Genomic DNA, 40,882 nt, shown 5'->3' on the forward strand with positions numbered 1-40,882 from the left:
ATCAGCGCTTCAAGATCAGCACGGTCGGCGGGGCCAAGGTAAAGGCAGATGTCGGAACGTCGCATCCGCTGATCATGCCACAGCCGGACATCATTGGGAATCCTATGTCAGGTGGGGAACACTAGCGCAGAGATTAGGGCAAATGCGGGAACGCTGCGAAAACGCGTCGCAGGTGCTGTTCCCCATGCCTGAAATCGTGATCTACTGCGCGCCATGAATGCCTCTGGTCCCTTGCCGCGTCCGCTGTTCATCGGGCACGAGATCTACCGCGCCTCGACCTATGGGCGGTGGCATCCGTTGCGGGTGCCGCGCGTGTCGACGGTGATTGACCTGTCGCGCGCGTTGAGCTGGTTGCCACGCGAGGTCTATGTGACCAGTCCGCGCGCCAAGCCCGCCGCGCTGACCGGTTGGCACACGCCCGAATATGTCGCGGCCCTGCTGCGCGCCGAAGCTGAACAGGCCGTTTCCGAAGATGTGCGCGCCCGCCACCATCTCGGCACACCGTCCAATCCGGTCTTTGCCGAGATGTTTCGCCGTCCGGCCACGGCTGCGGGTGGGTCGCTTCTGGCGGGCGAGCTTCTGGCGCGCGGCGGTATCGTGTTTCACCCCGCGGGCGGCACCCATCACGGCATGCCCGACCGCGCCAGCGGCTTTTGCTACCTCAACGATCCGGTTCTGGCGATCCGGTCGCTGCGGGCCAACGGGGCCGCGCGCATCGCCTATATCGACATCGACGCGCATCACGGCGACGGTGTTCAGCGCGGGTTCGAGGATGATCCCGACACGCTGGTGCTGTCGGTGCACGAGGCGGGGTTGTGGCCGCGCACCGGCGCGCTGGATGAGATCGGCGCGGGAAATGTGTTCAACCTGCCGGTGCCAAGACACCTGAACGATGACGAGATGGGGCTGATCCGTGACGACTTGATCCTGCCCGCAATTGCCGCGTTCCGGCCCGATGCAATCGTGCTGCAATGCGGGGCGGATGCGGTGGCCGACGACCCGCAATCGCATCTGTCGCTGTCCAACAACGCCCATTGGCAGATCGTGCAGGGGGTGATGGGCATGGCTCCGCGCCTGCTGGTTCTGGGTGGTGGCGGCTATAATCCGTGGTCGGCGGGGCGGCTCTGGACCGGGGTCTGGGCCACGCTGAACGGCCATCCGGTGCCGCAGGTGCTGCCCGATACCGCCGAGCAAGTGCTGCGCGGGCTGACGTTTCAGGGCAACAAGCGCGGGCGCAATCCGGACCCAGCCTGGTTCACCACGCTGCGCGACGTGCCGCGTGGGGGCCCCATTCGCGAGGCCATCCGCGCCGCTGTCCTGAAACTGGCGGAACGCTTCTGATCAGTCTTGCGGCGCAATCGCATAGTCGGCGTCGCTGACATGCTCAAGCCAGTCGGCGGCGTTGCCATCCAGCGCCTCCTGCATCGCCATGTGCACCATTTCGGTGTCGGGCGCTGCCCCGTGCCAGTGTTCTTCGTGCGGCGGTATCCATACCGTGTCGCCCGCGCGTATCACCCGTGGCGGTTGACCGCGCAGAGCAATCCGCCCTTCACCCGACAAAACATGCAGGGTCTGTCCCAGCGGATGCGTGTGCCAAGCCGTGCGCGCACCGGCGGAAAACGTCACCACCAATGCGCGCAGCCGGGCGGGGTCCGGGGCCGTCACGACCGGATCTTGCCAGACGTCACCGGTGAAATAGTCGGCTGGGGCCTTTGTGCGCGGGCGCGTGCCCGATTTGTAGATGTCCATTGCCCTTGGTCCTTGTTCAAACGCAAAGGGGCGACGTCGCCGCCGCCCCCGCTTGTGATGAAATGACGTTTATTCCGACCAGCTGACGCCGGTCAGATCGGTCGCCTGCGTGGGCGCGTTGGTCCACAATCCTTGCAGTTCGGCCTTGGCGACTGACAGCATGGCAAGCTGGAACAGATAGCCGTTCACATATTCTTCGGCGATCATGCGCTGCGCATCCCCCAGAAGTTCGCCGCGTGTATCGGGGTCTGTGGTGCTGTTCAGCGTCGTCATCAGCGCCTGCAGATCGGTGTTGTCGTACTGGAAATAATAATCGGGGTTCGCATAGATCCCGATATCCATCGGCTCGGTGTGCGAGATGATGGTCAGCCCAAAGTTCTTGCCGTTGAATACCGATTCCAGCCACTGCGCCCATTCGACGTTGATGATCTCGGCCTCGATGCCGACCTCGGCCAACTGGGCCGCGACGATCTCTCCGCCACGACGCGCATAAGACGGAGGCGGCAGGTGCAATGTTGTTTCGAACCCGTCGGGAAAGCCTGCTTCGGCCAGCAGCGCCTTGGACTTTTCAGGGTCATATTCGCTCATCCCGGTCAGATCCACATAGGCCGGGTTGTGCGGCGCAAAATGCGTGCCGATAGGCGTGCCATAGCCGAACATCGCGCCGTCGATGATTGCCTGACGGTCGATGGCATGGGCCAGCGCCTGGCGCACCTTCACGTTGTTGAAGGGCGGCTGCGCATTGTTGGTGGACAGGATCGTCTCGCCCTCGGTGCTGCCGACCAGAACCTGAAAGCGAGGATCAGCCTCGAATTGCGGCAGGTTCTCGGGCGCGGGGAACCCCGCAAATGCGTCCACATCCTCGGCCATCACGGCGGCAAATGCGGCTGTCGGGTCCGAGATGAACTTGAACGTGGCCTTGGCGAGCGATGGCGCTTCACCCCAATAGTCCTCGTTGCGCTCCAGATCTATCCTGTCGCCCTGCACCCAGTTCACGAACTTGAACGCGCCGGTGCCCACGGGTGTCTGCTTGATGTTCTCGATGCTTTCGGGGGCCACGATCACCGCGTCGCCCCATGCCATGTTGAACAGGAAGCTGCCGTTCGGCTCGGCCAGCGTGACCTTGACGGTCGTAGGATCGACGACTTCGACATCGGTGATACCTGCGAACAGCGCCTTTTGCGCGTTCACGCTGTCTTCGGCGCGGGCACGGTCCAGGCTGAATTTCACATCTTCGGCGTCCATCGTGGTGCCGTCGTGGAATGTCACGTCGTCATGCAGGTTGAACGTGTATGTCAGGCCGTCGTCCGAAATCTCCCAGCTTTCGGCCAGGCCGGGCACGATCGACCCGTCGCCCATGAACCGCGTGAGCCCCTCGAACACGTTGGAATAGAGTACCGAATCGATGGCCCCGGCAGCAGCGCTGGTGGGATCGAGGTGCGGTGGTTCCAGCTGTAAGGCGACGGTGATGTCGTCCTTGGCCAAGGCAGATCCGGCGATCAGCGCAGCAGACGCAACCCCCAGCATGAGCGAGCGGATGTGAAACATTTCAAGACTCCCGTGTTGGTTTTTCAAAATGCTAGCCAGTTCCATGCGCTTTGGCCAGCGCCCGTGTTGCACCGGCGGGACCAAGACGGTAAGGCGGCGACTTTCCAACAGTTTCAGGCAGTGACGACATGGCGACCCTCGGGATAGATTTCGGAACATCGAACTCTGCCGCAGGTTATGCGGTGAACGGCCAGCCCCGGCTGGTCGCGCTTGAGCGAGACGAGCAGACGTTGCCCACCGCCGTCTTCTTCGATTTCGAATCGCGCAATACGCTCTATGGGCGTCCCGCCAACGCGGCGCTGATCGCGGGCGAGGAGGGACGCTATATGCGCGCCCTCAAGAGCCTGCTTGGCACCTCGCTGATGCGGGAATCGCGGATGCTGCTGAACGAGCGGCAGGATTTCATCACCATCGTCGCGCGGTTCCTGGCCACGATGAAGGCCCGCGCCGAAGCAGAGAGCGGTCTGACCTTCGACACGGCGCTCTCGGGGCGTCCAGTGCTGTTTCACAGCGCCAATGCAACGCGCAACGCGCAGGCGCTGACCGATCTGACCGAATGCTACCGCGTGGCAGGTTTCGACGCGGTCAAGTTCATGCCCGAACCCGAAGCGGCGGCGCTTGCCAGCCGCGCCGCCTTGCAGCCGGGCGATCTGGGGCTGGTGGTGGATATCGGCGGCGGCACGTCCGACTTTACCGTGTTCCGGCACGGCGCAGATGCGGGCATCGACATTCTGGCCAGCCACGGTGTGCGGCTGGGCGGCACCGATTTCGACCGGCGGCTGTCGTTGGACCATGTCATGCCGCTTTTGGGTCTGGGCAGCGACATCCGCCATGCGTTCGGCGATCAGGTCCATGCGGCCCCTCGTGCGCTGTTTGCGGATCTGGCCACTTGGCAGAAAATTCCGTTTCTTTACGCCCCCGACAGCCGCCGCGCGGCCCAGGATTTGGCGAAACACGCGGTGCAGCCTGAGCTGTTGAACCGTCTGGTGCGCGTGCTGGATGAAGAGTTGGGCCACGATCTGGCCTTCGCGGTCGAGGCGGGCAAGATTGCCGCAAATGACCCCGGCGGCACGGCCCTGCCAGAGATCAAACTGACCTTGTTAGAGAAGGGTCTGACCGTTCCGCTGCCCGCCGCGCTGATGTGGTCGGGGCTGGGTGAAATGGCCGATCAGGTGGGCGATGCCGCGTTGCAGGCCGTGGAGCAGGCGCAAATTGGGCCCGAAGAAATCGACAGGCTGATCTTCGTCGGCGGCTCCAGCCTGATGGTGGTGATCCAGGGCGCGTTGACGCATCGCTTTCCTACGGCTGACGTGCACCGGGGTGCCGCCCTCACCGGCATCGTCGAAGGTCTGGCGCTGGCGTCGGAGACCGCATTCTAGCCCTTCGGCAGCAAAAGGGTCTCTAACGCGGCGCCCATGACCCTGGCGCTGTCGATCATGTCGTCGATGCCGATGTATTCATCCGGCTTGTGCGCCAGTTCTAGCAGACCGGGACCATAGGCGATGCAGTTCTTCAGCTTGCCGATGCGGTCGATGTGCTTTTGATCATAAGACCCCGGCGACGCAACATAGGTCGGCGGCTTGCCCATGACCTCCTCAATCGCCTTCGCAACAGTCTCTACCACCGGTGCGGTCTTGTCCGTCATCGATGGGATCACGCTGTTCAACTCGGTCAGCTCATAGTCGAAATCGGGGCGCGTCTCGCGCAGACCTTCCAGCAGCGCCTTGACCTCATCGCGGACCTGATCCAGCGTTTCCTCGACCAGATAGCGCCGGTCGATCACGATCCGGCAACTGTCGGGCACGCAATGCGCGGGCAGGCCCGTGAAATCGTCGGTCTGCTCCTTCTGCCCGCCATGGATCGAGTTGATGTTCATCGTCGATTGCCGCGCGCCTTCGGGCACAACGGGCATTTCGGTGAACCGCGCGGCCATCGCGGGGTACAGCTTGGCCTCGAACTCGGACAGCACGGCGCCCATGTGGCGGACGGCACAATCGCCAAGGAAGGGCATCGAGCCGTGTGCGATCTCGCCCTTGGTTTCGATCTCGGCCCACCAGCCGCCGCGGTGACCCAGGCAGATCCGGTCTTTTTGCAGCGGCTCGGGAATGATGACGTGTTGCACCTTGTCAGGGTCGAAAAACCCCTTTTCGGCCAGATAGGCAACGCCGCCATAGCCGCCGGATTCTTCGTCGGCAGTGCCTGAAATCTCGATCGCGCCCTGAAAATTCGGGTGCTCTTCGATGAACGCCTCGGCGGCGATGATGGATGCCGCCAGCCCGCCCTTCATGTCGCAGGCGCCGCGTCCGTAGATCTTGCCGTCGGAAATGTCGCCGCCGAAGGGGTCGAATGTCCAGCCATGGCCCACTTCGACCACATCCGTATGGCTGTTGAAGTGCACACACTCCCCCGTCTGCGCCCCGTCACGCCGTGCGACGATGTTCCAGCGGGGGTATTTCTCGCTGTCCCCCGGTGTACCGGTGGCGCGGATCATTTGCGTCTGAAACCCGTGTTTCGTCAGGCGTTTGTCGAGAAAATCGCAGATTTCGCGATAGTTCTCGCCCGGAGGGTTCAGTGTCGGAATGCGGATCAGGTCCTGCGTCAGCTGGATGAGGTCATCGCGTTTGTCGGTGATGCGGTCGGAAAGTGTCATGGCGATACCTTCGAAGTTCGGCGCGGAAATGGCAAGGGACGCAGCATTCAGCCCTCGTCGGCGATTTTCTTCATGGCGGCCAGAAACGCGGTGACTTCGGCCTCGGAGTTGTAGTGGCACATCGACACGCGCACGGCAGCAGGCAGGCCCAGCGGATCAAGCACGTTGCCCGAATAATGGTCGGCCTTGCGCACGTGGGTGCGGATGCCCTGATCGTTCAGGCGGGCGACGATGTCGATGGCGGGCACATTCTCCATCGCAAAGCAAACCAGTCCCTCGCGCGCCGGATTGTCTGCGCCGCCGATGATCTGGACACCGTGCAGTTCGGTCAGGCCGGGCAGGTTGCCGGTGCCGTTCAGCATGGTGTCGGTCAGATGCTTTTCATGGGCGTGGATCGCATGGCCCGCCGCCTCGATGCGCGCGCGGCGGTCGGGTGCGTCAGACACCTGCCCGCCCAGCCAGTCGAAATAGGCCACCACATCGGAAAACGTGGCATAGGCCCCGGTATCGCGCGTGCCCATTTCCCAGTTCTCCGATGGGCCGTTGATCAAGGCTTCTAGCGGCAGCTGGCTCAGCCGCTCCGACGCCCAGGCAACCCCGTAACCATGGCGCGAAAACACCTTGTAGGGACTAACGACATATCCGTCGATGCCTGCCGCTTCGATGTCGATGCCACCGTGGCTGGCGTGCTGGATGCCGTCCACGATGATCAGACAATCGGGGGAAACGGCGCGGATCGCTTGCGAGATGGCCGCGATATCCATGCCCATGCCGGTCACCGGCGAGGTGTGCAGCATCGTGGCCACCCGCACATCCGGTGTCATGGCTTTCGCGTAATCCTCGGCCGTGACCAGCCCGCGCGCGGCGTCATGTGCCACGCTTATGTACTCTACACCGGCGTTTTTGGCCCAGATCTGTGCTGCACTGCGCGAGGCGGGGTGTTCAATGGTCGAGCCGATGACCGTGCCCTTTGCCCCCATCACCGCCGTGCGGATCAACCGGAACAGCAGTTCGGTCCCGCTTTCGCCGACGAAAAACTGGCCCGACGGCGCGTTGAAGAACGTCGCCATGTCGGATTTCGCCGTCTTGATGATCTCGACCAAAGCCTTCGCCGCCGGGTTGTCGCGCCCCTGATTGTCAGGGATCGCCGCGAACTTGGCGGAAGTCTCCACCGCCGATTTCAATGTCAGCGCGCCGCCTGCGTTCTCGAAAAAGACGCGTGGCCCGGAAAAGGGGCATTCATCGACGTGGGCAAAACGGTCGCGGATTTCAGACAGAAGGGGGGCAAGCGGTGACGACATGGGGTTTTCCTTTGGGGTGTTCGGCACATTCGTCTGCCAAAATCGCGCGGGGTGCAACTGCTTGATGGGGCTTGGGTGCGACGCCGCTTCGCGCTAAGGACGCGGGCATGACACAACACACAATCATCCGCCTTGGACATCAGGGCGACGGCATTGCCGAAGGTCCGGTTTTCGCCCCCCGCACGTTGCCTGGCGAAGTGGTCAGCGGCACGCTGAACGACACGCAACTGAGCGACGTGCGCATCGACATGCCATCGGACGACCGCGTGGCCGCGCCCTGCCGACATTACAAGGCGTGCGGCGGTTGCCAGTTGCAGCACGCCAGCGACACGCTGGTCGCCGATTTCAAGGCAACCGTGGTCAAGGCGGCGCTGTCCGCCCACGGGTTGCAAACCACGGTGCGCCCAACGCTGACCTCGCCTGCGCAATCACGCCGACGGGCGACGTTTTCGGTCAAGCGGACCAAGAAGGGCGCGACCGCCGGATTTCATGGGCGCGCATCGGACGTGATCGTCGAAGTGCCGGGTTGCCTGCTGGTCGATCCCGCGCTTTTGCCTGCGCTTGACGTGGCCAAGGCGCTGGCGCTGGTGGGCTCCAGCCGCAAGGCAGAGATGTCGGTAACCGCGACCCTGTCGGGCGAGGGGATGGATATCTCGGTTAAGGGCGGTAAGCCGCTGGACGGCCCGCTGCGGGTGCAACTGGCCCAGGCGACCGAAACGCACGGGCTGTGCCGACTGGCTTGGGACGACGAGGTGATCGCGGCGCGGGGCCAAGCCTGGCAGGCGTTCGGTGCCGCGCGGGTCGTGCCGCCGCCGGGGACGTTCCTGCAGGCGACTGTGCATGGCGAGCAGACCTTGCAATCCCTCGTGATGGAAATTTGCACGGGGGCAAAGGTGGTCGCGGACCTGTTCGCAGGCTGCGGCACATTCAGCTTTCCGCTGCTGGCCCACGCCGAGGTGCACGCGGTCGAGGGTGACGCCGAAATGACCGCAGCGCTGGCCGCAGGCTGGCGTGCCGCGGGCGGATTGCGCCCCCTGACATCCGAGGCGCGCGATCTTTTCCGCCGTCCCTTGCTGCCCGACGAGCTGAAGTGTTTTGACGTCGTGGTGATCGACCCGCCGCGTGCGGGGGCTGCCGCACAGGTGGCGCAGATCATTGAAAGCACGGTGAAAACCGTCGCCTATGTCTCGTGCAATCCGGTGACCTTCGCGCGGGACACGGCGCAACTGGTCGAGGCGGGATATGTTCTGGAATGGGTGCAGCCCGTGGACCAGTTTCGCTGGTCTTCGCATGTGGAACTGGTCGGCAAGTTGACGCGCGCGTGATTGCTGGTCAGGCGATAAAAGCTTGGTGAAATCGCCAATTCGGTGTACGTGTGCTGCGCAGTAAATGGTAGCCTGACAACAGGCACACAAAGGCAGGACAGTTACGATGAAACGCAGGGCATTGATCCTTGGCGGCGTTGCGGCGGCGATTGTGCCCGCTTGTAGCCCAAGTAAATTCAAACGCTACAACGGCCCTGCCGTTACATTCCTGGTCGTAAACAAATCCGACCGCCAGATGTTCCTGCTCCACAAGGATCGCGTGCTGAAGGCCTATGCCATCGACCTGGGCTTTGCGCCCATCGGTCACAAGTTCTTTGAAGGGGACGGGCGCACGCCCGAGGGGCTGTACCTGATCGACCGGCGCAACCCGAACAGCAAGTTTCACCTGTCTATCGGCATATCCTATCCCAACCAGAACGACCGCGCAGCAGCCGAGGCGCTGGGCAAGTCGCCGGGTGGCGATATCTTTATTCATGGCAAGTCGGAAAAGCGCAAAAAGGGCCAGAACGACTGGACCTGGGGCTGCATCGCGGTGACCGACAAGGAAATGGAAGATGTCTATGCGATGGTGGGCGACGGCACACCGATCCAGATCAACGCATAAGGGCAGGCGCGCGCCGGGCCGCTGGCCCGACGCAGGTTCAAACGCTTACTCGGTGGTGTCCACGATTGTGGCCGCGTCTTCCATCGACGCAGTCTGATCATCGACACGCGCAGGCACCCGGCGTGACGCCGTCGGGTTGGCCAGCGGTACAAGGGCTGCGCTGCTGGGGTTGGCCATTACCATCGTCCACCAGATCTTGCCGTTGTTTTCCTGGTGCCATGCAAACCCCATCTGGCTGGCATCACGCGACAGGATCGTGCGGCGCGTATCGGGCTGTTCCATCCATGCGGCCAGCGTTTCCAGCTCTGATTCGTAGGTTTCAGAGATGTTTTCACCGACAAGCCGCCCCGGATAGCCGACGCGCTGCAGCCGGTCGATGGGCGAAGAGCCGTCCGAGCCAAAGTGCCAGGGACGGTTCTGCACGGCCATATCGCGCGAGTGGGTCGCGGCAGCGGCGTTCAGCTGCGGGTCAAGCGCCACCGGCGCCACCCCTTGTGCCTGACGCAGGGCGTTGACCGAATCAAGCATGCGGTATTGCAGTTTCGACGTGTCGCCCGCGCGGATGCGATACAGTTTCGGCGCAGCGCTCCCGTCTGAGGTCAGCGTTGGCTGGGAAGGCGGCACCGCACAGGCGCTGAGCACCAGCAGGCCTGCCAGCAGCAGGGAGAAGATACGGATCATGACAGGCTCCAGTCGTTTGGTTTCAAAGTGAGATACAGCGCCACGCGTGGCAATTCAAACGCACATAGGCGTGAGCTTGCCGGATGACAGTTCTTTGAATTGCGACTGCGACTTTAGCGCCATATATACAAGGGTAAATGACTTATCCGCTGAACAGGAGGACATGAGATGTCCAACAAGCGCTTTGATTTCCAGAACCGTCGTGCATTTCTCGCAGGCTCTGCCGCGATGCTTGCGACGCCCGCCCTTGCACAGGTTCCCGCAGGCCAGGCCGAGCGTGACCCGACTCAATCGGTGCGCCGCAACATTTCCAGCTTTCGCACGCTGGACTGGCAGCCCTATTTCGACAGTCTGAACAACGGGGCCATCCTGGTCGATATCGACAGCCGGGCCGTGCACTACTGGTCCGAGGATCAGTCGATCTACAAATTGTACCCTTCCAGCGTACCGCTTACCGATGACCTGACGCGCCGTGGTCGCACCAGTGTAGTACAGAAGGTGACAGGCCCCAGCTGGCGCCCGACACCCTCCATGCTGGAACGCAACCCGGAGTGGCCCGACTTTATCGGCCCCGGCCCCGATAACCCCTTGGGCACGCACGCTTTGTACCTGAGCTGGACCTATTACCGCATCCACGGAACCCACGACACGCGCAAAATTGGCCGCAAATCGTCCAACGGATGCATCGGTCTTTACAACGAACATATTCAGGAACTGTTCGGCATGGCGGAAGTGGGCACACAAGTGTTGCTTATTTGACGACATCGGATTCAATGGCGGCCTTTGTACGGCAATGCGGGTTTGCAATTCCCCTTATTTGCTGTTTACAACGGGATACGAGGTAAGTCTTGGGTGCGCGTCCGCACAATTGCTGGCGCGCTTTTTCTGGAGGTTAACATGAAAAAACTCGTTCTCGCCGCCGCTCTGACAGCTGCTGCATCTACCGCATTCGCCGGCGCTCCTGCCGATCCGATCATCGAAGCACCCGTCGTCGTCGAAGAAACAACTTCTTCTTCGTCCGGCATCCTGCTGCCCCTGCTGCTTCTGGCACTGGTGGCTGCAGCTGTTGCTGACTAAGCGACGCTTCGCACCAATAAGAAAGGCGGTACTTCGGTACCGCCTTTTTTTATGTCTGCACTCTGGGGTTCTGGCGAAACGCGTCGCCCCTTCCGGGCGCGGCTAGACCAGCCAGCCGCGCAGATTCTCCTCGATCACGTTCGACAACGCCTGAATGTGCGCAGGGTCGTCGTTGAGGCAGGGGATATAGGTAAAGGTCTCGCCGCCCGCGTGCTCAAAGCTTTCGCGGATCTCTTCGTTGATCTCTTCCAGCGTTTCGATGCAATCGGCGGAAAATGCAGGCGCGCAGACCGCGATGCTTTTCTTGCCGGCCTTTGCCTGTCGCGCAACCTCTTCGACCGTGTAGGGCTGCAGCCATTCTTCGGGGCCGAATTTTGACTGGAAGGTCGTCATGATCTCGGTGTCGTCCCAGCCCAGCCGCTCTTTCAGCAGGCGCGTGGTTTTCTGGCATTGGCAGTGATAGGGATCGCCTTGCATCAGATAGCGCTGCGGCACCCCGTGATAGGAACACAGCAAGATATCGGGCCGCTTTTCGGCCTTGGCATATCCGGCCTCAATGGACTGGGCCAGCGCGTCGATATAATCGGCCCGGTCGAAATAGGGGGCGACGGTGCGCGCCACCGGCTGCCAGGTTTCCTTTTGCAGGGCATCAAAAAACGCATCGTTGGCAGTGGCTGACGTGGCCCCGGCATAATGCGGATAAAGCGGGAAAAACAGGATCTTGCGGCAGCCCGCCTCGGTCATCGCGCGGACCTTGGATGCGGTCGACGGATTGCCGTAGCGCATGCAGAAATCCACCATGACCGTATCGCCGAACCGGCTTTGCATCGCTTCGGCAATCTTGGCCGTCTGCGCCTTGGTGATGGTCAGCAGGGGGCTTTCGTTCTCGGCCTCGTTCCAGATGGACTTGTACGCAGCACCCGAACTGAAGGGGCGTTTCGTCAGAATGACGGTCTGCAACAGCGGCTGCCACAGCCACGGCGAATAGTCGATGACGCGGCGGTCCGACAGGAATTCGCTGAGATAACGGCGCATCGACCAATAGTCGTAACCGTCCGGCGTGCCGAGGTTGGCCAGCAGAATCCCGACGCGCTCGCCCGGGATTGCCGGGTGGTCTGGCTTTGCATGGGCAGGGCGCTGGGCGTTGGTCTGTGTATCTGGCATGAGCTTTTCCGCTGTTCGGGTCGATCGAGACATAGAGGAATTTGCCGCAGGTTCAATCTGGCAAGGGCCGTTCTGCGACATTGAGCGCATCTGCAAGCCGCTGTTGTGCCGATCCGGGGCGCAATGCCTTGGGTTGGCTGGGGTCCGGAGCCCAGCCGGCCAGGAACACCAGATCGAATGTTGTACGTATTCGGCCCGTATCTGTACAGAATGCAGATTGATAGCGCGCGACCGCGTCCATCATTACCGATCTGCGCGTCGGCTTGCGCAACCGCCCGGTCAGCGCGTTGGTTTCGCCCATCGCGCGCAACTCGTGCATCAAATGCAGGGGCGATTTGTATTCGACCGTCTGGGTCAGCACATCCGCCACCGGCAGGGCAAAGCCCGCACGTTGCAGCAGCGCACCCAGATCGCGCACCTCGCCCATCGGTGCCACGCGGGGGCTCAGGCCGCCGGTCTGTGCAACTTCGGCCTCGGCGAGGCAGGCGCGCAGCTCGTTCAGGGTCTGGCCGCCAAAGCACACGCCCAGAAACAGCCCGTCGGGTTTCAGGGCACGGTGGCATTGGATCAGCTGGCCCACGGGGTCGTTGGCCCAGTGCAGTCCCATGGCATGCACCACCAGATCGCAAGAGGCAGGTTCCAGCGCCAGTGTTTCCTGATCGGGGATAATTCTGCAGTTTTCGACAAGATTGCCCCAGATCTGCGGGAACCCAGTCACCACGGCGGCCTGCGTAAATGACCTTTTAACCAGTTCCAGCCGATCCTGAAGCTCTTCCCGCGCGGTCTGGTGCAGGAACAGGGCATCAGGCTGCGTGCGCTTGCGGTGTGCGATCAGTGCGGCGGTGTCTGTCAACGGTGCGTTCATGGAGCTTAGATAGAATGGTTGCGACGCGGTTACAAACGGCCCTTTCCCTGATCTATCCCGCACGCTGTCTGGGGTGCGGCACCGTGGTCGACGATGACTTTGGCCTGTGCGGAACATGCTGGCGCGACACGCCCTTTGTCGGGGGGGCCATTTGCGATTCGTGCGGTGGCCCTTTGCCGGGACAAACTGGTGTGGACAAGGCGCATTGCGACAGCTGCCTGCGCGATCCGCCGCCCTGGGATCAGGGGCGCGCGGCGCTGGTGTATCGCGACCGGGCCCGGTCGCTGATCCTGGGGCTGAAACATGCGGACAAACAAGAGGTGGCCGAGCCTGCCTCGGGGTGGATGGCCCGTGCGGTGCGCGATATCGTAACGCCGGGCATGCTGGTTGTTCCTGTACCGCTGCATTGGACGCGGATGCTCAAACGGCGCTATAATCAGTCGGCGCTGCTGGCCCGTGCGATGGCCAACCGGCTGGACCTGCCCAGTTGTCCCGACCTGCTGCTGCGCATTCGCCGCACCCGCAGTCTTGAGGGGATGGACCGCACCCAGCGGCTGACCACGCTGGACGGTGCGCTTGCGATCAATACCAAACGCGCGCATCGGATTGCCGCCGGTCGGTCGGTGCTGCTGGTCGATGATGTGATGACATCCGGTGCGACCCTGGCCGAGGCGACGCGCACGCTGCGTGCGGCGGGCGCAGGTCGGGTTTGCGTGGTGGCACTGGCGCGGGTGACCAAAGAGACCTAGATATTGGGGAAATGACCCCATACCGAGGACACTGACATGAAACCTGTTGCTATCTACACCACGCCGATCTGCGGCTTTTGCCACCGTGCCAAACAGTTGCTGAACCAGAAGGGCGTCGATTTCGAAGAGTTCGACGTGATGGCCAACCCAGACTTGAAGACCGAGATGATCAAGCGCGCCAATGGCAGCCGCACCGTGCCGCAGATCTTTGTCGGCGAAGATCATGTGGGCGGCTGCGACGAGCTTTATGCGCTTGAGCGTCAGGGCAAGCTGGACGAGCTGCTGGCCGCCTGATGAAGGCCGCGCTGCTGCAACTGAACGTCAGCGACGATCCTGTCGCCAATTTGGTCGAAACCACGGCGCTGCTGCGCGCCGCCGTGGCGGAGGGTGCGCAGTTCGTGCTGACACCGGAGGTGACGAACTGCATCTCGACCAGCCGTGACCGCCAGCGCGAGGTGCTGCAGGACGAAGCGTCGGATATCACGCTGGCTGGGCTGCGCGCGGAGGCTGCGGCACAGGGCATCTGGCTGCTGATCGGATCGCTTGCGGTCAAGACCGACGATCCCGACGGACGCTTTGCCAACCGGCAGTTCCTGATCGCACCCGATGGCGGCATTCAGGCGCGATACGACAAGATACATATGTTCGACGTGGAAATCGGGCAGGGCGAAAGCTATCGCGAATCTGCGGGCTACCGGCCAGGTAGACGTGCGGTGGTGGCGGACCTGCCCGCATTCCGGCTGGGCATGGCGACCTGTTACGATATGCGCTTTGGCCATCTGTCGCGGGCGCTGGTGCAGGCGGGTGCGCAGGTGCTGGTATATCCGTCGGCATTCTCGCCCGTCACCGGTGCAGCCCATTGGCACAGCCTGCTGCGGGCGCGCGCGATCGAAAGCGGTGCCTGGGTTCTGGCACCGGCACAGACCGGCACACATGACGCGACGGAGGGGAAGCCGCGCAGCACTTACGGGCATTCTCTTGTGGTGGACCCTTGGGGCGATGTATTAGTGGACGCAGGGACGGAGACCGGATTTTCGGTGTTCGATCTGGATATTGACAGGGTCGCGAACGCCCGGCGCCGTATTCCGGCACTGGAAAACGCCCGCGATTTTGATGGACCGTGAACCTAGAGAGCGCATGACGCAGGACAAGGACGCATTGGCAATCGCGCTGTTCAGCGAGGTTTTGGCCGCTGATCAGACCGTACGCAACCGTCTGGGACGGGTGCTGCCCAAAGGCATGGAAATCTCGCATTTCTCGGTTCTGAACAGTCTGGCCTGGCACCACGGCGAACGCACGCCAGCGCAATTGGCCGAGACGTTCAACGTGACGCGTGGGGCGATGACCAACACGCTGCGGAAGCTGCAATGGCAGGGATATGTTCACATCCGCCCCGATTGGGACGATGCGCGCCGCAAGCTGGTCGCGATAAGTCCCGCAGGCGCGCAGGCGCGCGAGGCTGCTGTTTCCGCGATTGCACCGCTGTTTCGCGACCTGGTCGACAAGGTCGGCGAAGAGCAGGTGCGCGCCGCCATCCCGACGCTGCGCGAGTTGCGCAATCAGTTGACCGACAAGCCTTAAAGCGGCAGGCGCGGTTTGAGGCTGGCGGTGACGTAGTTCACGCTGAGGTCACGGTCCGACAGGCGCCACGACCATGTCAGCGGATTGAACACAAAACCCTGCCGGTCTACGGGGTCGAGCCCCGCGCGGGTCAGCAGATCGAACAACTCGTCCGGCGTGATGAACTTGGACCATTGGTGCGTGCCCTTTGGCAGCCAACGCATGATGTGCTCGGCCCCGATGATGGCCATGGCAAAGGATTTCGGATTTCGGTTAAGCGTCGAGCAGATGTGCAGCCCGCCGGGTTTCAACAGCGCGCGGCAGGCGGTCAAATAGGCCAGCGGGTCGGATACGTGTTCGACCACCTCCATGTTCAGCACCGCGTCGAACTGTTCGCCCGCCGCCGCCATATCCTCGGCGGTGGTGTGGCGATAGTCGATGTCCAGCCCCGATTGCTGCGCGTGAACCTGTGCCACGGGAATGTTACGCGCTGCGGCATCTGCGCCCACCACATCAGCGCCCAGTCGCGCCATAGGCTCGGCCAGCAACCCGCCGCCACAGCCGATGTCGAGGATGCGCAGACCGGCAAAAGCGTCGGGTGCCTTGAGATCGCGGTCAAATTCGGCGGCGATCTGCGTTGTGATATAGTCAAGACGGCAGGGGTTCAGCATGTGAAGCGGTTTGAATTTGCCCGTGGGGTCCCACCATTCTTCGGCCATAGCCTCGAATTTGGCGACCTCTGAGGGATCTACGGTGCCGTGATGCGCTTGCATTCTGCTCTCCATATGCTCAATTGTTCCTTGCACCCTATATAGGACGGTCATGGACAAGTACCCGGATCAAAAGCGCGCAGTTCAGTTTCTTTACCCGCCGGTCGATCCGTTCGATCAGCGGATGATGGATGTGGGCGACGGGCACAAGATCTATGTCGAGCAATGCGGGAACCCCTCTGGGATTCCGGTCGTGGTACTGCATGGTGGCCCCGGTGGCGGGTGCAGCCCCGCGATGCGGCGGTATTTCGACCCGGCGGTGTTTCGCGTGGTGCTGTTCGATCAGCGTGGCTGCGGGCGGTCGCGCCCCTATGCGGTGATCGAGAACAACACGACATGGCACCTGGTGCGCGACATCGAGATGATCCGCGAGGCGCTGGGCATCGACCGCTGGATCGCCTTTGGCGGAAGCTGGGGGGCGACGCTGGCGCTGATCTATGCGCAGACCCACCCCGACCGCGTGCGCGAATTGGTGTTGCGCGGCGTGTTCACCATGACCCAGGCCGAGATCGACTGGTTCTATGCAGGCGGCGCGGGCAAGTTCTGGCCCGAAGTCTGGGCGCGGTTTATCGCTCCCATTCCCGAAGACGAGCGCGGCAATCTGGTGGCGGCCTATCATAGGCGGCTGTTCAGCGGCGACCGGATGGAGGAAACCAAATACGGACGCGCCTGGGCGTCGTGGGAAAATGCGCTGGCGTCGATCCACAGCAATGGTGCGGGCGGCGAGGCTCCGGGTGAATATGCGCGGGCGTTTTCGCGGTTGGAGAATCACTATTTCATCAACGGCGGCTTTCTTGAGTTCGACGGGCAGATATTGGCGCACATGGACCGTCTGGCGGATATCCCCGGCACCATTGTGCAAGGGCGCTATGACATGATCTGCCCGCCCGAAAGCGCCTATGCGATCGTGCAGAAGTGGCCGAGGGGCACGCTTAAGCTGGTGCGCAATGCGGGCCATGCGTTGTCCGAGCCGGGGATCAGTTCGGAGCTGGTGCGCACGATGGACCGCATCGGCCAGACGGAGCAGATCTAATGAAACGGATGGATCGCCGTGCCTTGTTCGCCTCGGGTGCTGCTGCCGCGTTGCTGGCGGCGACGGGTGTGCAGGCGCAGATTGCGCCACGGTCCGGCGGGCGTCTGCGGGCGGCCCTGTCGGGTGCATCGCGAGACGATGGCTGGGATCTTGCGCCAGGAGGCCTGTTCATGATGGCAGCCCAGCACACGGTGTTCGAGGCACTGACCGAAGTGGCTGCTGATGGCAGTCTTCGAGGTGCCTTGTCCACGGCGTGGTCTGGTACGGACGGCGGGCGAACGTGGGCGTTCGATCTGCGCAGTGGCGTGGCGTTTCACGATGGCAGCCCGCTGCGTGCGCAGGATGTCGTGGCAAGCCTGTCCGACGTGATCGACGGCAGCGCGGTGGCCGATGGCCCGTCGCGTGTGGTGGTGCGACTGACCCATGCGCAGGCCGATCTGCCCTATGCCTTGTCCGGTGCGCTGATCCGTCCAGCGGACCCGCAAGCGCGGGCGCAGGGCGTGGGCACCGGATTGTACCGCGTGCAGAAATTCGATGCCGGTCGGCAGTTCATCGGCGCGCGGGTCGCCGATCATTACAAGAGCGACCGCGCGGGATGGTTCGACAGCGTCGAGTTCGTGTCGATCCCCGCGCAAGAGGTCCGCGCCGAGGCTTTGCGCGCTGGTCTTGTTGACGCCGCAGACGTGACCGGTGCCGATGCGCTGACGGGTGACCGCGCGTTCATGTACCTGCCCGACGCCGCGCGCTGTCAGCAGATCGTGCACCGCAACATCGGCGTTCCGGCGGAAATCGGCACACGGCATGCGCTGGACGACCTGCGGATGGCCGAACGCTGGTGGCGGGTGTAGGCCAAGGGGGCTTGCAGTTGCAGGCCGCTCGGCGTATATGGCCTTCAACAGCGGCGCGCTGGGGTCCAAACCCGACGCTCCACCGAGAAAGAGCAACGGGCCGCGCGCCCGTTTTTTTGTGTCTTATTATATCTGCCTGGACCTGACCCGTGACCGTAAACGACCTGATAGCCAAAGCCGCCATCGACCGCCGCATGGCCGAGATCATCACTCCGGTGATCGAGGATCTCGGGTTCGAACTGGTGCGCGTCCGCCTGATGAGCGGCAAGGAATCGATTCTGCAGATCATGGCCGAACGTCCCGAAGGCGGGATCGAGGTGGATGATCTGGCCGAAATCTCGACCGCCGTCAGCGCCACGCTGGACGTCGAAGACCCTATTCTGGACACATATACGCTGGAGGTTTCCAGCCCCGGCATCGACCGTCCGCTGACCCGTCTTAAGGATTTCGCGACCTTCGAAGGCTACGAGGCGAAGCTGGAAACCGACGAGTTGATCGACGGGCGCCGCCGCTTCAAGGGCGAGTTGGCAGGCGTCGAGGACGACGAGGTGCTGATCAACATCGAAGAAGGCACGATCGGTCTGAAATTCGAATGGCTCAGCGACGCCAAATTGGTGCTGACCGACGACCTGATCAAGGAAATGCTGCGCCAACGCAAAAAGGCGGGCGTTCTGAACGAAGACGCATATGACGATATTGAGACCGAAGGGTCCGATGAGGAGAATGACTGATGGCTATTACATCTGCAAACCAGCTTGAGCTGTTGCAAACCGCCGAGGCTGTTGCCCGCGAAAAGATGATCGACCCTGGTCTGGTCATCGAAGCGATGGAAGAGTCGCTCGCCCGTGCCGCCAAGAGCCGTTACGGCGCGGAAATGGACATTCGTGTTTCGATCGACCGCAAGACAGGTCGCGCGACCTTTACCCGCGTGCGCACAGTTGTCGCGGATGAGGATATGGAAAACTATCAGTCCGAGTTCACCGTCGAGCAGGCCAAGCAGTACATGGCCGAGCCCACCATCGGTGACACGCTGGTCGAAGAAGTGCCGCCCGTGGAAATGGGCCGGATCGCCGCGCAGTCGGCCAAGCAGGTGATTCTGCAAAAGGTCCGCGAAGCCGAGCGTGACCGTCAGTACGAAGAATTCAAGGACCGCGCGGGCACGATCATCAACGGTCTGGTCAAGCGCGAGGAATACGGCAACGTCATCGTCGACGTGGGTGCCGGCGAAGCGATCCTGCGCCGCAACGAGAAGATCGGCCGCGAAAGCTATCGCCCGAACGACCGTATCCGCGTCTACATCAAGGACGTGCGCCGCGAACAGCGCGGACCGCAGATCTTCCTGTCGCGCACGGCGCCCGAATTCATGGCCGAGCTGTTCAAGATGGAAGTGCCCGAAATCTATGACGGCATCATCGAGATCAAGGCCGTGGCCCGTGACCCCGGTTCGCGCGCCAAGATCGCGGTGATCAGCTATGACAGTTCGATCGACCCGGTCGGTGCCTGCGTTGGTATGCGCGGCAGCCGGGTTCAGGCCGTCGTGAACGAACTGCAGGGTGAAAAGATCGACATCATCCCGTGGAACGACGATCAGCCGACGTTCCTGGTGAACGCGCTGCAGCCCGCCGAGGTGACCAAGGTGGTTCTGGACGAAGAAGCCGGCAAGATCGAAGTCGTGGTGCCCGAAGAGCAGCTGTCGCTGGCCATTGGCCGTCGCGGTCAGAACGTGCGTCTGGCGTCGCAGCTGACGGGTCTGGACATCGACATCATGACCGAAGCCGAAGAATCGGCGCGTCGTCAGGCCGAGTTCGAGCTGCGCACCAAGCTGTTCATGGACACGCTGGATCTGGACGAGTTCTTTGCCCAGCTTCTGGTGGCCGAAGGGTTCACCAGCCTCGAAGAGGTCGCCTATGTCGAGCAGGATGAACTGCTTGTCATCGACGGGGTCGATTCGGATACTGCGAACGAGCTTCAGGCGCGTGCCCAGGATGTGCTGGCCGAGCAGAACAAGGCGGCGCTGGCCGCGGCCCGCGAGTTGGGTGTCGAGGACAGCCTGGTTGAATTTGAGGGCCTGACACCCCAAATGATCGAGGCACTGGCCAAGGATGACGTAAAGACGCTGGAAGACTTTGCAACCTGCGCTGACTGGGAACTGGCTGGTGGCTGGACCACGGTGAACGGCGAGCGTGTGAAGGACGATGGCGTTCTGGAGCCTTTCGATATCAGCCTGGAAGAAGCGCAGACCATGATCATGACCGCGCGTGTCCTGCTGGGCTGGGTCGATCCCACCGAGCTGGACGCAGGCGAAGAAGATCTGGACGACGAAGACGGCGAAACCGAGGAGGCCGAGGCCTGATCGCGGGCCTCGGGAAGAGCTGATGGGACGCGGTGGCGCCACCAAAGACCGCGAAGACGGTCCTGAACGCAAGTGCATTGCCACGGGCGAGGTCCAGCCGAAATACGGGCTGGTTCGCTTTGTGGTGGGACCGGATGCGCAGATTTTCCCGGATATCGCGGGAAAATTGCCCGGTCGCGGCATTTATGTCGCGGCAGACCGCGAGGCGATTGAGAAGGCCGTGACCAAGAAGCTGTTTTCGCGCGGTGCGAAGATGCAGGTCACGGTGCCCGAGGATCTGGTGGACGAGGTGGAACGCCAGCTTGCGCGCCGTGTCGTCGACCTGATCGCGCTGTCGCGCAAGTCCGGCCGCGCCGTGGCGGGCTATGAAAAGGTCAAGACCTGGCTTCAGACCGAAGAGGCCGAGGTCCTGATCCAGGCTGTGGACGGATCGGCCCGCGGCAAGACGAAATTGAGCACGCCGCACTATGGCAGCTATATTGGCTGGCTCAGCGCGGATGAATTGGGTTTGGCATTCGGACGTCAAACTGTGATACATGGGGCGCTCGCCTCTGGTGGACTCACGCAACGTGTTGTAGAGGAAGCCCGAAGGCTGAAGGGTTTGCGCCCAAATGCATAGATGGCAGGGGCCATCTGGAAGGATAGACGAGCTAGATGAGCGATACAGACGGTAAGAAGACATTGGGACTGCGCGGTGGCGCGCGTCCGGGGAACGTGAAACAGAGTTTCAGCCACGGGCGGACCAAGAACGTCGTCGTCGAAACCAAACGCAAGCGCGTTGTGGTGCCCAAGACAGGTGCGGCCAAAGGCGGCTCCGGCAACCCATCGCTGGGTGATCCGGCCAAACGCCCTGCCGGGATCACCGATGCGGAAATGGAACGTCGCCTGAAGGCCGTTCAGGCTGCACGGTCGCGCGAGGTCGAAGAGGCCGCCGCACGCGAAGCGGAAGAAAAAGCACGCGCCGAAGACCGCGAGCGCCGCCGCGCCGAGCAGGAAGCGAAAGAACAGGAAGAGCGCGACCGCGAGGAAAGCCTCAAGGCGAAGGCCGAAGAGGAAGAACGCAAGAAGCGCGAAGCCGAAGCTGCCGCACAGGCAGCTGCCGCGCCTGCTCCTGCCGCGACGGAACAGCCGCAGCGTGCCGCGCCCTCTTCGCGCCCCGCGGCGCAGGACGCGACAGCCCGCAAGAAAGACCGCGATGCCGATCAGCGTACAACCCGCACCAAGGGTGCAGATGATGGTCGCCGGTCCGGCAAGCTGACGCTGAACCAGGCTCTGTCCGGTGGCGAAGGTGGCCGTCAGCGTTCGATGGCCGCGATGAAGCGCAAGCAAGAGCGCGCGCGTCAAAAAGCGATGGGTGGATCGGTCGAGCGTGAAAAGGTCACGCGCACCGTCAACCTGCCCGAGGCGATTGTCGTGTCCGAGCTGGCCAACCGTATGGCCGAGCGTGTGGGCGATGTCGTCAAATCGCTGATGCAAATGGGCATGATGGTCACGCAGAACCAGACCATCGACGCCGACACTGCCGAGCTGATCATCGAAGAGTTCGGCCACACCGTGAACCGCGTGTCCGACGCAGACGTCGAACAGGTGATCAACGAGGTGCAAGACAAGGCCGAGGATCTGCAACCGCGTCCTCCGGTCATTACGATCATGGGCCACGTCGACCACGGCAAGACGTCTTTGCTGGATGCGATCCGCAACGCCAAGGTCGTCGCGGGCGAAGCCGGTGGCATCACCCAGCACATCGGGGCCTATCAGGTCGTGACCGACACCGGTGCCGTGCTGTCGTTCCTCGACACGCCGGGCCACGCGGCGTTCACGTCGATGCGTTCGCGCGGCGCTCAGGTCACGGATATCGTGGTTCTGGTGGTTGCGGCGGATGACGCCGTGATGCCGCAGACGGTCGAGGCGATCAACCACGCCAAGGCCGCGAAGGTTCCGATGATCGTCGCGATCAACAAGATCGACAAGCCTGGTGCGAACCCCGACAAGGTGCGGACAGATCTGCTGCAGCACGAAGTCATCGTCGAGAAGATGTCGGGCGAAGTGCAGGACGTTGAGGTCTCGGCCATCAACGGCGACGGTCTGGACGATCTGCTGGAGGCCATCGCGCTGCAGTCGGAACTGCTGGAACTGAAAGCCAACCCCAATCGCGCCGCCCAAGGTGCCGTGATCGAGGCGCAGCTGGACGTGGGCCGTGGCCCCGTCGCCACGGTTCTGATCCAGAACGGCACATTGCGTCAGGGCGACATTTTTGTTGTGGGCGAGCAGTACGGCAAGGTCCGTGCGCTGATCAACGACAAGGGCGAGCGGATCAAGGAAGCCGGTCCATCGGTTCCCGTCGAGGTTCTGGGCCTGAACGGCACGCCCGAAGCGGGCGACGTTCTGAACGTGACATCGACCGAAGCGCAGGCGCGTGAAATCGCTGAATACCGCTCGAAGGCAGCCAAAGACAAACGTGCCGCTGCCGGTGCCGCCACGACGCTGGAACAGCTGATGGCGAACGCCAAGGAAAACGAGAACGTCAGCGAACTGCCAATTCTGGTCAAGGCAGACGTTCAGGGTTCGGCAGAGGCAATCGTTCAGGCGATGGAGAAGATCGGCAACGACGAGGTGCGCGTGCGCGTGCTGCACTCGGGTGTCGGTGCCATTACCGAAACCGACGTGGGTCTGGCCGAAGCATCGGGCGCGCCTATCATGGGCTTCAACGTGCGGGCCAACGCGTCTGCACGTAACACCGCCAACCAGAAGGGCGTTGAGATCCGGTATTATTCGGTGATCTACGACCTGGTGGACGACGTGAAGGCAGCCGCATCCGGTCTGCTGAGCAACGAAATCAAGGAAAACTTCATTGGCTACGCCAACATCAAGGAAGTCTTCAAGGTCACGGGCATCGGCAAGGTCGCGGGCTGTCTGGTCACCGAAGGCGTCGCACGCCGCAGCGCCGGTGTGCGTCTGCTGCGCGACAACGTCGTGGTTCACGAGGGCACGCTGAAAACGCTCAAGCGCTTCAAGGATGAAGTCTCCGAAGTGCAGTCCGGGCAAGAGTGCGGCATGGCGTTCGACCACTATGACGACATTCGCGAAGGCGATGTGATCGAGATCTTCGAACGCGAGGAGGTCACGCGTACCCTCGCGTGATCCACCACAACCTATTCGACAGTCAAAAAAAGGGACGGAGCCGCGAGGATCCGTCCCTTTTTATTTTCCGTGAGTTACTTTTCAGGCGGCGGCGTTAACCGGAGCGCCCGAAAAAATTCGACCATCGACATTCACGCTCATGCGGCCATCCGGCAACATGCGCACGAATGTACCCTGAACGAAGACGCAACTGCCCAACAAGATTGTTTTTAGCATATTTCTCTCTCCCCAAATACGCTCGTAGCTTCATAAAGAGGCAAAAAACAAATTATGTCATTAAAAATTTAAAATACATTAACAAAAAGGTGATTATCCCGAAAACCGCGATAACCGCACGAGCTTGTTACAGCCAGTCCCGCAGAATCGGGATCAACGGCACGTCCGCGGCGGGCATGGGATAGGATTTCAGGTCATTCGGCCTGACCCATTTCAGCGCCTGGTTCTCTTTCGACATCGGCGTGCCGCCCCATCTGCGGCAGGCAAAGAGCGGCATCAACAGATGGAAATCGTCATAGCTGTGGCTGGCGAAGGTGAGCGGGGCAAGACAGCTTTGCCAGGTTTCGATCCCGAGTTCTTCATTCAGTTCGCGGATCAGCGCCGCCTCGGGGGTCTCACCGGCTTCGACCTTGCCGCCGGGAAGCTCCCACAGTCCTGCCATCGACTTGCCCTCGGGACGTTGTGCCAGCAGCACACGCCCGTCCACGTCGATCAGCGCGACGGCAGAGACCAGTACGACCTTCATCTTAGGAACGGTAGTCGGCGTTGATGTCGATATAGGCGTGGGTCAGATCGCAGGTCCAGACGGTCGCTACGGCCTCTCCCAGCCCCAGATCGACGGATATGTTGATCTCTTCGCCCTTCATATGCGCGGCTGCATCGGCTTCGGAATAGGACGGGCTGACCCAACCGTTTTCCGCCACGACCACATCGCCAAAGCGGATGCTGAGCAGATCGCGGTCTGCCGGGGCGCCGGATTTGCCGATTGCCATGACGACACGGCCCCAGTTCGGGTCCTGACCTGCAATCGCGGTTTTCACCAACGGAGAGTTTGCAATCGCCATCGCGTGGATCTTGGCGTTCACGGCTGTGTCGGCGCCGCTTACGGTGATCTCGACGAACTTGGTCGCACCTTCGCCGTCGCGCACGACCTGAAACGCCAGATCCTGCATCAGGGTGTGGACGGCGTCTGCAAAGGTCGAATCGCCGGTCACATCCACACCGGAGGCACCCGTTGCAGCCATCAGCAGGCTGTCCGAGGTCGAGGTGTCGCTGTCCACCGTGATGCAGTTGAACGTGTAGTCGGCAGCGCTGGAGACGATGGCCTGCAGGTTGTCCTGCGCGATCTTGGCGTCGGTGAAGATATAGACCAGCATAGTCGCCATGTCGGGCGCGATCATGCCCGACCCCTTGGCGATGCCCGCGATGGTCACGGTCTGCCCGCCGACCTCGACGGTTTGCACCGCGCCCTTGGGGTAGGTGTCCGTGGTCATGATGGCACGGGCCGCGTCGGCGATGCCGCCTGCGTCCTGTGCTGCGTCCAGTTCGGCCAGCTTGGCGATCACGCGGTCATGCGGCAACGGCTCTCCGATAACCCCGGTGGACGAGGTAAAGACACGCTCGGGTGGGACGCCGCAGGTGGTCGCAACAGCCTCGGCGATGGCCGCCACGGATTCGACGCCGTGTTTGCCGGTGAACGCATTGGCATTGCCCGAGTTCACGAGGATCGCGGCACCGCTGTAAGGTTCAAGCCCGACCTTGTTCTGGCAATCCAACACTGGGGCCGACCGCGTGGACGAGCGTGTGAACACACCCGCAATCGCGGTGCCCGGCACCAGTTTGGCCAGCATCAGGTCGGTGCGCCCGGCGTACCTGACGCCGGCCGCAACAGTGGCAAAAGTCACACCGTCTACCACCGGCAGATCGGGAAAGCGTTCAGGCGCCAGCGGGGAAAGTGCGATTTTGCCAGCCATGTTTATTCGCCCAGTGTCAAAGTGCTGAGAACCGAAGGATCAATGCCGTCCGCGCCCGAACGGTCAACTTCGGCGTCGGCCACCAAAGCATCGACGGCGGCGGTCACGGCTTCCGAGCGTACCTGCTGCTCAAGATCGGCGCGGACCTCTTCCAGCGCGGGCGCTTCGGCGTTGCGGACCTCGTTCAGCTTGATCACGTGCCAGCCGAACTGTGTCTGGACCGGGTCGGACACCTCGCCTGCTTCCATTGCCGCGACGGCAGTTTCAAATTCGGGGACCATGGCACCTGCGCCGAACCAACCAAGCGAACCGCCGCCGGGGCCTGATGGGCCGGTGGATTTTTCGCGCGCGGTGGCTGCGAAATCAGCGCCGCCTTTGACTTCCTCGACGATGGCCTGGGCCTCTTCCTGGGTCTCGACCAGAATGTGGCTGGCGTTGTATTCGGTCGTCGGCTCAGCGTTGGCGTAGGTCGCGTCATAGGCGGCTTGAACCGCGTCTTCCGTAACTGCAGAGGCCAGAATATTCTCGATGGCTTCACCCGCGATCAGAGAGCGACGTTCGTTTTCCAATGACAATTCAACGCGGTTCGGCACATCGCCGTCAAAGCTTTGCTGCAGGGCAGTCTGCTGGACAAGCTGGTCGAGGATGCCGGGAAACAGCACTTCGTCGGGCAGCTGCTGGTATTGTTCGGGCAGCGTCAGCTTGGCGACCAGCATGTGACCCAGCGTGATGTCGACACCATCGACGGTGGCCACCACGGTGGAGAGTTCAGGAGTTTCTTCCTGCGCGTGCAGCGGCTGCGAAAGGGTGAGGGCGACCGCGACGGCGGGCAGAATGGCAAAGCGTTTCAGCATGGAATGGTCCTGTTCAGTTGCTGCCGCGCTCTGGACGACCCCTCGTGGCCGGACGCGACATTGACACGGTTTCATGTGACCCTTACATCGCCCTATGGGCGCGGCCAGGATCGGCTTGACCCTGTATCTATGGGCTGCACGTGGCGCCGACAAGCAGATGCTGCGCAACCTGACACAAGATCGGCTGGAGAACGCATGCTCGGTATCGGAACACTCGCCAAAAAAGTCTTTGGGACCCCCAACGACCGACTGATCAAATCGGTGCGACCGCTGGTCGAGCAGATCAACGCGCTGGAGCCCGAGTTCGAGGCGCTGAGCGACGAGGGTTTGAAGGACAAGACAGAGGCGCTGGCCAAGCGCGCGCTGGAGGGCGAGAGCCTGGACGATCTGCTGCCCGCGGCCTTTGCCAACTGTCGCGAAGCGGCGCGCCGTGCCTTGGGGTTGCGGGCGTTCGACACGCAGCTGATGGGCGCGATCTTCCTGCACCGCGGCAACATAGCCGAGCAAAAGACCGGCGAGGGCAAGACCCTGACTGCCTCGTTCGCCGCCTATCTGAACGCGCTGACCGGCAAGGGCGTGCACGTCGTGACTGTCAACGAATATCTGGCCAAACGGGACGCCGAATGGATGGGCAAGGTGTTCGCGCAGCTTGGCCTGACCACCGGTGTCGCCTGGAGCGGTATGGGAGAGGACAACAAGCGCGCGGCCTATGCCAGCGACGTCACTTATGCCACCAACAACGAGCTTGGGTTCGACTATCTGCGCGACAACATGAAGAGCGAACTGAACCAGATGGTTCAGCGCGGTCACAACTTTGCGATCGTGGACGAAGTCGACAGTATCCTGATCGACGAGGCGCGCACGCCGCTGATCATCTCGGGTCCGCTGGACGACCGGTCCGAGCTGTACCAGACCATCGACGCGGTTATCCCGTCGCTGGACGAGACGCATTTTACCGTCGACGAAAAGACCCGCAACGTGTCGTTCACCGAAGAGGGCAACGAGTTTCTCGAAGAGCAGTTGCGCGCGCGCGGTCTGATCGAAGAGGGCATGACCCTCTATGATCCCGAAAGCACGTCCATCGTGCACCACGTCAACCAGGGTCTGCGGGCGCACAAGCTGTTCACCAAGGACAAGGACTATATTGTCCGCGACGACGAGGTCGTGCTGATCGACGAATTCACCGGCCGCATGATGGCGGGCCGTCGTCTGTCCGAAGGTCTGCACCAGGCCATCGAAGCCAAGGAAGGCGTGAAGATCCAGCCCGAGAACGTGACGCTGGCGAGCGTGACCTTTCAGAACTATTTCCGGCTTTACAACAAGTTGGCGGGCATGACCGGCACCGCCCTGACCGAAGCCGACGAATTCATGGAAATCTACGGTCTGGGCGTGATCGAAATCCCGACCAACCGCCCGATTGCGCGTGTCGATCAGGACGACAGGGTGTACCGCACCGGCACCGAGAAATACGTGGCGATGATCGAAGAGATCAAGAAGGCCCACGAGAAAGGCCAGCCCGTGCTGGTCGGGACCACGTCCATCGACAAGTCCGAGATGTTCAGCGCGATGCTCAAGGAAAAGGGCATCACGCATAACGTCCTGAACGCGCGTCAGCACGAACAGGAAGCGCAGATTATCGCCGATGCGGGCAAGTTCGGTGCGGTGACCATCGCCACCAACATGGCCGGACGGGGCACCGACATTCAGCTGGGTGGGAACGTAGATCTGAAAGTTCTTGAGGCGCTGACCGCCGACCCAGATGCAGATCCTGACGCCATCCGCGCACGGATCGAGGCCGAGCATGAAGAGGAAAAGCAGAAAGTACTCGAGGCGGGCGGTCTGTTCGTTCTGGCGTCCGAACGTCACGAAAGCCGACGCATCGACAACCAGCTGCGTGGCCGTTCGGGCCGTCAGGGTGATCCGGGACGCACGTCGTTCTATCTGTCGCTCGAAGATGACCTGATGCGCATCTTCGGCTCTGACCGCCTGGACAAGGTTCTGAAAACCCTAGGCATGGAAGAGGGCGAAGCGATCATCCACCCCTGGGTGAACAAATCGCTGGAACGCGCACAGGCGAAGGTCGAAGGCCGCAACTTTGACATGCGCAAGCAGTTGCTGAAATTCGACGACGTCATGAACGACCAGCGCAAGGTGGTCTTTAGCCAGCGCCGCGACATCATGGAGGCCGAAGACCTGTCCGAGATCACGTCGGACATGCGCGAGCAGGTGATCGACGATCTGATCGACCAGTACATGCCGCAGGGCACCTATGCTGACCAATGGGACACCGAAGGGCTCCATACCGCCGTGACCGAAACCCTTGGCGTCGATGTGCCGGTCAAGGCCTGGGCCGACGAAGACGGCGTGGACGACGAACAGGTGCGCGAACGTCTGATCGAGGCCACCGACAAGCTGATGGCGCAAAAGCTTGAACAGTTTGGGCCCGAGAACATGCGCATGATCGAAAAGCAGATCCTGTTGCAGGCCATCGACGGCAAATGGCGGGAACACCTGCTGACACTGGATCACCTGCGGTCAGTCGTGGGTTTCCGCGGCTATGCGCAGCGCGATCCGCTGAACGAATACAAGAACGAGGCATTCCAGCTGTTCGAGGTGATGCTGGACAGCCTGCGCGAGGATGTGACCCAGAAGCTGGCGCAGATTCGTCCGATGTCGGAAGAAGAGCGGGCCGAGATGCTGGCGCAGGCCGCCGCACAACAGGCTGAATTGCAAAAGGCCGCCCAGCAGGCACAGGACGCGCAGACGCCCGCCCCCTCTGCCGAAGCGGTTGCCGATGGCTTTGACGAAAACGACCCGACGACCTGGGGCAATCCTGGCCGGAACGAGCCCTGCCCCTGCGGTTCGGGCAAGAAGTTCAAGCACTGCCACGGGCGTCTCGACTGACACACACCACATTGCGCGCGTCACATTGGCGCCGCAATGACTCCGCAGCCGGGCCACAACTCGGCCCGGTTTGCCTGCCATATGCGATCTGAACCCAAAGATATGAGGGAAAAGATCAATGGCCTATCTCAAGAAGATCGTGACGGCGGGCGGCACCCTGGTTTGTGCGGCCAGTATCGGTTTCATCATGCAAAGCGGCGATACCGCCAATGAGCGCTATGGCGCGGCCAAGGCTGCTGGGACATCGGTGCCCGGTGTTCCTCAACGCGCAGCGCAGGATGGGCCGGTTCTGGACGTGCACGATATCACGCTGACATCCGCGCTGGACGGGCAAGCCGACGTCGCCTCGACCCCGAACACGACCACGACCACGGCGCTTGACGCGCCGGACACCGGCGATGCAGTGCCGGGCCGGTCCTGTGGTGTGACGGTTGCGGCCACGCCTTCGGGCCTCGGACTGGTCGATCTGGTTGTCGCGGCACCCTGCTTTCCCAACGAACGCCTGACGGTGCATCACAGCGGTCTGAAAGTGACCGAAACCACCGATGCTGAGGGCAATCTTGACCTTGCCATGCCTGCGCTTGTTGATCCTGCGGTGATCGTCGTGGCCTTCGCCAACGGCGACGGGGCCGTGGCACAGACCGATGTGCCGGGATTGGACGGGTTCGACCGTGTTGGTCTGCAATGGTCAGGTGCCGCCGGTTTCGAGGTTCATGCCCGCGAGTTCGGAGCACTGTATGGCAGCCAGCGCGACATCTGGGCCGGTGCGCCCGGCGATCCGGTGCAGGCAATCAGCGGCGAGGGCGGTTTCCTGATCCGTCTGGGCGACGAGACCGCGCCCGACGCGATGATGGCCGACATCTACACCTATCCGTCCGGCGCATCGCGTCACCAGGGCGTCGTCGATCTGAGCGTCGAGGCCGAGGTCAGCCTGTTCAATTGCGGTCTGGACATCGAGGCACAGTCGCTGGAAGTGCGCGATGGCAGCGTCGTCAGCCGTGATCTGACCCTTGCAGTGCCCGGTTGCGACACGATTGGCAGCTTTCTGGTATTGAACAATCTGATCGAAGACCTGAAAGTTGCGCAAAAGTAATTTGCGTTAAGAGGTTTCATCATGGTTTTGAAACGTGCGGCGGCCTACGCCGCACTTTTCCTTTTTGGCTGGTCTGCCTGTGCCCTTGCCCAGGACGTCGCGCTGACATCGCGCGATGGTGGGGTCGAGATCAGCGGCACGCTTTTGGGTTTCGACGGCGAATTCTACCGGCTTCAGACCGACTTTGGCGAGTTGACCGTGGACAGCTCCGGCGTGCTTTGTGACGGCCCGGCCTGTCCCAACCTTCAGGATTATGTGGCCGAACTGGCCCTGTCAGGATCGTCCACAATGGGGGCTGTCCTGATGCCTGCGCTGGTCGAGGGGTTCGCACAGCGTGCAGGTTACGACGCCGTGCGCGAGGATGTGGACCAGTTCCGGTTTACCTATCTTCTGACCAACATCGAAACCGGCAAGCTGGCCGCGCGGTTCAGGTTTCGGGTGACCACCACCGACGAAGGCTTTGCCGATCTGCTGGCGAATGAGGCTGATATCGTCATGGCCCTGCGCGAAATCCGCCCCACCGAACGCCAGCGCGCGCGCGAGGCGGGGATGGGCGACATGACGGGGCTGCACCGCAGCCGTGTTCTGGCGCTGGACGCCGTGGTGCCCGTGGTGGCACCCGACAATCCGGTGCGCAGTATCTCGCCTCTGGATCTGGCGCGGGCATTTGCGGGGCAGGTGACCAATTGGCAGGAACTGGGCGGCGTCGATGCCGCGATTTCCCTGCATCTGCCGCAGGCCGGGACCGGATTGGGGCAGGCTGTGGCTGATCACGTGATGATGCCGGTGCGGCTGGCGTTGGCCGACGACATCCTGCGGCATCCGCTGGGCACCGCCCTGGCCGAAGCCGTCGAGGATGATCCGTTCGCCCTGGGTATTTCCAGCTATGCCGAAGTCGGCAATACGGTGCCGCTGGTGCTGACCGGCGACTGCGGCTTTTCGCTGGAGGCGGGGCGGCGGACGATCAAGACCGAAGATTACCCGCTGACCGCGCCGATGTTTCTATACCTGCCCGCGCGGAGGCTGCCCCAGATCGCACGCGAGTTTCTGGCCTTTACCCGTGGCCCGACCGCGCAGGTGGTGATCCGGCGCGCGGGCTTTGTCGATCAGTCGCCCGAAGAAGTGCCGATCGACCTGCAGGGCAACCGTTTTGCCAACGCGATCAGTACCGCCGGGTCCGAGGTTCCGCTGGAAGAGTTGCAGCGGATGGTGCGCACGCTGGACGGTATGGCGCGACTGACCACCTCGTTCCGGTTCGAGGCGGGGTCGATCCGGCTGGACGCGCAATCGCGCAGTAACGTTCAGCAACTGGCCCGCGCGATGGAGGTGGGCACCTATGACGCGCGGCGCATTCTGTTCGTGGGGTTCAGCGACGGGGACGGGCCATCGGGCGCCAACCGCAACATTGCGCTGCGTCGTGCCGAAGCCGTGCGCCGTGCGATCACGCAAGCAGCTCAGACAGAAGACACCAGACGCGTGACGCTGGATGTCGATGCCTTTGGCGAGGCGCTGCCGATGGCCTGTGACGACAGCGCATGGGGCCGTCAGGCGAATCGCCGGGTCGAGGTCTGGGTGCGCTAAAGATACCCCTCTGATTTGAAGCTGAGCTCGCGGGATTTGCCGACGATCAGATGATCGTGCAGGGACAGGCCCAAGGCGACGCAGGCCGCTTCGATCTGTTGCGTCATCGTGATGTCGGACTGGCTGGGCGTCGGGTCGCCCGACGGGTGATTGTGGACCAGGATCAGCGCCGAGGCGTTCAGCTCAAGCGCGCGCTTGGCCACCTCGCGCGGGTAGACGGGCACGTGATCGACGGTGCCCTTGGCCTGTTCCTCGTCCGCGATCAGCACGTTCTTGCGATCCAGGTACAGCACGCGAAACTGTTCGGTCTCGCGATGGGCCATGGTGGTATGGCAATAGTCGATCAGCGCGTCCCAACTGGAAATCGCATGCTGGTTCAACACCTTGGCACGGGCCATCCGGTGTGCCGCGGCCTCGACGATCTTCAGTTCCACGATCACGGCGTCGCCGACACCATTGACCTCGCGCAGGCGCGGCTCGGGGGCGGTGACGACGCGGTTGAAGTCGCCGAATTTCTCCATCAGCGCATGGGCGAGCGGTTTCACGTCGCGCCGGGGAATGGCGCGGAACAGGACCAGTTCCAGCATTTCGTAATCGGGCAGGGCCTGCGCACCCCCGGCCATGAACCGCGCGCGCAGCCGGGCGCGGTGGTCGGCAATATACGACGGGGTCGGACCCGCTGACAGCGGCGCGGGCGTCGCCTCGTCAAAATCAAAGGGCAGGGGTTTTTCTGCAAAGCTGTTCATCGGCCAAGCTTGCAGCAGCGATGGTTACCGGACGGTTAACGCGAAACGTGAGGCAGGTTGCCCTGCCTCACGTCATTCAACCCTTCATAGAATCCCAGAAGGATTTAACCGATGAGAAAAAGCTGCTGGATTCGGGATTGTTCTCTTCCGAGAGATCCTCGAATTCGCGCAGCAGGTCTTTTTGACGGGTGGTCAGGTTTACCGGGGTCTCGACCGCCAGTTCGATGAACATGTCGCCGGGTCCGCCGCCGCGCAGGGCGGGCATCCCCTTGCTGCGCAGACGCATCTGGCGGCCGGACTGCGATCCGGCAGGGATCTGCACGCGGCCACGGCCACCGTCGATGGTCGGTACCTCGATGCTGCCGCCGAGGGCCGCGGTGCCCATGCTGACCGGAACGCGGCAATAAAGGTTGTTGCCGTCACGCTCGAACAGCTTGTGCTCTGCTACTTCGATGAAGATGTAGAGATCGCCGGTGGGCCCGCCGCGCATGCCTGCCTCGCCTTCGCCGGCCAGACGGATGCGGGTGCCGGTTTCGACACCTGCGGGGATGTTCACCGACAGCGCGCGGTCTTTTTCGATGCGCCCTGCGCCCTGACAGGCGCTGCAGGGGTTCTTGATGATCTGGCCCATGCCTGAACACGTGGGGCAGGTGCGTTCGACGGTAAAGAAACCCTGTTGCGCACGAACCTTGCCCATGCCGGAACAGGTCGGGCAGGTGGTGGGTTCTGCGCCGCTTTCGGCACCGGTGCCGTTGCAGACGTTGCAGGCCACCGAAGTTGGCACGTTGATGGTTTTCTGCAGACCGGCATAGGCATCTTCCAGCGAGACGCGCAGGTTATAGCGCAGGTCGGAACCGCGGGCCGCACGGCGTCCGCCGCCGCCGCGCTGGCCGCCCATGAAGTCACCGAAGAGGTCGTCGAAGACGTCGGAAAAGGCCGAGCCAAAGTCGCCCTGCCCGCCGCCGCCGCCAAAGCCGCCACCGGGACGTCCGCCGCCCATGCCGCCCTCGAATGCGGCATGGCCATAGCGGTCATAGGCTGCCTTCTTGTCGGCGTCCTTGAGAACCTCATAGGCCTCGTTGGCCTCTTTGAATTTGGATTCGGCTTCGGGGTTGTCGGCGTTGCGGTCGGGGTGCAGTTCCTTGGCCTTGGTCCGATAGCCCTTTTTGATCTCGTCTGCAGACGCGCCTTTTGCGACCCCAAGGACGTCGTAGTAATCACGTTTTGCCATGTGTCATGTCCTTGTCTGGAACGTCGAGGGCCGGCCCGGAGATCGGACCGGCCCTCTGAGTGGTTCCGTAGGTGAGCTTACGCGCGCTTGTCGTCGTCGAGGTCTTCGAACTCGGCATCGACGATATCGTCATCGTCGTTGCGCGGCTCGTCCGCGGCGTGCGGTGCCTCCTCGCCTTCGTCCTGAGCGGCCTTGTAGATCGCTTCGCCCAGTTTCATGGCGGCTTCGGTCACGTTCTGGATGCCCGACTTGATCTTGTCGACATTGTCGGTTTCCAGCTCGTCCTTCAGCGCGGCGATGGCCAACTCGATCGCTTCGACCGTGGTCGGATCGACCTTGTCAGAATGCTCTTCCACCGACTTTTCGGTCGAGTGGATCAGGCTTTCGGCCTGGTTCTTCGCTTCGATCAGGCTACGGCGCTCTTTGTCCGACTCTGCGTTCTCTTCCGCATCCTTGACCATTTTCTCGATGTCGGCATCGGTCAGACCGCCCGAAGCCTGGATCGTGATCTTCTGCTCTTTGCCGGTGCCCTTGTCCAAGGCGCCGACCGACACGATGCCGTTGGCGTCGATGTCGAAGGTTACTTCGATCTGGGGCATGCCGCGCGGTGCAGGCGGGATGTTTTCAAGGTTGAAGGCCCCGAGGATCTTGTTGTCGGCAGCCATTTCGCGTTCGCCCTGGAACACCCGGATGGTCACGGCGTTCTGGTTGTCTTCGGCGGTCGAGAAGATCTGCGACTTTTTCGTCGGGATCGTGGTGTTGCGGTCGATCAGACGGGTGAACACGCCACCCAGCGTTTCGATGCCCAGCGACAGCGGTGTCACGTCCAGCAGAACCACGTCCTTGACGTCACCCTGCAGAACACCGGCCTGAATGGCGGCACCGAGGGCCACGACCTCATCGGGGTTCACGCCCTTGTGGGGCTCCTTGCCGAAGAACTTGGTCACTTCCTCGATCACGCGGGGCATACGGGTCATACCGCCGACCAGAACGACCTCGTCGATGTCGGATGCCGACAGGCCCGCGTCTTTCAACGCAGCGGCGCAAGGTTTCATCGACGCCTTGATCAGATCACCGACCAGCGATTCCAGCTTGGCACGGGTCAGTTTCATGACCATGTGCAGCGGCTGACCGGTCGAGCCCATCGAGATGAACGGCTGGTTGATCTCGGTCTGCGACGAGGACGACAGTTCGATCTTGGCTTTCTCGGCAGCTTCTTTCAGACGCTGCAGGGCCATCTTGTCCTGTGTCAGATCGACGTTGTGTTCTTTTTTGAACTCGCCAGCCAGGTAGTTGACGATGCGCATGTCAAAGTCTTCACCACCAAGGAAGGTGTCGCCGTTGGTCGATTTCACTTCGAACAAGCCGTCGTCGATTTCCAGAATGGTCACGTCGAATGTACCGCCGCCAAGGTCATAGACCGCGATGGTTTGCGTGTTCTGCTTGTCGAGACCATAGGCCAGCGCGGCAGCTGTCGGTTCGTTGATGATCCGCAGCACTTCCAGACCGGCGATCTTGCCTGCGTCCTTGGTCGCCTGACGCTGGGCGTCGTTGAAATAGGCCGGAACGGTGATGACCGCTTGGGTCACTTCCTCGCCGAGGTACGATTCGGCGGTTTCTTTCATCTTGCCCAGGATAAAGGCCGAGATCTGGCTGGGCGAATATTTCTCACCTTTGGCCTGAACCCATGCGTCGCCGTTGCCGCCGTCGATGACGGTGAACGGCAGGTTCTTCTTGTCCTTGGCCAGATCCGCATCGTCGTTGCGACGGCCGATCAGACGCTTGACGCCAAAGATGGTGTTGTCTGGGTTGGTCACGGCCTGCCGTTTGGCGGGCTGACCGACAAGGCGCTCTTCATCCGTGAACGCGACAATAGAGGGCGTGGTGCGTGCCCCTTCGGCGTTTTCGATGACGCGCGGTTGGCTGCCGTCCATGATGGCGATGCAGCTGTTGGTGGTTCCAAGGTCAATACCGATGACTTTAGCCATATTTTCGATCCCTTTTTCTACTCAAGGCGATGACACGAGACATGGGCCCGTTTCGGCACCCAAGCCCCGAATGATATGTCACGAAGCGAAGTGCCCGTGCGGTTCGAAGGGTATATAAGGAGCGCAAAAGCACCCTGCAACCGGTCTTGGGGCGGCTTTTGGCTGAATTTTTCGGGTTTGGTGCTGATATGACGAAGTTGATCCTGCGGGACGTTGAAATTCACAAAGGTTTTCTGGACCGCGCGGCGCAGGAGCATGTGCTGGAGGCCGTGCGGGGTGTGGTACTCGCCGCGCCGCTGTTTCAGCCCGACACACCCTATGGCAAGCCGATGTCGGTTCGGATGACCTCGGCAGGCCGCTATGGCTGGTTTTCGGATCGCAGCGGCTATCGCTATGCGCAGCGCCATCCCAGCGGTGTGGATTGGCCGCCGGTGCCGCAGCCGGTGCTGGACATCTGGAACAGGCTGACGGGGCTGCAGCGGCAACCCGATTGCTGTCTGATCAACTATTACGGCGAAGGGGCGCGCATGGGTCTGCACCAAGACCGCGACGAGGCGGATTTTGCGTGGCCGGTCGTGTCGGTGTCGCTGGGTGATCCGGGGCTTTTCCGGGTCGGCAACCAGACCCGTGGCGGCAAAACCGAATCGGTCTGGCTGGAAAGCGGCGATGTGGTGGTGCTGGGCGGTGCCGCGCGGCTGACCTATCACGGGGTGGACCGGATCAAGTTCGGGGCGGGGTCGCTGTTGCCCAAGGGCGGGCGGATCAATCTGACGCTGCGGGTGGTGGATTAGGGCGCGAGGGAACAGCAGCCGGTCAGGTATCTGGGGCTGTCGCCGCCGGTCAGGACCAGCCCGATGGACAGGCCGAACAAGCGGTCGGACATTCCGTCGGAGCATTGCGCAGCATCAATGGTCGCTGTCATATTGCCCGCAGGACTGTGGCCCAGAATCGCAATGCTGTTGGTGGTGTTGGCAGCCGACAGTTCTGCGGTGGCCTGATAGGGCTGCGACCCTTGCCCGGGTTCGCGCAGGACATGAGTGGCCCCCAGCGTCAGGTTCCAGAAGGGTTCCGTTCCGAAACATTCGGCGCGCAGCGGGCTTGTGGCCTCCGCTTCGCGCTGCAGGAACCGCATCGACGTCCAGCCCGACTGTCCGCCGACATTCACCTGGCCCCAGCCCCTGTCGTCGGACAGCGCCACAATCTCGATCCCGGACTGGTCGTGCTGAAATTCGCCTATGATCTCGCTTTGTGCGTCAGGCGCTGCGCGCACGTTCAGCACGTCGTTACTGGCCACGTCGATCACGCGGTAGAGTGCGGGAAACTCAAATGCCAGAGAGGCCTGCGCCAGACCGATGATCAGCGACACTGCGACAGCCAGCGCCCGCATCAGCGCCGCGCATTCCAGCTGATCGAGGCATGGCGGCGGGTGTAGAATTCGCCCATCAGGCCCAGCATCAGCAGAACCAGCCCCACGTAGAACGGATATTCGACCGATGTGTGATGCGGCGCATAGTTGATGAATGCAAAGCCGCGCGCCTGATCAATGCAGTGAAACAGCGGGTTCCAGTCAAACATCGCCAGCATGAAGCTGGGCAGGGTATTCGCCACGAACATCTTGCCCGAAGCGATCATGTTGGCCCGTTGATAGACCAGCACGAAAATGTTGGTAAAGTTCGGAAACCAGGGTTTGACCGCCAGCACCAGGACCCCCAACGCAAGGCCGGTAAACCATGACAAGAGCAGCATGCCGAAGGCGGCAAGCGGCTGGTCGATCTCAAGCGGGACAAAGGCCACGTGGTAGATGAACAGGATCATGAACAGCGACAGCACCTGAATATAGAGCGTGCCCAGCGCCGCCGCGGCAATCGCTATGATCGTGTTCATCGGCGCGTGCTGCATCATCGGGCTTGCCGGTCCTTCAGAGCCTGCCACCGCGCCCAGCGTCTTGGTGTGGGTCATGAAAAGAAAGATGCCGGACATGATGTAGACCAGAAAATCGCCCCGCAGTGCTGCGCCACGCAGGCCCAGAACCGAAAACATCACGTAGAACGCCATCACGAAGATCACGGCCTGAAGCATGTTCATGCCGATCGCCAGAAAGGCGTTGTTATGCGTCTTGCGCACGTTGCGGACCACCGAATGATAGATCAGTTCGGCGATCACAAGGGTGGTGCCAAAGCCGGACTGCGGCTTGCGCGTGGACTGGAACATGTGCGGTCGTGCCTCTGATGGTGCGAATATCGCAGGGAAATCTTGCCGTTCCGTTAGTGGGGGACCATAAGGTGATCTTGCACATATTTCAATCTGGGCCGAGCAAGGAGATTTTTTCATGAATTACGAGACTTTGGTGCCTGTCATGCGCCGCCTGGCGCTGGAAGCGGGCGACACGATCATGGAAATCTACGGGGCAGACGATTTCGAGGTGAAAACCAAATCGGACGACAGCCCGGTGACCGCCGCAGACGAGGCCGCCGACGCGATCATCTCGGAGGGTCTGCGCGCGGCATTTCCCGACATGATGCTGGTGACCGAGGAACAATCGGCCACGCACAGCGCCAAGGGCGATACGTTCCTGATCGTCGATCCGCTCGACGGCACCAAGGAGTTCGTTCACCGCCGCGGCGATTTCACCGTAAACATCGCGCTGGTCGAAGACGGCAAACCGACGCGCGGCGTGGTCTATGCGCCCGCCAAGAACCGCATGTTCTTTACCCAGGCCAACGGTCAGACCGTGGAAGAGGCCGCGCCCTTCGACCACGACCTGATCGGATCTCTGACGCCCCTGTCGGTGTCCAAACCGGACAATGACGCGCTGATGGTCGTCGCGTCGAAGTCACACCGCGACCAGGCGACCGATGATTACATCAACAAATATGCCGTTCGAGACATGACCTCGGCCGGCTCGTCGCTGAAATTCTGCCTGATCGCCACGGGCGAGGCGGATCTGTATCCGCGTGTCGGCCGCACGATGGAATGGGACACCGCCGCAGGCCATGCGGTTCTGCTGGGTGCCGGCGGCAAGGTCGTGCGTTTCGATGATCACAGCGAATTGACCTATGGCAAGGAGGGGTACGCAAACCCGTTTTTCATCGCCTATTCCCCCGCTGTCGACCTTAAGCCCGCCTGATGTCGGTTCTGGTTGTCATTCCCGCCCGCTATGCCTCGACCCGCTATCCCGGCAAGCCTTTGGTGGCGCTGACCGGGGCCACCGGCGTGGCCTCCACGCTGATCGAACGCAGTTGGCGCGCCGCGATGTCGGTTCAGGGCGTCGACCGCGTGGTGGTGGCCACTGATGACGACAGGATCGCGCGGGCAGCCGAAGGGTTTGGCGCCGAGGTGGTGATGACCGCGCCGGAATGCGCCAATGGCACCGAACGCTGTGCCGAGGCACATGCGGTGCTGGGCAGCGGTTATGACGTGGTGGTGAACCTGCAGGGCGACGCGCCGCTGACACCGCCCTGGTTCGTCGAGGCGCTGATCGAGGCGATGCAGACCGCGCCCGATGCCGATATCGCCACGCCGGTGCTGCGCTGCGACGGGGCGACGTTGAACGGGTTTTTGGCCGACCGCAAGGCGGGCCGCGTCGGCGGCACCACGGCGGTGTTCGACCGCAACCGCAAGGCGCTGTATTTCAGCAAGGAAGTCATCCCATTCATCGGCACGGCGTATGCGGATGACGCCGCCGAGACGCCGGTGTTTCATCACGTGGGTGTCTATGCATACCGGCCTGCGGCGCTGGCGGACTATCCCAGCTGGTCCACTGGCCCGCTTGAGCAGCTTGAGGGACTGGAGCAGCTGCGGTTCATGGAAAGCGGCGGATCGGTTCTGTGCGTCGAGGTGGACGCGCGCGGTCGCCAGTTCTGGGAGCTGAACAACCCGCAGGACGTGCCCCGGATCGAAAAGATGATGGCCGAGATGGGTCTGGAATGACCCGACCGCCGGTCAGCGTGGTGATTGTCAGCCGCGGTCGACCGGATGCGCTTTGCTTATGTCTGACGGGGTGCATGCAGTTGCACTATGACCCGTTCGAGATCGTGGTCGTGGCCGACCCTGCGGGCGTTGCCGCAACGCAGGCGCTGCCCTTTGCCGATCGGATCAAGATTGTCGGCTTTGACGCCGCGAATATCTCGGCGGCGCGCAATGCGGGCATCGACGCGGCGGCGGGGGACATCGTCGCCTTTGTCGACGACGATGCGGTGCCGGAACCCACTTGGCTGCTGCATCTTGTGGCCGCGATGCAGCAGCACGACACTGTTGTCGCGGGCGGATTTGTGCGCGGGCGCAATGGCATTTCCTATCAATGGCAGGGGCGCACGCTGAACGCTGTGGGCGATGCGTCGGACCTGCCGATTGCAGGCACTGAGCCGATTGTCGTGCACCCCGGACCTGACCGCTGCGCCAAGACCGAGGGCACCAATATGGCGGTGCGCCGCGATGTGCTGGTCAGCCTGGGCGGGTTTGATCCGGCCTATCACTATTATTTGGATGAAACCGACCTGAATATGCTGCTGGGCCAGGCGGGGTATCCCTGTGCCATCGTGCCTCTGGCGCAGGTGCATCATGGCTTTGCCGCGAACACCCGTCGGCGCGCCGACCGGGTGCCCACCGACCTGTTCGATATCGGCGCCAGTTGGGCGGTGTTTGAGCGCAAGTTCATTCCGCAAGGGCAGCACCGGGAGCACTGGCAGCGCATTCGCATTTCTGAACGGAACCGAGCGTTGCGGCTGATGGTCAGCGGCCACATCGAGCCGCGCGCGGTCACGCAGCTGCTGTCGCGGCTGGACCAGGGGTATGATGCGGGCATGGCGCGTGAACCGGGGACAGGGTCACTGGCCGAAACGCCCGGTGCCCCGTTCCTGCGAATCGAGCCAGGGGCCAAGCCTTGCAGGTTCATCGCCACGCGCAGAATCGGTGCCGCCGAGGCCCGTGCAAAAGCCCGTCAGAGGGTGAAAGACGGCGAAACTGTTACGGTGTTGGTTTTCATTGAGAACTGACCCGGTATTTTCACCGAGATTTGACCCACCCTTTATTGTTTATCAGCGGTCATGATTTGGTCAATGGCTGCGTCTCCTTTCGTGTTTTCTTTGCAGCTTCTGA

The 40,882-nt window shown here is 62.2% G+C and carries 37 protein-coding genes and 2 pseudogenes; 23 read left to right on the forward strand and 16 right to left on the reverse strand.

Annotated elements, in window-relative coordinates:
- Positions 1-213 precede the first annotated feature (213 nt).
- Positions 214-1,341 carry an acetoin utilization protein AcuC gene (locus NTA49_RS16575; protein ID WP_258295923.1) on the forward strand — a complete coding sequence of 376 codons (1,128 nt, stop codon included), beginning with the start codon at positions 214-216 and terminating at the stop codon, positions 1,339-1,341.
- Here the strand turns inward: NTA49_RS16575 and NTA49_RS16580 are convergent, their stop codons facing one another.
- Positions 1,342-1,749, reverse strand: a complete 408-nt coding sequence (locus NTA49_RS16580; RefSeq protein WP_258295924.1) for a (R)-mandelonitrile lyase — start codon at positions 1,747-1,749, stop codon at positions 1,342-1,344.
- A gap of 69 nt (positions 1,750-1,818) precedes the next feature.
- Positions 1,819-3,297, reverse strand: coding sequence for an ABC transporter substrate-binding protein (locus NTA49_RS16585; RefSeq protein ID WP_258295925.1), 1,479 nt, complete (start codon positions 3,295-3,297; stop codon positions 1,819-1,821).
- A gap of 128 nt (positions 3,298-3,425) precedes the next feature.
- Here NTA49_RS16585 and NTA49_RS16590 point away from each other — a divergent pair, with 128 nt between their 5' ends.
- The gene (locus tag NTA49_RS16590; protein ID WP_258295926.1) at positions 3,426-4,676 is read left to right on the forward strand and encodes an Hsp70 family protein; all 1,251 of its coding nucleotides are present in this window, start codon (positions 3,426-3,428) and stop codon (positions 4,674-4,676) included.
- On the opposite strand, the gene NTA49_RS16595 is transcribed toward NTA49_RS16590, so the two are convergent.
- Entirely contained in the window at positions 4,673-5,947 is a 1,275-nt protein-coding gene (locus NTA49_RS16595; RefSeq protein ID WP_258295927.1) for an acetylornithine deacetylase/succinyl-diaminopimelate desuccinylase family protein, read from the reverse strand. The genes NTA49_RS16590 and NTA49_RS16595 overlap by 4 nt on opposite strands.
- 47 nt (positions 5,948-5,994) lie before the next feature.
- Positions 5,995-7,248, reverse strand: a complete 1,254-nt coding sequence (locus NTA49_RS16600) for an aminotransferase class V-fold PLP-dependent enzyme (RefSeq protein WP_258295928.1) — start codon at positions 7,246-7,248, stop codon at positions 5,995-5,997.
- A gap of 107 nt (positions 7,249-7,355) precedes the next feature.
- Here NTA49_RS16600 and NTA49_RS16605 point away from each other — a divergent pair, with 107 nt between their 5' ends.
- Positions 7,356-8,573 carry a class I SAM-dependent RNA methyltransferase gene (locus NTA49_RS16605; protein ID WP_258295929.1) on the forward strand — a complete coding sequence of 406 codons (1,218 nt, stop codon included), beginning with the start codon at positions 7,356-7,358 and terminating at the stop codon, positions 8,571-8,573.
- A gap of 106 nt (positions 8,574-8,679) precedes the next feature.
- Complete coding sequence (locus tag NTA49_RS16610) at positions 8,680-9,177, forward strand: L,D-transpeptidase family protein (protein WP_258295930.1); 498 nt, start codon at positions 8,680-8,682, stop codon at positions 9,175-9,177.
- A gap of 168 nt (positions 9,178-9,345) precedes the next feature.
- Here NTA49_RS16610 and dalA read toward each other — a convergent pair.
- Positions 9,346-9,858: pseudogene (gene dalA / locus NTA49_RS16615) on the reverse strand (divisome-associated lipoprotein DalA); the annotation flags it as partial.
- 168 nt (positions 9,859-10,026) lie between these two features.
- On the opposite strand from dalA, the gene NTA49_RS16620 reads away from it, so the two are divergent.
- A complete protein-coding gene (locus tag NTA49_RS16620) occupies positions 10,027-10,617 on the forward strand; it encodes a L,D-transpeptidase (RefSeq protein WP_258295932.1) in 591 nt (196 codons plus the stop codon).
- A gap of 138 nt (positions 10,618-10,755) precedes the next feature.
- Positions 10,756-10,935, forward strand: coding sequence for a hypothetical protein (locus tag NTA49_RS16625; RefSeq protein WP_258295933.1), 180 nt, complete (start codon positions 10,756-10,758; stop codon positions 10,933-10,935).
- Between the two features lie 102 nt (positions 10,936-11,037).
- On the opposite strand, the gene hemH is transcribed toward NTA49_RS16625, so the two are convergent.
- Both hemH and NTA49_RS16635 read right to left on the reverse strand, forming a co-directional pair.
- Positions 11,038-12,099 carry a ferrochelatase gene (hemH, locus tag NTA49_RS16630; RefSeq protein ID WP_258295934.1) on the reverse strand — a complete coding sequence of 354 codons (1,062 nt, stop codon included), beginning with the start codon at positions 12,097-12,099 and terminating at the stop codon, positions 11,038-11,040.
- Between the two features lie 52 nt (positions 12,100-12,151).
- Positions 12,152-12,964 (reverse strand): methyltransferase domain-containing protein, encoded by an 813-nt coding sequence (locus NTA49_RS16635; protein ID WP_258295935.1) that lies wholly within the window; start codon positions 12,962-12,964, stop codon positions 12,152-12,154.
- Positions 12,965-12,978: 14 nt separating this feature from the next.
- Here NTA49_RS16635 and NTA49_RS16640 point away from each other — a divergent pair, with 14 nt between their 5' ends.
- The 4 genes from NTA49_RS16640 to NTA49_RS16655 are packed head-to-tail and all read left to right on the forward strand — an operon-like array spanning position 12,979 to position 15,294.
- Complete coding sequence (locus tag NTA49_RS16640; protein ID WP_258295936.1) at positions 12,979-13,713, forward strand: ComF family protein; 735 nt, start codon at positions 12,979-12,981, stop codon at positions 13,711-13,713.
- Between the two features lie 36 nt (positions 13,714-13,749).
- On the forward strand, positions 13,750-14,007 hold the full coding sequence (gene grxC / locus NTA49_RS16645) for a glutaredoxin 3 (protein WP_258295937.1): 258 nt from the start codon (positions 13,750-13,752) through the stop codon (positions 14,005-14,007).
- Positions 14,007-14,837, forward strand: a complete 831-nt coding sequence (locus NTA49_RS16650; RefSeq protein ID WP_258295938.1) for a carbon-nitrogen hydrolase family protein — start codon at positions 14,007-14,009, stop codon at positions 14,835-14,837. The genes grxC and NTA49_RS16650 overlap by 1 nt, the downstream gene beginning before the upstream one ends.
- 13 nt (positions 14,838-14,850) lie before the next feature.
- Positions 14,851-15,294 (forward strand): MarR family winged helix-turn-helix transcriptional regulator, encoded by a 444-nt coding sequence (locus NTA49_RS16655; RefSeq protein WP_258295939.1) that lies wholly within the window; start codon positions 14,851-14,853, stop codon positions 15,292-15,294.
- On the opposite strand, the gene ubiG is transcribed toward NTA49_RS16655, so the two are convergent.
- Positions 15,291-16,046, reverse strand: coding sequence for a bifunctional 2-polyprenyl-6-hydroxyphenol methylase/3-demethylubiquinol 3-O-methyltransferase UbiG (gene ubiG, locus NTA49_RS16660; RefSeq protein WP_258295940.1), 756 nt, complete (start codon positions 16,044-16,046; stop codon positions 15,291-15,293). The two genes, NTA49_RS16655 and ubiG, sit on opposite strands and share 4 nt — an antisense overlap.
- A gap of 49 nt (positions 16,047-16,095) precedes the next feature.
- Here ubiG and pip point away from each other — a divergent pair, with 49 nt between their 5' ends.
- The 6 genes and pseudogenes from pip (at position 16,096) to infB (ending at position 23,418) form a co-directional block, all read left to right on the forward strand.
- Entirely contained in the window at positions 16,096-17,076 is a 981-nt protein-coding gene (gene pip / locus NTA49_RS16665) for a prolyl aminopeptidase (protein ID WP_258295941.1), read from the forward strand.
- Complete coding sequence (locus tag NTA49_RS16670) at positions 17,076-17,924, forward strand: ABC transporter substrate-binding protein (RefSeq protein WP_258295942.1); 849 nt, start codon at positions 17,076-17,078, stop codon at positions 17,922-17,924. Before pip ends, NTA49_RS16670 begins: the two co-directional genes overlap by 1 nt.
- A gap of 194 nt (positions 17,925-18,118) precedes the next feature.
- Positions 18,119-18,655 carry a ribosome maturation factor RimP gene (gene rimP / locus NTA49_RS16675; protein ID WP_261368386.1) on the forward strand — a complete coding sequence of 179 codons (537 nt, stop codon included), beginning with the start codon at positions 18,119-18,121 and terminating at the stop codon, positions 18,653-18,655.
- Positions 18,655-20,277 (forward strand): transcription termination factor NusA, encoded by a 1,623-nt coding sequence (gene nusA / locus NTA49_RS16680; protein ID WP_258295944.1) that lies wholly within the window; start codon positions 18,655-18,657, stop codon positions 20,275-20,277. Before rimP ends, nusA begins: the two co-directional genes overlap by 1 nt.
- Before the next feature lie 22 nt (positions 20,278-20,299).
- Positions 20,300-20,922: pseudogene (locus NTA49_RS16685) on the forward strand (RNA-binding protein).
- A 9-nt stretch (positions 20,923-20,931) separates the two neighbouring features.
- On the forward strand, positions 20,932-23,418 hold the full coding sequence (infB, locus tag NTA49_RS16690) for a translation initiation factor IF-2 (RefSeq protein WP_258295946.1): 2,487 nt from the start codon (positions 20,932-20,934) through the stop codon (positions 23,416-23,418).
- A gap of 343 nt (positions 23,419-23,761) precedes the next feature.
- Here infB and NTA49_RS16695 read toward each other — a convergent pair whose 3' ends face one another.
- Genes NTA49_RS16695 through NTA49_RS16705 form a run of 3 tightly spaced genes read right to left on the reverse strand, consistent with a single transcriptional unit; the run spans position 23,762 to position 26,242 of the window.
- Complete coding sequence (locus NTA49_RS16695; RefSeq protein WP_258295947.1) at positions 23,762-24,160, reverse strand: (deoxy)nucleoside triphosphate pyrophosphohydrolase; 399 nt, start codon at positions 24,158-24,160, stop codon at positions 23,762-23,764.
- Between the two features lies 1 nt (position 24,161).
- Positions 24,162-25,388: a bifunctional glutamate N-acetyltransferase/amino-acid acetyltransferase ArgJ gene (gene argJ, locus NTA49_RS16700; RefSeq protein ID WP_258295948.1), complete on the reverse strand. Its 1,227-nt coding sequence runs from the start codon at positions 25,386-25,388 to the stop codon at positions 24,162-24,164.
- A 2-nt stretch (positions 25,389-25,390) separates the two neighbouring features.
- Complete coding sequence (locus NTA49_RS16705; protein WP_258295949.1) at positions 25,391-26,242, reverse strand: peptidylprolyl isomerase; 852 nt, start codon at positions 26,240-26,242, stop codon at positions 25,391-25,393.
- Positions 26,243-26,437: 195 nt separating this feature from the next.
- On the opposite strand from NTA49_RS16705, the gene secA reads away from it, so the two are divergent.
- The 3 genes from secA (at position 26,438) to NTA49_RS16720 (ending at position 31,820) form a co-directional block, all read left to right on the forward strand.
- A complete protein-coding gene (secA, locus tag NTA49_RS16710) occupies positions 26,438-29,146 on the forward strand; it encodes a preprotein translocase subunit SecA (RefSeq protein WP_258295951.1) in 2,709 nt (902 codons plus the stop codon).
- Between the two features lie 118 nt (positions 29,147-29,264).
- Positions 29,265-30,239 (forward strand): hypothetical protein, encoded by a 975-nt coding sequence (locus tag NTA49_RS16715; protein WP_258295952.1) that lies wholly within the window; start codon positions 29,265-29,267, stop codon positions 30,237-30,239.
- A gap of 21 nt (positions 30,240-30,260) precedes the next feature.
- Positions 30,261-31,820, forward strand: coding sequence for a phosphate ABC transporter substrate-binding/OmpA family protein (locus tag NTA49_RS16720; RefSeq protein ID WP_258295953.1), 1,560 nt, complete (start codon positions 30,261-30,263; stop codon positions 31,818-31,820).
- On the opposite strand, the gene radC is transcribed toward NTA49_RS16720, so the two are convergent.
- The 3 genes from radC to dnaK all read right to left on the reverse strand — a co-directional run bounded on the left by radC (position 31,817) and on the right by dnaK (position 35,785).
- Positions 31,817-32,566 carry a RadC family protein gene (radC, locus tag NTA49_RS16725; RefSeq protein ID WP_258295954.1) on the reverse strand — a complete coding sequence of 250 codons (750 nt, stop codon included), beginning with the start codon at positions 32,564-32,566 and terminating at the stop codon, positions 31,817-31,819. The two genes, NTA49_RS16720 and radC, sit on opposite strands and share 4 nt — an antisense overlap.
- A gap of 76 nt (positions 32,567-32,642) precedes the next feature.
- On the reverse strand, positions 32,643-33,797 hold the full coding sequence (dnaJ, locus tag NTA49_RS16730; protein WP_258295955.1) for a molecular chaperone DnaJ: 1,155 nt from the start codon (positions 33,795-33,797) through the stop codon (positions 32,643-32,645).
- Between the two features lie 77 nt (positions 33,798-33,874).
- Positions 33,875-35,785 carry a molecular chaperone DnaK gene (dnaK, locus tag NTA49_RS16735; protein WP_258295956.1) on the reverse strand — a complete coding sequence of 637 codons (1,911 nt, stop codon included), beginning with the start codon at positions 35,783-35,785 and terminating at the stop codon, positions 33,875-33,877.
- A gap of 188 nt (positions 35,786-35,973) precedes the next feature.
- On the opposite strand from dnaK, the gene NTA49_RS16740 reads away from it, so the two are divergent.
- Entirely contained in the window at positions 35,974-36,576 is a 603-nt protein-coding gene (locus tag NTA49_RS16740; RefSeq protein WP_258295957.1) for an alpha-ketoglutarate-dependent dioxygenase AlkB family protein, read from the forward strand.
- Here NTA49_RS16740 and NTA49_RS16745 read toward each other — a convergent pair.
- Positions 36,573-37,172, reverse strand: a complete 600-nt coding sequence (locus tag NTA49_RS16745) for a COG3650 family protein (protein ID WP_258295958.1) — start codon at positions 37,170-37,172, stop codon at positions 36,573-36,575. The two genes, NTA49_RS16740 and NTA49_RS16745, sit on opposite strands and share 4 nt — an antisense overlap.
- Positions 37,172-37,996, reverse strand: coding sequence for an ABC transporter permease (locus NTA49_RS16750; protein WP_258295959.1), 825 nt, complete (start codon positions 37,994-37,996; stop codon positions 37,172-37,174). Before NTA49_RS16750 ends, NTA49_RS16745 begins: the two co-directional genes overlap by 1 nt.
- 118 nt (positions 37,997-38,114) lie before the next feature.
- Between NTA49_RS16750 and cysQ the strand changes: the two genes are divergently transcribed.
- From cysQ to NTA49_RS16765, 3 genes are read left to right on the forward strand one after another with little or no spacing between them, the layout of a single operon-like run.
- Positions 38,115-38,912 carry a 3'(2'),5'-bisphosphate nucleotidase CysQ gene (gene cysQ / locus NTA49_RS16755; RefSeq protein WP_258295960.1) on the forward strand — a complete coding sequence of 266 codons (798 nt, stop codon included), beginning with the start codon at positions 38,115-38,117 and terminating at the stop codon, positions 38,910-38,912.
- On the forward strand, positions 38,912-39,715 hold the full coding sequence (locus NTA49_RS16760; protein WP_258295961.1) for a 3-deoxy-manno-octulosonate cytidylyltransferase: 804 nt from the start codon (positions 38,912-38,914) through the stop codon (positions 39,713-39,715). The genes cysQ and NTA49_RS16760 overlap by 1 nt, the downstream gene beginning before the upstream one ends.
- Positions 39,712-40,779: a glycosyltransferase family 2 protein gene (locus NTA49_RS16765; RefSeq protein ID WP_258295962.1), complete on the forward strand. Its 1,068-nt coding sequence runs from the start codon at positions 39,712-39,714 to the stop codon at positions 40,777-40,779. Before NTA49_RS16760 ends, NTA49_RS16765 begins: the two co-directional genes overlap by 4 nt.
- Positions 40,780-40,882: the final 103 nt, after the last annotated feature.

The sequence above is a fragment of the Pseudosulfitobacter koreensis genome, from assembly GCF_024733015.1.
Classification (GTDB): Bacteria; Pseudomonadota; Alphaproteobacteria; order Rhodobacterales; family Rhodobacteraceae; genus Pseudosulfitobacter; species Pseudosulfitobacter koreensis.

What these genes read in the sequence shown, in the direction of transcription:
- cysQ (WP_258295960.1), top strand. Translation starts at nt 38,115, where the DNA reads ATGAATTACGAGACTTTGGTGCCTGTCATGCGCCGCCTGGCGCTGGAA.
- NTA49_RS16750 (WP_258295959.1), bottom strand. Translation starts at nt 37,996, where the DNA reads ATGTTCCAGTCCACGCGCAAGCCGCAGTCCGGCTTTGGCACCACCCTT.
- dnaK (WP_258295956.1), bottom strand. Translation starts at nt 35,785, where the DNA reads ATGGCTAAAGTCATCGGTATTGACCTTGGAACCACCAACAGCTGCATC.
- NTA49_RS16590 (WP_258295926.1), top strand. Translation starts at nt 3,426, where the DNA reads ATGGCGACCCTCGGGATAGATTTCGGAACATCGAACTCTGCCGCAGGT.
- NTA49_RS16650 (WP_258295938.1), top strand. Translation starts at nt 14,007, where the DNA reads ATGAAGGCCGCGCTGCTGCAACTGAACGTCAGCGACGATCCTGTCGCC.
- NTA49_RS16595 (WP_258295927.1), bottom strand. Translation starts at nt 5,947, where the DNA reads ATGACACTTTCCGACCGCATCACCGACAAACGCGATGACCTCATCCAG.
- NTA49_RS16610 (WP_258295930.1), top strand. Translation starts at nt 8,680, where the DNA reads ATGAAACGCAGGGCATTGATCCTTGGCGGCGTTGCGGCGGCGATTGTG.
- NTA49_RS16575 (WP_258295923.1), top strand. Translation starts at nt 214, where the DNA reads ATGAATGCCTCTGGTCCCTTGCCGCGTCCGCTGTTCATCGGGCACGAG.
- nusA (WP_258295944.1), top strand. Translation starts at nt 18,655, where the DNA reads ATGGCTATTACATCTGCAAACCAGCTTGAGCTGTTGCAAACCGCCGAG.
- hemH (WP_258295934.1), bottom strand. Translation starts at nt 12,099, where the DNA reads ATGCCAGATACACAGACCAACGCCCAGCGCCCTGCCCATGCAAAGCCA.
- NTA49_RS16580 (WP_258295924.1), bottom strand. Translation starts at nt 1,749, where the DNA reads ATGGACATCTACAAATCGGGCACGCGCCCGCGCACAAAGGCCCCAGCC.
- infB (WP_258295946.1), top strand. Translation starts at nt 20,932, where the DNA reads ATGAGCGATACAGACGGTAAGAAGACATTGGGACTGCGCGGTGGCGCG.
- NTA49_RS16760 (WP_258295961.1), top strand. Translation starts at nt 38,912, where the DNA reads ATGTCGGTTCTGGTTGTCATTCCCGCCCGCTATGCCTCGACCCGCTAT.
- argJ (WP_258295948.1), bottom strand. Translation starts at nt 25,388, where the DNA reads ATGGCTGGCAAAATCGCACTTTCCCCGCTGGCGCCTGAACGCTTTCCC.
- NTA49_RS16655 (WP_258295939.1), top strand. Translation starts at nt 14,851, where the DNA reads ATGACGCAGGACAAGGACGCATTGGCAATCGCGCTGTTCAGCGAGGTT.
- grxC (WP_258295937.1), top strand. Translation starts at nt 13,750, where the DNA reads ATGAAACCTGTTGCTATCTACACCACGCCGATCTGCGGCTTTTGCCAC.
- NTA49_RS16640 (WP_258295936.1), top strand. Translation starts at nt 12,979, where the DNA reads ATGGTTGCGACGCGGTTACAAACGGCCCTTTCCCTGATCTATCCCGCA.
- NTA49_RS16600 (WP_258295928.1), bottom strand. Translation starts at nt 7,248, where the DNA reads ATGTCGTCACCGCTTGCCCCCCTTCTGTCTGAAATCCGCGACCGTTTT.
- NTA49_RS16740 (WP_258295957.1), top strand. Translation starts at nt 35,974, where the DNA reads ATGACGAAGTTGATCCTGCGGGACGTTGAAATTCACAAAGGTTTTCTG.
- rimP (WP_261368386.1), top strand. Translation starts at nt 18,119, where the DNA reads ATGGCCGAGATCATCACTCCGGTGATCGAGGATCTCGGGTTCGAACTG.
- NTA49_RS16670 (WP_258295942.1), top strand. Translation starts at nt 17,076, where the DNA reads ATGAAACGGATGGATCGCCGTGCCTTGTTCGCCTCGGGTGCTGCTGCC.
- NTA49_RS16745 (WP_258295958.1), bottom strand. Translation starts at nt 37,172, where the DNA reads ATGCGGGCGCTGGCTGTCGCAGTGTCGCTGATCATCGGTCTGGCGCAG.
- NTA49_RS16765 (WP_258295962.1), top strand. Translation starts at nt 39,712, where the DNA reads ATGACCCGACCGCCGGTCAGCGTGGTGATTGTCAGCCGCGGTCGACCG.
- NTA49_RS16635 (WP_258295935.1), bottom strand. Translation starts at nt 12,964, where the DNA reads ATGAACGCACCGTTGACAGACACCGCCGCACTGATCGCACACCGCAAG.
- NTA49_RS16715 (WP_258295952.1), top strand. Translation starts at nt 29,265, where the DNA reads ATGGCCTATCTCAAGAAGATCGTGACGGCGGGCGGCACCCTGGTTTGT.
- NTA49_RS16720 (WP_258295953.1), top strand. Translation starts at nt 30,261, where the DNA reads ATGGTTTTGAAACGTGCGGCGGCCTACGCCGCACTTTTCCTTTTTGGC.
- NTA49_RS16625 (WP_258295933.1), top strand. Translation starts at nt 10,756, where the DNA reads ATGAAAAAACTCGTTCTCGCCGCCGCTCTGACAGCTGCTGCATCTACC.
- dnaJ (WP_258295955.1), bottom strand. Translation starts at nt 33,797, where the DNA reads ATGGCAAAACGTGATTACTACGACGTCCTTGGGGTCGCAAAAGGCGCG.
- NTA49_RS16620 (WP_258295932.1), top strand. Translation starts at nt 10,027, where the DNA reads ATGTCCAACAAGCGCTTTGATTTCCAGAACCGTCGTGCATTTCTCGCA.
- NTA49_RS16605 (WP_258295929.1), top strand. Translation starts at nt 7,356, where the DNA reads ATGACACAACACACAATCATCCGCCTTGGACATCAGGGCGACGGCATT.
- NTA49_RS16695 (WP_258295947.1), bottom strand. Translation starts at nt 24,160, where the DNA reads ATGAAGGTCGTACTGGTCTCTGCCGTCGCGCTGATCGACGTGGACGGG.
- ubiG (WP_258295940.1), bottom strand. Translation starts at nt 16,046, where the DNA reads ATGCAAGCGCATCACGGCACCGTAGATCCCTCAGAGGTCGCCAAATTC.
- NTA49_RS16705 (WP_258295949.1), bottom strand. Translation starts at nt 26,242, where the DNA reads ATGCTGAAACGCTTTGCCATTCTGCCCGCCGTCGCGGTCGCCCTCACC.
- pip (WP_258295941.1), top strand. Translation starts at nt 16,096, where the DNA reads ATGGACAAGTACCCGGATCAAAAGCGCGCAGTTCAGTTTCTTTACCCG.
- secA (WP_258295951.1), top strand. Translation starts at nt 26,438, where the DNA reads ATGCTCGGTATCGGAACACTCGCCAAAAAAGTCTTTGGGACCCCCAAC.
- radC (WP_258295954.1), bottom strand. Translation starts at nt 32,566, where the DNA reads ATGAACAGCTTTGCAGAAAAACCCCTGCCCTTTGATTTTGACGAGGCG.
- NTA49_RS16585 (WP_258295925.1), bottom strand. Translation starts at nt 3,297, where the DNA reads ATGTTTCACATCCGCTCGCTCATGCTGGGGGTTGCGTCTGCTGCGCTG.